Source organism: Pseudomonas sp. 2822-17, from assembly GCF_002742485.1.
Lineage (GTDB): Bacteria > Pseudomonadota > Gammaproteobacteria > Pseudomonadales > Pseudomonadaceae > Aquipseudomonas > Aquipseudomonas cyclaminis.
In genome coordinates, this window is record NZ_LJRZ01000361.1 from 57,672 (window position 1) to 115,342 (window position 57,671).

37 protein-coding genes and 2 pseudogenes (2 of these 39 cut by a window edge) are annotated in these 57,671 nt (G+C 61.3%); 21 read left to right on the forward strand and 18 right to left on the reverse strand.

The features are described 5' to 3' along the window. On the forward strand, positions 1-226 hold the 3' end of the coding sequence (gene cysC, locus AOA60_RS09510; RefSeq protein ID WP_099584204.1) for an adenylyl-sulfate kinase. The gene continues 395 nt to the left of window position 1, outside the view; 226 of the gene's 621 nt are visible here — the last part of the coding sequence; the start codon falls outside the window, past its left edge; it ends in the stop codon at positions 224-226. A 1-nt stretch (position 227) separates the two neighbouring features. Here cysC and AOA60_RS09515 read toward each other — a convergent pair. After that, positions 228-1,127, reverse strand: a pseudogene (locus AOA60_RS09515) (EamA family transporter). 103 nt (positions 1,128-1,230) lie between these two features. Here AOA60_RS09515 and AOA60_RS09520 point away from each other — a divergent pair. The 3 genes from AOA60_RS09520 (at position 1,231) to AOA60_RS09530 (ending at position 5,021) form a co-directional block, all read left to right on the forward strand. Beyond that, entirely contained in the window at positions 1,231-2,013 is a 783-nt protein-coding gene (locus AOA60_RS09520; RefSeq protein ID WP_099584205.1) for a helix-turn-helix domain-containing protein, read from the forward strand. 94 nt (positions 2,014-2,107) lie between these two features. Then, positions 2,108-3,661, forward strand: coding sequence for a DUF726 domain-containing protein (locus AOA60_RS09525; RefSeq protein WP_099584206.1), 1,554 nt, complete (start codon positions 2,108-2,110; stop codon positions 3,659-3,661). 40 nt (positions 3,662-3,701) lie between these two features. Then, on the forward strand, positions 3,702-5,021 hold the full coding sequence (locus AOA60_RS09530) for an Nramp family divalent metal transporter (RefSeq protein WP_099584207.1): 1,320 nt from the start codon (positions 3,702-3,704) through the stop codon (positions 5,019-5,021). Positions 5,022-5,051: 30 nt separating this feature from the next. Here AOA60_RS09530 and AOA60_RS33845 read toward each other — a convergent pair. Further along, positions 5,052-5,174, reverse strand: a pseudogene (locus AOA60_RS33845) (PIN domain nuclease); the annotation flags it as partial. Positions 5,175-5,229: 55 nt separating this feature from the next. Further along, positions 5,230-6,162, reverse strand: a complete 933-nt coding sequence (locus AOA60_RS09540; RefSeq protein ID WP_099584208.1) for a LysR family transcriptional regulator — start codon at positions 6,160-6,162, stop codon at positions 5,230-5,232. 118 nt (positions 6,163-6,280) lie between these two features. On the opposite strand from AOA60_RS09540, the gene AOA60_RS09545 reads away from it, so the two are divergent. From AOA60_RS09545 to AOA60_RS09555, 3 genes are all read left to right on the forward strand, one after another. After that, entirely contained in the window at positions 6,281-6,769 is a 489-nt protein-coding gene (locus AOA60_RS09545) for a DMT family transporter (RefSeq protein WP_099584209.1), read from the forward strand. Positions 6,770-6,773: 4 nt separating this feature from the next. Next, positions 6,774-7,226: a DMT family transporter gene (locus AOA60_RS09550; protein WP_099584210.1), complete on the forward strand. Its 453-nt coding sequence runs from the start codon at positions 6,774-6,776 to the stop codon at positions 7,224-7,226. Positions 7,227-7,315: 89 nt separating this feature from the next. Then, positions 7,316-7,486, forward strand: coding sequence for a metallothionein (locus AOA60_RS09555; RefSeq protein WP_099584211.1), 171 nt, complete (start codon positions 7,316-7,318; stop codon positions 7,484-7,486). A 51-nt stretch (positions 7,487-7,537) separates the two neighbouring features. Here the strand turns inward: AOA60_RS09555 and AOA60_RS09560 are convergent, their stop codons facing one another. The 5 genes from AOA60_RS09560 to AOA60_RS09580 all read right to left on the reverse strand — a co-directional run bounded on the left by AOA60_RS09560 (position 7,538) and on the right by AOA60_RS09580 (position 11,327). After that, on the reverse strand, positions 7,538-7,810 hold the full coding sequence (locus tag AOA60_RS09560) for a hypothetical protein (RefSeq protein WP_099584212.1): 273 nt from the start codon (positions 7,808-7,810) through the stop codon (positions 7,538-7,540). A gap of 16 nt (positions 7,811-7,826) precedes the next feature. After that, positions 7,827-8,069 (reverse strand): DUF6555 family protein, encoded by a 243-nt coding sequence (locus AOA60_RS09565; protein WP_099584213.1) that lies wholly within the window; start codon positions 8,067-8,069, stop codon positions 7,827-7,829. Between the two features lie 173 nt (positions 8,070-8,242). Then, positions 8,243-9,271 (reverse strand): purine nucleoside permease, encoded by a 1,029-nt coding sequence (locus AOA60_RS09570; RefSeq protein WP_099584214.1) that lies wholly within the window; start codon positions 9,269-9,271, stop codon positions 8,243-8,245. 14 nt (positions 9,272-9,285) lie between these two features. Continuing rightward, positions 9,286-10,233 carry a nucleoside-specific channel-forming protein Tsx gene (locus AOA60_RS09575; protein ID WP_099584215.1) on the reverse strand — a complete coding sequence of 316 codons (948 nt, stop codon included), beginning with the start codon at positions 10,231-10,233 and terminating at the stop codon, positions 9,286-9,288. A gap of 155 nt (positions 10,234-10,388) precedes the next feature. Continuing rightward, on the reverse strand, positions 10,389-11,327 hold the full coding sequence (locus tag AOA60_RS09580) for an AraC family transcriptional regulator (protein ID WP_099584216.1): 939 nt from the start codon (positions 11,325-11,327) through the stop codon (positions 10,389-10,391). 208 nt (positions 11,328-11,535) lie between these two features. On the opposite strand from AOA60_RS09580, the gene AOA60_RS09585 reads away from it, so the two are divergent. Next, positions 11,536-12,846 (forward strand): sugar ABC transporter substrate-binding protein, encoded by a 1,311-nt coding sequence (locus tag AOA60_RS09585; protein WP_099584217.1) that lies wholly within the window; start codon positions 11,536-11,538, stop codon positions 12,844-12,846. A gap of 18 nt (positions 12,847-12,864) precedes the next feature. Further along, on the forward strand, positions 12,865-13,638 hold the full coding sequence (locus AOA60_RS09590; protein WP_099584218.1) for an L-iditol 2-dehydrogenase: 774 nt from the start codon (positions 12,865-12,867) through the stop codon (positions 13,636-13,638). Between the two features lie 71 nt (positions 13,639-13,709). On the opposite strand, the gene AOA60_RS09595 is transcribed toward AOA60_RS09590, so the two are convergent. Then, positions 13,710-14,402, reverse strand: coding sequence for an NUDIX hydrolase (locus AOA60_RS09595; RefSeq protein ID WP_099584219.1), 693 nt, complete (start codon positions 14,400-14,402; stop codon positions 13,710-13,712). A 148-nt stretch (positions 14,403-14,550) separates the two neighbouring features. Between AOA60_RS09595 and AOA60_RS09600 the strand changes: the two genes are divergently transcribed. From AOA60_RS09600 to AOA60_RS09625, 6 genes are all read left to right on the forward strand, one after another. Beyond that, positions 14,551-15,198, forward strand: coding sequence for a nicotinamidase (locus AOA60_RS09600; protein WP_099584220.1), 648 nt, complete (start codon positions 14,551-14,553; stop codon positions 15,196-15,198). An 11-nt stretch (positions 15,199-15,209) separates the two neighbouring features. Continuing rightward, entirely contained in the window at positions 15,210-16,427 is a 1,218-nt protein-coding gene (gene pncB / locus AOA60_RS09605; RefSeq protein ID WP_099584221.1) for a nicotinate phosphoribosyltransferase, read from the forward strand. 1 nt (position 16,428) lies between these two features. Then, positions 16,429-17,238: an ammonia-dependent NAD(+) synthetase gene (nadE, locus tag AOA60_RS09610; RefSeq protein ID WP_099584222.1), complete on the forward strand. Its 810-nt coding sequence runs from the start codon at positions 16,429-16,431 to the stop codon at positions 17,236-17,238. Positions 17,239-17,451: 213 nt separating this feature from the next. Beyond that, positions 17,452-18,636, forward strand: a complete 1,185-nt coding sequence (locus tag AOA60_RS33020; RefSeq protein WP_178075342.1) for a hypothetical protein — start codon at positions 17,452-17,454, stop codon at positions 18,634-18,636. 177 nt (positions 18,637-18,813) lie between these two features. Further along, entirely contained in the window at positions 18,814-20,169 is a 1,356-nt protein-coding gene (locus AOA60_RS09620) for an MATE family efflux transporter (RefSeq protein WP_099584223.1), read from the forward strand. Positions 20,170-20,171: 2 nt separating this feature from the next. After that, complete coding sequence (locus AOA60_RS09625) at positions 20,172-21,344, forward strand: MFS transporter (protein WP_099584224.1); 1,173 nt, start codon at positions 20,172-20,174, stop codon at positions 21,342-21,344. Between the two features lie 3 nt (positions 21,345-21,347). Here AOA60_RS09625 and AOA60_RS09630 read toward each other — a convergent pair whose 3' ends face one another. The 3 genes from AOA60_RS09630 to AOA60_RS09640 all read right to left on the reverse strand — a co-directional run bounded on the left by AOA60_RS09630 (position 21,348) and on the right by AOA60_RS09640 (position 23,106). Next, entirely contained in the window at positions 21,348-22,346 is a 999-nt protein-coding gene (locus AOA60_RS09630) for a family 2 encapsulin nanocompartment cargo protein terpene cyclase (RefSeq protein WP_099584225.1), read from the reverse strand. 146 nt (positions 22,347-22,492) lie between these two features. After that, positions 22,493-22,858: a type II toxin-antitoxin system HicB family antitoxin gene (locus AOA60_RS09635; protein WP_099584226.1), complete on the reverse strand. Its 366-nt coding sequence runs from the start codon at positions 22,856-22,858 to the stop codon at positions 22,493-22,495. Next, the gene (locus AOA60_RS09640; protein ID WP_099584227.1) at positions 22,855-23,106 is read right to left on the reverse strand and encodes a type II toxin-antitoxin system HicA family toxin; all 252 of its coding nucleotides are present in this window, start codon (positions 23,104-23,106) and stop codon (positions 22,855-22,857) included. The genes AOA60_RS09635 and AOA60_RS09640 overlap by 4 nt, the downstream gene beginning before the upstream one ends. A 209-nt stretch (positions 23,107-23,315) precedes the next feature. Between AOA60_RS09640 and AOA60_RS09645 the strand changes: the two genes are divergently transcribed. Both AOA60_RS09645 and AOA60_RS09650 read left to right on the forward strand, forming a co-directional pair. Beyond that, on the forward strand, positions 23,316-33,518 hold the full coding sequence (locus AOA60_RS09645) for a non-ribosomal peptide synthetase (RefSeq protein WP_099584228.1): 10,203 nt from the start codon (positions 23,316-23,318) through the stop codon (positions 33,516-33,518). Beyond that, positions 33,515-36,694 carry a non-ribosomal peptide synthetase gene (locus AOA60_RS09650; RefSeq protein WP_099584229.1) on the forward strand — a complete coding sequence of 1,060 codons (3,180 nt, stop codon included), beginning with the start codon at positions 33,515-33,517 and terminating at the stop codon, positions 36,692-36,694. The genes AOA60_RS09645 and AOA60_RS09650 overlap by 4 nt, the downstream gene beginning before the upstream one ends. Before the next feature lie 62 nt (positions 36,695-36,756). Here AOA60_RS09650 and AOA60_RS09655 read toward each other — a convergent pair whose 3' ends face one another. The 3 genes from AOA60_RS09655 to AOA60_RS09665 all read right to left on the reverse strand — a co-directional run bounded on the left by AOA60_RS09655 (position 36,757) and on the right by AOA60_RS09665 (position 48,094). Further along, positions 36,757-37,710: an alpha/beta hydrolase gene (locus AOA60_RS09655; RefSeq protein ID WP_099584230.1), complete on the reverse strand. Its 954-nt coding sequence runs from the start codon at positions 37,708-37,710 to the stop codon at positions 36,757-36,759. A gap of 61 nt (positions 37,711-37,771) precedes the next feature. Next, entirely contained in the window at positions 37,772-46,312 is an 8,541-nt protein-coding gene (locus AOA60_RS09660) for a non-ribosomal peptide synthetase (RefSeq protein WP_099584231.1), read from the reverse strand. 132 nt (positions 46,313-46,444) lie between these two features. Continuing rightward, the gene (locus AOA60_RS09665) at positions 46,445-48,094 is read right to left on the reverse strand and encodes a cyclic peptide export ABC transporter (RefSeq protein WP_099584232.1); all 1,650 of its coding nucleotides are present in this window, start codon (positions 48,092-48,094) and stop codon (positions 46,445-46,447) included. A gap of 430 nt (positions 48,095-48,524) precedes the next feature. Between AOA60_RS09665 and AOA60_RS09670 the strand changes: the two genes are divergently transcribed. Then, positions 48,525-51,017: a TonB-dependent siderophore receptor gene (locus tag AOA60_RS09670; RefSeq protein WP_099584233.1), complete on the forward strand. Its 2,493-nt coding sequence runs from the start codon at positions 48,525-48,527 to the stop codon at positions 51,015-51,017. A 108-nt stretch (positions 51,018-51,125) separates the two neighbouring features. Here the strand turns inward: AOA60_RS09670 and AOA60_RS09675 are convergent, their stop codons facing one another. The 3 genes from AOA60_RS09675 to pvdM are packed head-to-tail and all read right to left on the reverse strand — an operon-like array spanning position 51,126 to position 54,661. Then, entirely contained in the window at positions 51,126-51,998 is an 873-nt protein-coding gene (locus AOA60_RS09675) for a formylglycine-generating enzyme family protein (protein WP_099584234.1), read from the reverse strand. 32 nt (positions 51,999-52,030) lie between these two features. Beyond that, positions 52,031-53,299: an aminotransferase class V-fold PLP-dependent enzyme gene (locus AOA60_RS09680; RefSeq protein WP_099584235.1), complete on the reverse strand. Its 1,269-nt coding sequence runs from the start codon at positions 53,297-53,299 to the stop codon at positions 52,031-52,033. Positions 53,300-53,317: 18 nt separating this feature from the next. Next, complete coding sequence (pvdM, locus tag AOA60_RS09685) at positions 53,318-54,661, reverse strand: pyoverdine-tailoring dipeptidase-like protein PvdM (protein WP_099584236.1); 1,344 nt, start codon at positions 54,659-54,661, stop codon at positions 53,318-53,320. 143 nt (positions 54,662-54,804) lie between these two features. On the opposite strand from pvdM, the gene AOA60_RS09690 reads away from it, so the two are divergent. The 3 genes from AOA60_RS09690 to tssC form a co-directional block, all read left to right on the forward strand. Beyond that, a complete protein-coding gene (locus tag AOA60_RS09690) occupies positions 54,805-56,433 on the forward strand; it encodes a PvdJ/PvdD/PvdP-like protein (protein WP_099584237.1) in 1,629 nt (542 codons plus the stop codon). A 544-nt stretch (positions 56,434-56,977) separates the two neighbouring features. After that, a complete protein-coding gene (gene tssB, locus AOA60_RS09695) occupies positions 56,978-57,481 on the forward strand; it encodes a type VI secretion system contractile sheath small subunit (RefSeq protein WP_099584246.1) in 504 nt (167 codons plus the stop codon). A 33-nt stretch (positions 57,482-57,514) separates the two neighbouring features. Beyond that, positions 57,515-57,671: the 5' portion of a type VI secretion system contractile sheath large subunit gene (tssC, locus tag AOA60_RS09700; protein ID WP_099584238.1), read on the forward strand. The gene runs 1,382 nt beyond the window's last position; 157 of the gene's 1,539 nt are visible here — the first part of the coding sequence; it begins with the start codon at positions 57,515-57,517; its stop codon lies off the right edge, out of view.

The window sequence follows — 57,671 nt, forward strand, 5'->3', positions numbered from 1 at the left end:
TTATATTGCGGCGGACCTTGCAACGTGTGAGATACGTGACCCCAAGGGCTTGTATCGCAAGGCCCGGGCCCGAGAAATTCTCGACTTCACGGGTATAGATTCACCGTACCAGCACCCCTTGAACCCCGATTTGGTCATCGATACGGCTAACCAGACGTTCGAGCAAAGCCTGAGCCAACTGGTTGATTACGTCGCTGAGCATATTCCTGCGAAAACTGATCGGTGACCTACGATATTCTGGCCGAAGATTTATTTTGAGTTTTTACTCGCCGTCCATAGCAGGGAACTAAACCCACCGCCAGTCCAACGATAACGATCGCGATCGAGATCAGGTTCGGCGTGGAAATACGCTCACCGAGGATCAGCATTGAACTGCTGATCCCGAACATCGGAATCAGCAACGACAGCGGCGCCACTGTGGACACTGGGTACCGTTTGAGCAGCGAGTTCCAGCCCCAGTATGCAAAGTGCGTGGCCAGGTACACCTGGAACAGGATAGACAGCATCGCCGTCAGGTCGAGGCTGCTTTGTAAGTCTTCGAAGGGCGCACTGCGGTGCATCAGCCAGGCCGTGAGAAACAACGGGATCGGCGGAAACAGGCTGGCCCACACCATGAACGCGAAGATCTCCTTGACCCCGGACTTCTTGATGATGACGTTGCCCATGCTCCAGGCCAGCGCGCTCAGTACGATCAACATCACACCCAGGACGGCGTGATGGCCTTCCTGGGTGCAAATGATGCCCGCCAGGCCGCTGAGTGCCAGCAAGGCGCCGACGATCTGTGCCTTGCGGACTCTCTCCCTGGACAGCACAAGGCCCCAGCCCATGGTGAAGAACACGCTGAGTTGAATGATCAATGAAGCGATACCAGGGCTTACACCGATCTGAATTCCGTAATTGATTACGCCCCACATGCCCAGCCCGAAGATAAAGCCCTAGGCGGCCACGTAGCCGAAGTTGACGGCAGGGCGCTTGATGAAAAACACCAGTGGCAGGGCGGCCAAAGTAAAGCGGATGCAGGTCAGCACAAAAGGGTCGACCGAGCGCAGGCCCAGTTGGGTGACGGGGAAGTTGACCCCCCACATCAGAGTGACGAGCACGGCCAGTGCCAGGTGTTTTTTCTGCATGGAATGTTCCCCGGGTCATTACCCTTCTTTGAGGCCGTTTATGTTAGGGCGGTCGCGGTTGGCCCGCTTGCTATGTCAGGTCATCTTTTGACAGAATCGGGCCATGATTCCAGACTTTGATTCAACCAGTCCTGATGCCGTGGTAACGCTGCGCGAATACCCCAATGGCACCGTCTTTGAGCGGCACACCCATTCACGCGGGCAGTTCGCCTATGCCTCTGCGGGTGCGCTGAAAATGTTCACCGACCTCGGCAATTGGGTAGTGCCGCCCCAGCGGGCGATTTGGGTGCCCGGTGGTGTGCCCCATGAAATGCAGATGCGCGGGGAGGTGGTGATGCTCAACACCTACTTGAACGCCAATGCCGTCAGGCGCGCACGGTTGCAGGCGCGCTGCCAGGTGTTTGAAGTGTCGCCTTTGCTCAGGCATTTGCTGGAGGCCGCGCTGGCTATTGAGCCCTCGGCGCCGCTCAGTGAGAGGCATCGCTGCGTGCTGACGCTGTTGATTGATGAAATCGGCGCCATGCCGCAATTGCCCCTCAGCGCGCCATTGCCTGGCGAGCCACGGCTGGCGCGGGCCTGTCAGCGTTTTCTGGGTGCGCCCACGCAAAAAATCACCCTCGACGAGATGGCGCTGTGGTCGAATATGAGCCGACGCACCTTCACCCGCCATTTCCAGGAAAGCACGGGAATGACGTTTGTGTCCTGGCGTCAGCAGGTTTGCCTGCTGGAGGCCACTGCGCGGTTGAGCCATGGCGCTTCCATCACCGAGGTGGCGCTCGGGTTGGGTTTCAGCAGTTCCAGTGCGTTCACGTCGGTGTTCCGGCGCAACCTGGGGGACTCTCCGGCGCTCTACCTGGCTAAATCAAGGGCCGGGGCGCAGTTCTGAGGCCTTTGCTGTTGCCACGTCGGTCAGGATTCACCTCCCTGCGGTCCTCGCTTTGTTACTATCGCCCACCCTTGTCACCAGGAGTCACCGCCCCATGCAACACCAGTGGGATGAAATGCACCGCACCCGCAAGCCCACGTTCGTAATGTGCGGCGAGCCTCAGGGGGATGTGCTCAATCTCTATGTTCACGGGTATTCGGCGTTCTTCAATCGGCAACAACTGGGCAATTTCAAGGCGCAGCTGGCGGGTATCGAAGGCTCTACCAACCTGATGCTGTTCTGGCCGGCGGGGCACTTCCTGGAAAACCTGTTCGCGCCCGTCAAGGACGTGATCGGCGCGGTGCTCGGCGGCGGCAGCGTCGGTGCGGCGACTGTTGGCGTCGGCAAGGCGATTGCCTATTTCCTCGATCACTACAAAAGTGTCGAGGCGCGGGTAGACGAAGTGGCCAAGAGTTTGCTGCCGGAGCTGGCGGCCTACCTGCACGCTGAGTCGCTGGACGTGCGGCGTATCAACCTGATCGGCCATTCCCTGGGCGCGCGGATTCTGGTCAAGAGCCTGCTGGCCAGCCCTGAAACCGCGCGGGAACTGCCGTTGGACAATCTGCTGTTGATGGGCGGCGCGATCTGCACGTCGAGCCCGTGGGGTGAGGTGTCGGCGCCGCTCAAGGGACGCCTGATCAACTGCCACTCCAGCAAGGACTGGGCGCTGGCCATGAAGCCGGATACGGAGCGCTGCATTGGTCGTTACGCGATTGCGGTCACGCCGGCGCTCAAGGCCAAGGTCACCAATGTGCACCTCGCAACATTCGACCACGCCGCTTATTGGCCGCAGTTGCAGACGGTGGTGCAGTACACCGATCTGTTGCACGAACGGCGCGGCATGATCCGCTCCGACCAGCGCAGCAGCGAGGCGCGCTTTGCCGAGGAAGATGCGGAGCTGTTCCCGGTGCTGCTGCAGGCGCGACCGGAGGAGTTGAAGTTCCTCGCCGAATTGATGGCGCAAAAGCGCAGTGCATCGATTGATGCTTCGGTGCGCGAGCCGCTCAAGCTGGCTATCGAGTTGCAGTGCATGGGCGGCGATAGCTTTATGAACCTGGCCCGTGGGCATGGCGTGAGTTATCGCCAGATCGCCGAAGATGTGGCGCAACGCCTCGGGATCAAGTTTGACGAGCCGCTCGAATCCGTGGTGCTGGCAGACATCGAAACCCAGGTCGCGCAAAAGTTGATCGAGCAGTACAAGGACAAGCTCAGTAACGCCGACCGGCAGGTGTTCGACGCCGAGCTCAAGGCAGCCGCGCAGAAAGAACAGGGGCTGTTCAAGCGTTTCGATGTGGGGCGCTCGGCCACCACGGCCTTGAGCGGTACAGCGCTGGCGGGCCTGACCGGGTTTATCTTGCGTCGTGGTGCGGCCACGGCGATTCCGGTAGTGGGGCAGGCACTGGCGGCAGCGATGCTGCTGGTGAGTGGGGTGCGGGCGTTTTCCGGGCCAGCGTATTCGATCACCACCCTGGCGGTGCTGGTGATCGGTGTGATTCGCCAGCGCATGGAACGAGAGGCGCTGAACCAGGAGATGGACCTGGTGGTGCAGGTGGTGGAGGCGTTTGACCTGCCGCGGGACACGGTGATGCGCACGGTCGCGTCCGACTGATAAGCTGCGCGCTGTCGAGTGTATTTGCCTGGGATACCGCGTGAAATTCAGCCTGCCGAAAATTGCTACCGCCCCGTTCTGCCCGCCAGAAGTGGCTGGCTCCGTCGCCGTTGACCCCAAGGCTTCGTTTTTCAAACGCGCCCTCATGTTTGCCGGCCCCGGCCTGCTGATCTCCATCGGCTACATGGATCCCGGCAACTGGGCAACGGCCATCGAGGCCGGTTCGCGCTATGGCTACAGCCTGTTGTTTGTGGTGTTGTTGGCCAGCCTGGCGGGAATGGCGGTGCAGTGCCTGTGCTCGCGACTGGGCATCGCCACTGGCAAGGACCTGGCGCAACTGTGCCGTGAGCGCTACAGCAAACGTTCCGCCCGCACCCAATGGGCGCTGGCGGAAATCTCCATCATCGCCACCGACCTGGCCGAAGTGCTCGGCTGTGCCCTGGCGTTCCACCTGTTGCTGGGCGTTTCCCTGACCACCGGCATTGTGATCACGGCCTTTGATACGCTCCTGATCCTGGCCCTGCAAAACCGGGGCTTCCGCCGTCTCGAAGCGATCATGCTGGCGCTGGTGGCGACCATCGGCGTGTGTTTCTTTATCGAACTGGTACTGATCAAACCGTATTGGCCGGACGTATTCAGCGGCTTCACACCGTCGTTGTCGGCCATCAGCGATGCCGCGCCGCTGTACCTGGCCATCGGCATCCTGGGCGCCACGGTGATGCCCCATAACCTCTACCTGCACAGCTCAATCGTGCAGACCCGGTTGATCGGCAAAGACCTGGCCAGCAAACAGGACGCGGTCAAGCTGGCGCGCATCGACACCATCGGCTCCCTGGCCCTGGCCTTGCTGGTCAATGCTGCGATCCTGGTACTCGCCGCCGCCGCGTTCCACAAGACCGGCCATACCGATGTGGTGGAAATCCAGGATGCCTACCACCTGCTGGACCCGCTGGTAGGTGGCGCGTTCGCCAGTATCCTGTTCGGGGTTGCCTTGCTCGCGTCCGGGCAAAGCTCGACCTTTACCGGCACCATCGCCGGGCAAGTGATCATGGAAGGCTACCTGAACCTGCGCATTCCCTGCTGGCAGCGGCGGCTGATTACCCGTGGGCTGGCGCTGATCCCGGCGTTCCTCGGGGTCTGGCTGATGGGCGACGATGCCATCGGCAAATTGCTGATCCTGAGCCAGGTGGTGCTGAGCCTGCAATTGCCGTTTGCGCTGTATCCGCTGATTCGCATGACCGGCGACAAGCAACTGATGGGGCCGTTTGTGAACAGCCTGCCGACACGGGTGCTGGTGTGGTTTCTGTTTGCGGTGATCAGTGGTGCGAACGCATGGTTGATTGGGCAGTGGGTGTTTTGAATTGACCGTACGAGCGGCTTTGGTGGCTTACACCTGAATCGCCAGGGGCGTGTACTGGGCGAGGGCGCTGACGTAAATCTCTGCTGCATTCTCAATCAGTTTCCGGGCTTTGCTGGATAGCCTGGGGTCATCCGCCAGTGCCCACAGCAGAATAAAATAATGGCCCGTAAAATCAGAAACACCCCACCTCGTTAAATAGGAAAAATCCTCAACGATCCCAATAAGGCACGGCGCCGAAGCACTCCACAAAGTAATCAATCACCGTCCTCACCTTCAGCGACAGGCGCCGACTCCCCGGCCACAACGCCGCAATCTGCTGCGGCTCCAGCGTGGTCGCTACCTCGTATTCCGTCAGCACTGCCTGCAAGGTGCCAGCGCGCAGGCTTTCGCCGATCAGCCAGGACGGAAACACCACCAGCCCCAAGCCTTGCTCGGCAGCGTGGGTGAGGGTATCGGCGTGGTTGCCGGTGATCGGGCCTTTGACGCTGTAGGGCGTCCAGTCGCCCTGGTCACGACGGAAGAACCAGCGTTGTTGGCCGGTGACGCCCTTGTAGGCCAGGCATTGGTGGTTGATCAGTTCGTCGGGGTGCACGGGCGTGCCGTGCTTTGCCAGGTAAGCCGGGCTGGCCGCGATGCGAAAGCGCTGGGGCGCGAAGATGCGGGCCTGCATGCCGGAGTCGTTGAGCACGCCGATGCGAAACAGCAGGTCGGTGCCATCTTGCAGCGGGTCGACGTAGGTGTCGGTTTGCTGGATGTCCAGTTGCAGCTTGGGGTAGCGGCGGCACAACTCACCCAGCCAGGGGGAGAGGTGACGCTGGCCGAACACCATCGGTGCATTGATCCGCACCAGGCCGCTGGGCTCACTTTCCTGTTCCTGCAGGGCCTGGCCGGCGGACTCCAGCTGTTCGAGCATCAGGCGCGCGTGCCGCCCGAGCAGACGCCCAGCCTCGGTGGGGCTGACAGCACGGGTGTGCCGATACAGCAACTGTTGCCCCAGGGCCTGTTCCATCAGCTGGATCTGGCGGGAGATCGAGGAGGGCGCCAGGCCTTCGCGGCGCGCCACTTCAGAGAAGCTGCCGTGGTCCAGCACCGCGACGAACAGGCGGAGCGCCTTGAAACTCAATTCATTCAAACCCTGCATCTTGGCTCCAGGCTGTGCGTTTTACGCAAAGGTGTTGTTGGCATGCTCCCATTTATCGCACAGGGCGGCCACTGGATAATGCGCGCCATTAATCCATTTGTTGATGCGCAGGTGATGTATGCAGGCCAGTTCTATCGAGGGTGCGGCGAACGCCACGCCGAAAAAAAACCTTCTGCGGTTGCTGCTGTTGCCGCTGGTGATCCTTGCCGGTATGGGCTTGTCGGTGGAGGCCGGTTTGCTCGGCCCGTTGGGTGTGCAGGTGGGGCATCTGTGGGCGACCTTGAGCATCTTTGGCGTGGGTTCGGCGATTCTGTTCCTGCTGCTGCTGTTCAGCGGCCCGCAAAAAGGCCCTGCGCTCACTGACTTGCCGCGCTGGCAGTTGATCGGTGGCTTCCTGGGACCGATGTACGTGGTGGTGCTGACCCTGGCCACGCCGCACATCGGCATTGCGATGACCATGATCGCGATACTGTCCGGTCAGGTGGGCAAAAGCGTGTTGATCGACCACTTCGGCTGGTTTGGCACAGCGCGCAAGCGGGTCAATGGTGAGCGCTGGATCGCATTGGCGCTGATTGTGGTGGCACTTGTTCTGATTGCACGAGGTTAAGACGATGAATCTGATTCTGTTGTTGGTAGTGGTCATCGCGGCCGGTGCGGTATTGAGTGTGCAGGCGGCGATCAATGGCCGTCTGGGCCAGACAGTCGGTGTATTGCGCAGCAGTTTGCTGACCTTCGCGGTAGGCGCGCTCACTACCGCACTGTTGATTTTCTTCTTTGAACCGGCACAGGCCGTGAGCCTGCTGGATGTGCCTAAATGGCAACTGACCGGCGCGTTGTTCGGTGTGGTGTACATGATGGTGATGGTCGGTGCGGTGCCGGTGGTCGGCACGGCGGTGGCGACCGTGGCGGTGATCACGGGGCAGTTGGGCATGGGCATGCTGATCGACAACTTTGGCTGGCTGGGCAACCCGGCCATCGAATTGTCGGGCGGTCGCCTGCTGGCGATGGTGTGTCTCGCGCTGGCGCTGGTATTCATGTATCGCAGTAATACGCGCACTGACTGATGGTTTGAACGATCTGCGTGAGCCGGCAGTCATTGCTAAAGGTGCCGGCGCTCGCCGTACCGAGACGACCATGAAGAAGGAGTCTGACCATGCCAGATCAAACCTGTGCCTGCCCACACTGCAAGTGTGTACTGGGTGTCGATGCTGTGATGAAAGACGGTAAAGGCTATTGCTGCCAGGGCTGCGCGGAGCATCATGCCCATGGTGAGCCGTGTGCTGCTGCGACTGGTTGCGAGTGCGCCAAGTCGGCCCACGGCTGAACGCGCTGGGAGCGGTTAAACCGCTCCCGCATTTGATCTGTCTGGAAGCGGCTATTGGGTCTCCAGTTCCAGCCTGAGGCTATGGTCCGACAGGCGCTGCCGACCTCTGACTACCCCGCTGGTTCGCCGCCCCTCCAACGCAAACACCACCGTTTTCGCAGCATGCAGATCATCCGGAAGCGGCTGGAAAACCTTCAGCACCAGCCTGTCCGGTTTGTGCTGCACGCTCACCTGGCATTCAGCATGCCTGGCCAGTGGCCCAAACAGGGTGTCCTGGGTGTAATCAATTCGAGCCTTGCCATTGACTTGAGGGCGTGAATCCATGGGTATTTCTCCTTGTTCAAGCCTGGGCGCGCGCGTCCGAGCGGCGCCATTGCACATGGGTAATGCCAAATTTCTCGGCCTGGGCCTGGCTGGTTTTCTTGACCTGTTCGCGGGCGAAACGGCCAATACGACCCACGCCGGCATCACAGCTGGCCCAATGCCAGGCTTCGGCGGCATCGAGTTTTTCCAGGCGGATAATGAATGACTTGGCTTCGCCATGGAGGGTGTAGTCGATCACAAACAGTTTCGCGTTATTCATTGGTCCATCAACCCTGGAGGTGTAAGCAAGTGATCGCCCCCAGCGCTAAAAATTCACTCGGATTGCCGAGCGGTGGTCATTACCATTGCGGGTCGTCCTGGATTGACGTGAACCCCCAAGGCGTGAATCAAGGCAGCCCGGACAAGATCATCCTGCTGCCTTGATTGCACTGATCATACGTCGGGAACAGCTTTTTCCCAGGCCGACCAGTTGTTGAGGATTGCCTGTACCAACGGATTGCCCGTGCGGTACAGGTTTTCCAACGCCGGCGCGAACCCGCCCTGGTCGGCATACTTGAGCAGGTTATCCACCTCGCTGTAGCCAGGGTAAGGCCGGTCGAAATCGGAACCTGCCCGCACCACGGCCAAGCGCTGAATATCCACCAACCCTTCACGACTGGCCCGCAGCAGGGCCTCGTAGGTGGAGTTGTCTTCCTGCTGGGTGGTGCAGTATTCGCCTTTGTTGTCGGTGAGCAGTTTGGTCCAGACCTCGGCACGTTCGCTCAGGCGCGTGCCGGAGAACCAGGTGTTGCCCGCCAGCGTGTCGCAGCGGGTGACTTGCGGCGGCTGGTTGGCCGGGGCGGCAGGATAATGCTTGCGCCAGGCGGCCGATTCTTTGCTTTCCGTCAGCTCGACTTTTTGCGACAAGGCAAACGCCTTGGCCTGCAGCTTGGGGTTGAGCTCAAACACTTCGGTCTTGTAGTCCAGCGGCGGTTTTTCGTTGGGGCCTTTGGTGTTGATGCCCAGATAGCCGGTTGGCCAATCCTTGGGCGCATCTCGCGAGTCCAGCTCCCACTGCGTTCCAAACTCCACCAGGTAATGCGCCCAGGCGGCAGTGCCGATGGTGCCGTGCTTGGGGCTGATGCCGGCGATCCCGGCGATCAGGAAGTAACTCTGGCGCAGGTCGAACTTGGGCGACAGCGCCAGGGCAAGGGTGGAGGCGGCAGCGTTGGTCTGGCCCATGCCGGTGACCAGCAGGCACACGTCCTGGGTGTTGCAGCGGATCACCGGGTATTCAGCGGACAGGCCCGGCACGCGCACTTCCTGCTTGAGTTGCAGGCGGTCGATCCAGGTTTGCGCCTCGGGGGCGAACATGGTGATCAGCATCACTTTGGGTTTGATCGGTGCCGGGGTATCTGCCAGCACCAGGTGCGGCATCAGGGCCAGGCCGACGGCCATCGATAGACGTGTAAACGTGTTCATCTCATGCTCCTTGATCAGAATTGGTAACCGACACCGGCGTAGTAGCCCCAGCCGTCAGAGCGGGCGCGGAAGTTGCCTTCGCCGAAATTCAATTCGCTGCCATCCTCCCAGTTGCCGCCGTTATGGAAGTAGCGGCCCACCAGGGTGAAGCGCAGGTGGGTGAACGAGTACAACAGCACGTTGGTTGCCACGAGGGAATTGGCGGTGCGTGCCGGGTTGTCCTTGTGCAGGTCGGAGCCGAAATCGTAGTTGGTGAAGCCGATGTAAGTCAGCGAAGCGCCGTTGTCGAACTTGCCGATGGGCACGATGTACTTCATCTGGGCGCGGTAGCCGTCCCATGAGTATTCATTGCTCGCACCGTAGTTTTCCCACTGGTAGCGCCCATAGAAGTTGGCCGACAGGTTGACCCGCGAATGGGTGTCGATGTCGGTGCCCAGGCCGCTGTACAGGGTGTTGGCGCGGTTTTCCTTGTTGCTGCCGTGGTCGTAGATCCAGTCAAACGCCACGTACCATTCCTTGAACGGGCCGATGGCCAGGCTGCGACCGGCCAGGTAGTCGATGGAAATACGCGGTTCATGCTCCATGAACACTGGCGAGCCGTGGTCCCAGACGCCTTTGTCATTGCTGTTACCGATGCCGAGGATCTTTGGCACGTCGATGTAGCCATACAGCTCGAAAGGGCCCTTGCGACCGAAGTACTCGTATTCAAGGTAAATGTCATCGGACGGCTTGGGGCCGAAGCTGATGTCTTTGCTGCCGATCAGCGTCAGGTCCTGGTTGAACCAGTCCGATAGGTACGGGCCTTTGTTCGATTGGGTGGCTTCAGGGCTGAGGGTTTCGCCCTGTGCTGAGTCATCGGCGGGTGTTTCCTGCGCCAAAATGGGTGCGCTGAGTACTCCCGTAACGGCGGCCAGTAGCAAGGAAACACCAAAGCAGGCACGCGGCCTTGAGGTTAGGTGCATTGAAAATCCCTATTCGTACGCGGTTGGAACCCGATTCCTCAGGTCATGGTGAACTTGGCGGACAAGTTCGTACCGCAAACGTTTGCACAGGCTGTACCAACTTTGCTCAATGGCTTGAATGCCCTAGGAAAAAGACAAAATAGTCGACCTTTTGATCAGAAATGACTGGGTGTCATTTTTGCGATGGGATTGAACAGGTGCAGCGCGGTTTCGCGGCGATATTCGCTCGGCGTCTGGTTCATCTCGATCCGAAAGTGTCGGTTGAAATTGGACAGGTTGGCGTAGCCCACTTCAAAGCAGATATCTGCCACCGACCGCTCGGTGTGCAGCAACAGTCGGCAAGCGCGCTGTACGCGAAATTTGCGCATCAGGTCGATAAACCCGTGGCCGGTGTTGCGTTTGAAAAACCGCGAGAATCCCGGTTCGCTCATCTCCAGTTGCTGGGCAATGACCGACAGGCGCACGTCGCCGGTGAGTTCGCGCATCAGGTAATCGAATGCCTTGTTGATGCGTTCAGCACTGCGGGCGTCCAGGGTGGGCGCATAGCAGGGGCTGGCCAGCGACTTGACCTGGGCGGGCAGCGCGTTTTTCAGGGTGTCTAGCAGTTGCAGGAACAGGATCAGCCGTTGCAGGCCATGGGCGCTGCCGATGGCCTCCATCAGCTGCGCCGCCTGTACGGCGCAGTCGCCGCTGAACTCCAGGCCGCGCCGGGCCTGTTCGAACAGCGGTTGCAAGTCACCGAGTTCCGGCAGGGTGCTGCGCAGGGCGAGCAGGGCGGCACCGTCGAATTGCAGCACCACGTCGCGCCCGCTCAGGTGTTCGCCGGGGGCCAGCTCGCCGATCCAGTCATGGGGCAGGTCAGGGCCGATCAACGCGACATGGCCGGCGTTGAAGGCACCGATATAGTCGCCCGCCACCAGCTTGCCGCTGCCTTGGCGGATCAGGTGGATTTCAAATTCAGGGTGGTGGTTCCAGCGCGCCAGGTCAAAGGGATAGTCGTGTTCGAACCAGCGGAAGCAGTGGTCCGGCTCGGGCAGGATCACTTCCAGTTCGGCGGGGCGGTGCTCGAACAGTGTGGCGCGGCTGACGGGCATGGTGCTGCCTCTTGTGCATTAGGTCACGCCAAAATACGCGGGTTTGCAGGGGGCGTGCTACCCCCGCCTTTGCCCGACACTGATACTTTTTTGATCCTGGAGTTGCGGTTAAAAAAGTATCAGTCAGGCATTCGTCAAGCGTTTGTGGGGGCTTGGCCGAGCTGCTGTAATCGGTGCTCAACTACAAAAACAACAGGTGGAAACCGCCATGTCAACGCTTCCCAAAGCACTGTTCCTGCTGTCCGGCCTGGCTTTGGCTCTGCCTGGCCACGCCGCTGATACCGTGACGATTGCCACGGTCAACAATAGCGACATGATCCGCATGCAGCGCCTGTCCAAGGTGTTTGAACAGCAGCACCCGGACATCAAACTCAATTGGGTGGTGCTCGAAGAAAACGTTCTGCGCCAACGCCTCACCACCGACATCGCCACCCAGGGCGGGCAGTTCGATGTGCTGACCATCGGCACCTACGAAACCCCGTTGTGGGGCGCCAAACGCTGGCTGGAACCGCTGAGCGAACTGCCGGCCGATTACGACGTCGACGATATTTTCCCCTCTGTACGCCAGGGCCTGTCGGTGAATAACACCCTCTACGCCTTGCCGTTCTATGGCGAAAGCACCGTCACCTACTACCGCACCGACCTGTTCAAGCGTGCCGGACTGAGCATGCCTGCGCACCCCACCTGGAGCCAACTCGGCGAGTTCGCCGCCAAGCTCACCGCCAAGGACCAAGGTCAGTACGGCATGTGCCTGCGGGGCAAGGCTGGCTGGGGGGAGAACATCGCGTTGCTGAGTACCATGGCCAACGCCTTTGGCGCACGCTGGTTCGACGAACAATGGAGGCCCGAGCTGACCAGCCCCGAATGGAAGGCCGCCGCCAACTTCTACGTCAACACCCTCAAGCAATACGGCCCGCCCGGTGTGTCCAGCAACGGCTTCAACGAAACTCTGGCGCTGTTCAACAGCGGCAAGTGCGCGATCTGGGTCGACGCCAGCGTCGCCGGCTCCTTCACCACTGATAGCAGCCAGAGCAAGGTCGCCGACAGTGTCGGTTTCGCCGCAGCGCCTACCGAAGTGACCGACAAAGGGTCGTCCTGGCTCTACGCCTGGTCCCTGGCGATCCCGGCCACCTCCAAGCACAAGGACGCCGCCAAGGCCTTTATCACCTGGGCCACCTCCAAGGACTACATCCAACTGGTCGCCGACAAAGAGGGCATCACCAACGTACCGCCGGGCACGCGCCAGTCCACCTACAACGAGGCATATCTCAAGGCCGCGCCGTTTGCCCAGATGACCCTGGAGATGATGAAACACGCCGATCCCGCCCATCCTTCAGCCAAACCGGTGCCGTACGTGGGCATTCAGTACGTGACCATCCCCGAGTTCCAGGCCATCGGCACCTCGGTCGGCAAGCTGTTTTCAGCAGCGCTCACCGGCGGCATGACGGTTGACCAGGCCTTGGTGCAGGCGCAGTCCACCACCGAGCGCGAAATGAAACGCGCCGGCTATCCCAAGTAACCTTGACGGACACCACCCATGAAACGACTGGAAGGTAAAAGCGCGCTGATCACTGGATCGGCGCGGGGGATTGGCCGCGCGTTTGCCCAGGCCTATATCAATGAAGGCGCGACGGTTGCCATCGCCGACATCAACCTGCAACGCGCCGAGCAAACCGCCGCCGAACTGGGCCCGCAGGCCTATGCGGTGGCGATGGATGTCACCGACCAGGCCTCCATCGATGGCGCAATTGCCGCCGTGGTGGCCCATGCAGGCAAGCTGGATATTCTGGTCAACAACGCGGCGCTGTTCGACCTGGCACCCATCGTCGACATCACCCGCGACAGCTTCGAGCGGCTGTTCGCGATCAACGTCGCCGGCACGCTGTTCACCCTGCAGGCCGCCGCCCGGCAGATGATCAGCCAGGGCCATGGCGGCAAAATCATCAACATGGCCAGCCAGGCCGGGCGGCGGGGTGAGCCGTTAGTCGCGGTGTACTGCGCGACCAAGGCGGCGGTGATCAGCCTTACGCAGTCGGCGGGGTTGAACCTGATCAAGCAGGGCATCAACGTCAACGCCATCGCACCGGGTGTGGTGGACGGTGAGCATTGGGATGGGGTGGATGCGCTGTTTGCCAGGCATGAAGGCCTGGCGCCCGGCGAGAAGAAGAAGCGGGTAGGGGACGAGGTGCCGTTCGGGCGGATGGGCACCGCAGAGGACCTGACCGGAATGGCGATCTTCCTGGCGTCCAAGGATGCCGACTACGTGGTGGCCCAGACCTACAACGTCGATGGCGGCAACTGGATGAATTAAAACCGCGGATCTGGAATGTGATCATTGTGGCGAGCCTGCTCGCCACAAGTGTTCGCCTGTTTATAGCGGGTTCACTCGGCAAAACTGCGATCAAAAAAATACACCGCTCCAGGCTTGAGGTTCTCTAGCGTCGCCTGGGGCCTGCCCCCTTCACCCTGCTTCTTGCGCCCCGTCTCCCGCAGATACCCCGCCTCGGTCAGCTTCAATAACCGCTGGCGGATACTGGTCTTCAGCACCGGGCGTTCCAGCACCAGGGAAAAGATCGTCGTCGCTTGCGGCGCGCTGAATTCATCGCCCAGGAACATCAGTGGCAAACTGCTGTACAGCGATTTGGATACCAGCCGCTCCTGCACCGCTGCCACGATCAGGTTGTGATCGAACGGCAGCTTGATGCTCCCGTCAGCTACTGCGCTCAACGAAAACCACGCCTGATGGTCAGCCAAGACCACCTCATCCGCCAGGATCGCCAGGTAGTACGTGGACGACGACCAGCAGCGCGGGTCGCGAAACGCATCGCCCACCGTGCCCACTTGCTCGCTCCAGGCCAGTTTTAGTCCGACCTTGTCACTGGCGCGCAACCGCTCCACGGCATCCTTGAGGCTCAGGTCCTGCACACCGCCATTCACCACCACACCCGGCAGCGCCCAATGCCCGGCGAAGGGCTCGGCGTCGCGCTTGTTCAGCAGCAGTTTCAGTTCACCGGCCGCGCGGCAATAAAACAGCACGCAGAGGTCGACGGTATGGAGGTAGGCGCTAAGGGGCATGTGAACATCCTTCTGAACGGCGAAGAGGGCTCAGTCTAACGGATCGAAAAGATATGTCATGTTCTCGATAGAGAATAGATAAGTAAATGTTTCTTGCAATGAAAGTACATGACATGTACTTTTGTTTCCAGGCCGCAGGAGAACCGCCATGACACTCTCGAAAACTGCTATTGCATCCTTTGATGTCGACGCCCAGAAGAGCTTCACGCCGCTGTGCCCCAACGAGTTGCCTGTGGCCGGTGGTGACCTGATCGGCGCCGAACTCAATTACATGGCCAGCCTCGCCGGCCATCGCGTCGGCAGCAAGGATGCCCATACCCCGCAAGCACCCTGGGTGGTCGCGCAGCCCAGCGAGATGCTGCAACCCACCGGCCTGGTCCACGCCGACCTTACGTGGGTCAGTCACTGCGTACCGGGCACCGAAGGCTTCACCTTGCTGGACGAGTTGCCCACGCCTTATGACTACGACTACTTCATCTGGAAAGGCGTCGAGCCCGACCTGCATCCCTACGGTGCCTGCTACCACGACCTGCACGACAAGCTGTCCACCGGAGTGATCGAGTACCTCAAGGCCCAAGGCGTCACTCGCGTAATCGTCGGCGGCCTGGCCCTGGACTTCTGCGTCAAGACCACCGCCCTGCAATTGCTCAAGGCCGGCCTCGAAGTCGTGCTGCACCTGCCGGCGTGCCGAGGGATCAGCGAGGAGGGCGGCGTGCAGGCCGTCAATGAGTTGCTCAAGGCCGGTGCCAGCATCAGCCGCACCCGCGAAGAACTGGCCGCGATGGCCGCGCGTTAAGGAGACTGACCATGGAAAGTGCCTACGACTACGAAGCCCCGGTCATCCAGGGCCTGCTCGACACCGACTACTACACCTTCACCATGATGCAGGCGGTGTTGCACCAGTACCCCAACGTCGATGTGGAATACAACTTCATCGTCCGCTCCAAGGAAAGACTCGGCCACTTGATCCCGCAGTTGCGCGCCGAGTTGGACAAACTTGCCAGTTTGCAGATGCGTGAAGGCGAGCTGCGTTTTCTGTTCAACCCACGCTTTCGCGAGTACCTCACCCCGGACTACGAGCGTTTCCTCGGCCTGTTTCGCTTCAACCTGCGCTATATCCACGTCAGCGAAGTTGACGGCCAACTGAACATCCGCGTGGTCGGCCCGATGCTGCACTGCATCATGTTCGAGCAGCCGGTGCTCGCGTTGGTCAGCGAACTGCGCAACCGCGACAAATACCCGCAGGTGACCCTGGAAGACGTCACTCGCAAGCTCTACCAGAAGTTTGACTGGCTGGAGAAAAACCTCAGCCGCGATGAACTGGCCGACCTGCGCGTCTCCGACTTCTCGACCCGTCGGCGGCTGTCCTTCAAGGCCCAGCGCGAAGTGGTGGATATCATGCGTCGCGACTTCCCCGGCCAGTTCGTCGGCACCAGTAATGCGCACCTGGCCTACGAGTTCGATTTGCCGCTGATCGGCACCATGGCCCACCAATGGCTGATGGTGCACCAGCAATTGGGTCGTCTGCGCGAAAGCCAGAACGCCGCCCTGGAGAACTGGGTGCATGAATACCGTGGCCGTCTCGGTATCGCCCTGACCGACTGCATCAGCACCGACTTCTTCCTCAAGGACTTCGACCTGTACTTCGCCAAGCTCTACGACGGGCTGCGCCAGGACTCCGGTGATCCCATCGCCTGGGCCGACAAAGTGCTGGCCCGCTACAAACAGCTGGGCATCGATCCGATGACCAAGGACCTGATGTTCTCCGATGGCCTGAACTTCGAAAAATGCCTGCCGATCCTGCGCCACGTGCGTGGCAAGGCCAAGTTCGGTTTCGGCATGGGCACCAGCCTGGCCTGCGATGTGGAGGGCGTGGAGCCGCTGAGTATCGTGATGAAACTGGTGCGGGTGCACGGCGAACCGGTGGTGAAGTTTTCCGATGACCCGATCAAGAACGTCTGTGAAGACGCCTCGTTTTTGCAGTATGCAGCCCAGGTATTCAACGTCGGCACTGTGGAGGTGTGACATGCAAGACCATATCGCGCAGGAACTGAATATCGACCGGCAGTTGGTGCAGGGCGGTGAGGCCAACGAAATCCAGCGACGCATCGACTTCATCAAGACCACGTTGCGTCACTCGGGCTGCAAGGCCCTGGTGCTGGGTATCAGCGGTGGCGTGGATTCCCTCACTGCCGGCCGTCTGTGCCAATTGGCGGTGGAGCAACTGCGTAGCGAACACTACGCCGCACGCTTTATCGCCATGCGCCTGCCTTACAACATCCAGGCGGATGAAAGCGATGCCCAGGCCTCCCTGGACTTCATCGCCCCGGACCACATCGACACCCTCAATATCGCCGCCAGCGTCGACGGCCTGATGGCCAGCCTGACCGCCAATGAGGCCAGCGCCAGCCATGTTGACTTCATCAAAGGCAACGTCAAGGCCCGCACTCGGATGATCGCGCAGTACGCCGTGGCCAACCTGCACAATGGCCTGGTGGTCGGCACCGACCATGGCGCCGAAGCGCTGATGGGGTTCTTTACCAAGTTTGGCGACGGCGCCTGCGACCTGGCGCCACTGTCCGGCCTGACCAAAACCCAGGTCCGCCTGCTCGCCAGCGCCCTCGGCGCCCCGGCAGAGCTGGTGCACAAACACCCCACCGCAGACCTTGAAGAGCTGGCGCCGGGCAAGCTGGATGAGCAGGCCTATGGTTGCTCATACGAAGAGATTGATGCGTACCTGATGGGCGAACCGGTGAGTGAGCGGGTGACGGCGATTGTCGAGGGGGCCTACAGCAAGACCGCACATAAGCGTGCGCTGCCGATTGTTCCGGTTTGATTTAGGAACGGTCCTGCTTTCGAACTGATTTTTTCATCTCGTTGTGTGTACGAATACTGCGCTCTCGGGAAGTTACTCCTGCGCGTGCCTGTCTATTTTACTGATATGACATGGAACTACCCTGTTTTTACCGGCCACAGATCAAGGGTTGACCCGGAGCTCTTTTTACTTGGGTTGACCATTATAAAATCCCTGACCTGAGGTATTCCTGTTATGGACCTTTGTTTTCGTCAACAACCCCATTTTCAACCCGCGGCCAGCACGGGGCTTTGTTTAGTCAATGACAGCCGACTCAATCAAATGGGTAATACCGGATACAGCAATGGCGGCAATATGCCTGCATCCGCAGTCGCACGAGACTTTTCAGCCAACTTTGATTACTTCCGAACCCCAGGAACGCCATTTGTGTCACGCGAGACACTTGGTTGCATGGCTGACCGGCCATTGATCGGCGACAGATATCACGACCCGATGACATTGATAGCCAGGGCGATTCGCAATAATCCCGACATGGAACACCAACTCGATGCGATCAATCATTGTGGTGATAACGACGGGCTTATCAGCCAAGGTGATGTATCGGCCGTTATTCAACATTTTGACGCTCAAGAGGCCGCCCTCAGTAACCCGCCGCGAGGAGGTGGCGCATCTTGGCGCTCTCAGGGGGCTATGCAGCAGCAACGCGTGAATCAGCTGTTTTTCCTTGCGGATTCGGCCCAGTCGCCCAAGTATGACGATCAGGACTACGTGCAGCCGCAGCTATGTTTTGCGGGCGTGTACAGCAGCCAGGACGGGGGCCCAGGCAGCAATCCCTATGCCGGTGAGGGTAAGGAAGACTTCAGCAACAAAATTCTTTCCCATTTCAGCCCCCTGGAAGATCCAAATCAGCCTGGAGCGATCACCGACAGGTCTCTTAACGCCGTCGCCGCGGGCCGTCGACTAGACGGTCAACCCGCTACTCAGGACGAGATGGATATCGCCAAGGAACTGTTGTCGCGTGGTGGTTTGTTCAAGGAACTCGATCAAGGAAAAACCGGGAAACTGGATGGTAGTTTCACCAGGGACCACTTGGGCTATGTTTCGGAGAACGCTGTTGAAATGAGCCAGTTGGAAATTCTCCAGAACGTTAAAAAACACTTCTCCGCCTACGGTGATGGTGATGACTATGTGAATCTGAATGAGATGAAAGAAGCGGCAGGCTTAGTGCCATCGGAGAAAACCTTCACCCCGGAACAGCGCATAACAGCGACCAAATTCCTTCAGGACAAAGAACTTCGAGACGAGACGGACGTTGGCGTTGATGCCAAAGGAGGGCCTGGGTACAAAGACGGCCGGTTTGATATGGACAACGTGAACCATATGATCAAGAAAAAAAGCAAAGCGGGCGCCGAAACATGATTGAGTGAACCAACGGGGCTGCCGCTGACGTCGACAGCCCTGAAGCCCTTTGGGTTTACATGGATATAATGTCCTGTGGTCAGGGTTTGCAGTATTCGATACGTCAAAGCGCAGGAACATTGGATCCACTTGCGGTATAACCCTCGGACGCTTTAGTTCTCCGAGGCCCCGTTTTTCATGCAAAGCCCTTTGCAACGTCCGCTGTGGCAGGTCTACCTGATCTTTCTGGCACCAATGGTGCTGTCGAACTTCCTGCAAAGTTTTTCTGGCACGCTCAACGGCATCTATGTCGGGCAAATGCTCGGCACCCAGGCGTTGGCAGCGGTGTCGGGGATGTTTCCCATCGTGTTTTTCTTTATCGCACTGGTGATCGGCCTGGGGGCGGGCGCGTCGGTGTTGATCGGCCAGGCCTGGGGTGCCCAGGAAACCGCGATGGTCAAGTCGATTACCGGTGCGACGCTGACCCTCGGCGCGCTGGTGGGCTTGATCGCTGCGGTGCTGGGCAGTCTGTTCGCACGCCCGGCATTGCAGGCATTGGGCACGCCGGTGGATGTGCTCGACGACGCGGTCGGCTATGCCCAGGCAATGATGCTGATCATGCCGTTGTTGCTGGTGTTCATCCTCTATACCCAACTGCTGCGGGGCGTCAGCGACACGATTTCGCCGCTGCTTGCGCTGGTGGTCTCGACCCTGGTCGGCCTGCTGCTGACTCCGGCGCTGATTCGTGGCTGGGTCGGCCTGCCGCCCTTGGGCATCCAGAGCGCGGTGTACGCCGGCCTGGTGGGTAACGCCATGGCGATGCTGTTTTTGATTTTGCGCCTGCGCCATAAACACCACGTGATGGCGCCGGATCGCGAACTGCTCGCGGCCTTGCGCCTGGACCGCGTGATCCTTGGCAAAGTCCTGCGCATCGGCCTGCCCACCGGCTTGCAGATGGTGGTGTTGTCGCTGTCGGAACTGGTCATCCTGGCGCTGGTCAACGGCCACGGTTCCCAGGCCACGGCGGCCTATGGGGCGGTGACGCAGATCGTCAACTACGTGCAATTTCCGGCGCTGTCGATTGCCATCACTGCCTCGATCCTGGGGGCCCAGGCCATTGGCGCCGGGCGCCTGGAACGCATCGGGCCGATCCTGCGTACCGGATTGCTGATCAACACCTGCCTCACCGGTGGCCTGATTGTGCTGGGCTACGTGCTGTCCCACTGGCTGCTGGGGCTGTTCATCACCGACGACGCTGCGCGGGTCAAGGCAGAACACCTGCTGCACATCATGCTCTGGAGCATCCTGGTGTTTGGCTTCCAGGCGGTGATCGGCGGGATCATGCGCGCCAGCGGCGTGGTGCTGATGCCGGTGGCCATCTCGATCTTCTGCGTGCTGTGCGTGGAGTTGCCGATAGCGTACCTGCTCAATGCGCACTTCGGCCTGGAAGGCGTATGGATGGCATTTCCGGTGACCTACCTGGCGATGCTGGGGTTGCAGACCGCTTACTACCGGTTGGTGTGGCGGCATAAACAGATCAAACGGTTGGTATGAACATGGCAAACCCCTACGCCGAGTTATTCCAAATCCCTGGCGCCCGGGCTTTTGTATTGGCAGGCATGCTGGCGCGCATGCCGGTGTCGATGACCGGCATCGGCATTATCACCATGCTCTCCCAGGTACATGGCGGCTACGGCCTGGCAGGTTCGGTGGCGGCGATATTCGCCTTGGCTACCGCGATCTGCGCACCCCAGGTATCACGGCTGGTGGACCGCTACAGCCAGGGCCGGGTGCTGCCGATTGCCGCGTTGATCGGTGGTGGGGCGTTGTTGATGCTGTTGCTGTGCACGCGGTTGCAGGCACCGACCTGGACGCTGTTCCTGTGCGCCGCCCTGGCCGGTTGTATACCGAACATGTCCGCAATGGTGCGGGCGCGCTGGACCGAGTTGTACCGGGGCCAGCCCAAGCTGCAAACCGCGTTTGCCCTGGAGTCGGTGCTCGATGAAGTGTGTTTTATTGTCGGCCCGCCGCTTTCGGTCGGCCTGAGCGTGGTGCTGTTTCCCGAAGCCGGGCCACTGGTGGCCGCGCTGTTGCTGGCGGTGGGCGTGACCACGTTCGTGCTGCAACGGGCGACTGAGCCACCGGTGCACGAGCATCACGATCAGCATGGCGGTTGGCTGATTGCGTCACCTTCGGTACTGATCCTGATGATCCTGCTGCTGGCCATGGGCGTGATTGTCGGTGTGGTGGACGTGGTCAGTGTCGCCTTTGCCCAGCAGCAGGGCCAGCCGGCGGCGGCGAGTATCGTGCTGTCGGTGTACGCCATCGGTTCGTGCCTGGCGGGGCTGGCTTTTGGCACGCTCAAGCTCAAGGCGCCGCTGCCCCGGCAGTTCCTGTTCTGTGGCGTAGCCACGGCCTTGACCACGTTGCCGTTGCTGCTGGTCACGAACATCCCTGGCCTGGCGGTGGCGATCTTTATCTCCGGGCTGTTCTTTGCCCCGACCCTGATCGTGTCGATGGCGCTGGTGGAGCGGATTGTCCCCGCTAGCCGCCTGACCGAAGGCATGACCTGGCTGATCACCGGCCTCAGCATCGGTGTGGCCATCGGCGCCGCCAGCTCCGGTTGGATGATTGACCACATGGGGGCTGCCAGTGGGTTCTGGGTGGCGTTGGCGGCAGGGGCAGTGGTGCTGGGCTCGGCGGTGCTGGGGTATCGGCGGTTGGGCTGAGGTTCACACTTGGTATCGTCCACTGTGTCGGTGCCACTCGTTATTGCCTGCGAGCCAGGCTTTCACGCCTCCCAAAAAACGCTTGAGTGACGGTTGCGCCTGTTTGAGCAAGCGGCGTTCCTTGGCTTCATAGCGATGCACGATATCGTCGTGCATTTGGGCGGTCAGCCACACGCCTTGCTGCAACGAGCAGTGGTGTTCACGGGCCATTAATATAGGCAGGTTGAAGTCGCCTATTTCAGGCACGCTCTCTTTGTGGGCGGAGTACACATCATTGGCAATGATGGTCGCGCTGGCGGCGAGGGTAACGACTTCTCGTACCTGGGCCGCGAAATACGTCTCGGCGTCGAGTTCATAGCCGTCGACCACATCAATCAAGGCCATGCAGGGTAGAAAACTGTTGACCTGTCGGTGTGCCAGGTACTCCCAGATACACGGCAGGCTGTGTTCGATGCGCCATGTGGCTTCGGCATTCATGGTCACGAACATGGCAACGGTCTCCAGCCGCACGCGAGCCATCTGGGACGCTGTGCCGAAGCGAGACAGATGGTTCATATACCCCTTTAGTCCCCGCAACACCGGATCACGTTTCAGCGCCTGCTCGAGTGCCAGGTCATGCGGCGGGTTCAGGTGCGCTCTGTCCAGCGCGGCGAGTGCCAACGACAGGCGTGGGCCCAGTAACCTGGGGTTGGCGCCACTTCTCTCATCATCACAATAGTGATCGTCCACTGCGAACAGCGCAGCGATGCATTTAGCCGAGAGCAACAGGCGGTCCGGGTTGTCGGTGCCGGGGTGGCACAGCATGGCAAATCGGCCGAAATTCGAGGCCCTCACCTGGTCCCATTGACCCTCGAAAATGCCCACTCGCCTGACCCAGGACAGCAACAAGTCGTTGACGTGATTGCCCAGCGCTTCATCCATCCGCACCGGTACGGGGTATTCCAGCTCCGGTATTTGCAGGCGGGCAGGGGCGTCGGGCGATGGGCAGTGGATGTCGTTCATAGCAAGACTCCGAAGTGTCGGTGCCATTGGACGTTACTGCGGACCAAGAAGCAGAAAAGATAAGAGATGACTGATCTGTAAATCTAGAAGGTCTGGCGCCAAACACAACTCGTCCGTTCGGCGCTATCTGGAATCAACCCGCTCATTCAGCCAATCGCGGGGAATGTTTCTGCGCAATGATGTTGCAGAAATTCATTCAGCGCCTGGCGCGTCAAATCATTGAGCGTCACTTTTTTGCGCATCGCTGCCAGGGCGGCCGCCAGGTGCAGGTCATGGCCGACCCGTACATTGAACGAGCCCTTGCACGGTTTTTCGGGTGTTTGCCCGAGGGACTGGCATGTAGCCAGGTAGTCGTCCACTGCCTCATGAAATGCCGCATCCAATTCTGCGACGGTTTTACCTTCATAGCTGACCAGCGCCTTGATGAACAGGATCTTGCCGAACAGGCAGTTGTCTTCGAGGCTGGCTTCGATGGAGCCGATGTAGCCTTTGTAATTGAGTTGGTTGTTCACGGAATCAGTTCTCCTGATCGCAATTGTTCGATGATCTGGCGCCGGATGTAGTGTTTCAGTTCGTTGCCGGGGTGGGGCCTGTGCAAGGTGATCATTGCACTGGGATCGCCGATGTCGAATTTGACGCGGCTTCCGGCTCCTTCAATCTGTGTGTAGCCCAGCCGGTGTAACAGTGTGACGAGTTCGGGCCAGGTGAATATCGTTTGCTCGTTGAGCAATTTGGCGAGCAGCTTTTCATTTTTTGACACGGCGATCCCTGCGTGTAACTAAATGTAGTTGCAAAAATTGGTGTATGTCAATGCTAGCTCGCCTTTGCACGGCTTTCCCGGGATTGATGTAACCCTTGATGACACCGCGCTCCAGCCCCTCCACCCGCAGCTAATTTTTCCCTCCGCGGTTCGTTTTATAGGGACGACGTGCCTTTGTGCTTCCTGCCTATTGCTCCGGACTCCAACAAATGAATGCTGAAGACTCCTTGAAACTTGCTCGCCGGTTTATCGGGTTGCCCCTGGAAAAACGCCAGCTGTTCCTGCAGGCACTGCAGAAAGAAGGGGTGGATTTCTCCCGGTTTCCGATACCGGCAGGAGTGGATGCCGAGGATCGCCAGGCGTTGTCCTATGCGCAGCAGCGCATGTGGTTTCTCTGGCAGTTGGACCCTGCCAGCGGTGCCTACAACCTGCCCGGTGCGGTGCGCCTCAAGGGCGCACTGAACCTGAAAGCGCTGGAGCAGGCGTTCGCCAGCCTGGTGGCGCGGCATGAAACCCTGCGTACAGTGTTCCAGCGCCAAGCGGATGAGCGTCTGTTGCAAGTGGCAGCGGAGCCGATGCTGGCGGTTGACGTCGTGGATTTCAGTGATTTGGCACCGCACGCACGTGAGCAGGCAGTCAATGACGCAGCGACCCGTCAATCGGTGCTGCCTTTCGATCTGGAGCATGGCCCGCTGCTGCGTGTGCAATTGCTCAAGTTGGACGCGCAGGAGCACGTGCTGCTGCTGACCCTGCACCACATCGTCTCCGACGGTTGGTCGATGAACGTGCTGATCGAAGAGTTCATCCGCTGCTACGACGCCCATGAGCGCAACGAAACTCCACAATTGCCGGCACTGCCGATTCAATACAGCGATTACGCCCTGTGGCAACGCCGCTGGCTGGAAGCGGGGGAGCAGGCCCGTCAATTGGCGTACTGGCAGGCGCGCCTGGGCGATGAGCACCCGGTGCTGGAACTGCCGACGGACCACCCGCGCCCGGCCATGCCCAGTTACCAGGGCACCCGCCATAACTTCGCGATTGAGCCGGCACTGGCCGCCCAATTGCGTGCCTGCGCGCAAAAGCACAACGTCACGCTGTTCATGCTGTTGCTCGGTGCCTTCAATGTGCTGCTGCATCGTTACACCGGCCAGGGCGATATTCGCATCGGCGTGCCGATTGCCAACCGTAACCGTGGTGAAGTCGAAGGGCTGATCGGTTTTTTCGTCAATACCCAGGTCCTGCGTACCGAGCTGACCGGGCAAACCCGCGTTGCCGAGTTGCTGCAAGGCATCAAGGAGCACGCCCTCGGCGCCCAGGCCCATCAGGAGCTGCCATTCGAGCGCCTGGTGGAAGCCCTCAAAGTCGAGCGCAGCCTCAGCCATACCCCGCTGTTCCAAGTGATGTACAACCACCAGCCGGTGGTGGCCGACATCGCCTCCGTCAGTACCGCCTCCGGCCTGGAACTCGCGTTGGTGGAGTGGCAAGGTCGCACCACCCAGTTCGACCTGACTCTCGATACTTATGAGAAATCCGGCACGCTGCACGCCGCATTGACCTACGCCAACGACCTGTTCGACGCGCCGTCCATCGCGCGTATGTCCCGGCACTGGATCAGCCTGTTGCAGGCCATGGTTGCCGATGGCGAGCAGCGCATCGGCGAGTTGCCGATGCTGGCTGCCGAAGAGCAGCAGGTCATGGTGCAGGCCTGGAACCAGACCGCGCAGGCGTACCCGACCGAGCGCGGTATTCATCAACTGATCGAAGATCAGGTCCAGGCCACGCCCGATGCTCCGGCGCTGGCCTTCGGCGCTGTCTCCTTGACCTACGGCGAGCTTGACGCCCGCGCCAACCAATTGGCCCATGCCTTGCGCGAACAGGGGGTTGGCCCCGATGTGTTGGTGGGAATCTGCGTCGAGCGTTCCGTGGAAATGGTCATTGGTCTGCTGGCCATTCTCAAGGCCGGCGGCGCCTATGTGCCGCTTGACCCCGAATACCCCCAGGAACGCCTGGCCTACATGATCGAAGACAGCGGCATCCAACTGCTGCTCAGCCAGCACAGCCTGTTGCCGTCGCTGCCCACTGACGGCATTCAGGTGATCGCCCTGGATCATGCACCCGGCTGGCTTGACGGCTACAGCAGCGCCTCGCCCGCAGTCGCCATCCACGGGCTGAACCTGGCCTATGTGATCTACACCTCCGGTTCCACCGGCAAGCCCAAGGGCGCCGGTAACAGCCACCGTGCGCTGGTCAACCGTCTGTGCTGGATGCAGCAAGCCTATGGCCTCGACGCCAGCGATGCGGTACTGCAGAAAACCCCGTTCAGCTTTGACGTCTCGGTCTGGGAGTTCTTCTGGCCGCTGATGACCGGTGCACGCCTGGTGGTCGCGGCCCCTGGCGAACATCGCGAGCCGGCGCGTCTGATCGAGACCATCGGCCAGCACGGCATCACCACCTTGCACTTCGTCCCCTCCATGCTCCAGGCGTTTATCCATGAGCCGGGCGTACAGGGCTGCAACAGCCTCAAGCGCATCGTGTGCAGCGGCGAAGCCTTGCCACTGGATGCGCAACTGCAAGTCTTCGCCAAACTGCCCCTGGCAGGGTTGTTCAACCTCTATGGCCCGACCGAAGCGGCCATTGACGTGACCCACTGGACCTGCGTCGACGAAGGCCGTGACGCCGTACCTATTGGCCGCCCAATCGCCAACCTCGGCACCTATGTGCTCGATGCGCAGCTCAACCCGGTGCCCGCCGGCGTGTCCGGCGAGCTGTACCTGGGCGGCACCGGCCTGGCCCGCAGTTACCACTGCCGTCCGGCGCTGACCGCCGAGCGTTTTGTGCCCAGCCCTTTCGGTGATGGTGCGCGTCTGTACCGTACCGGCGACCGCGTGCGCCAGCGTGACGATGGTGTGATTGACTACCTCGGTCGCCTCGACCATCAGGTCAAGCTGCGCGGCCTGCGCATCGAGTTGGGAGAAATCGAGACGCGCCTGATGCAACACCCAGGCGTGCGTGAGGCAGTAGTGCTGGTGCAGGGCGGCAAGCAGTTGGTGGCCTACCTGGTGCTGGAAGGCGAAGCGCCGACCGACCTCAAGGCCTGGCTGCTCAGCAGCCTGCCGGAATACATGGTGCCTACCCACATGATGCACCTGGCCAAGCTGCCGGTGACCGCCAACGGCAAGCTCGACCGTAAAGCGCTGCCGCTGCCGGACGTTGCGCCGCAGCAGGCGTACAGCGCCCCGGAAAACGCCCTGCAAAAAGCCCTGTCAGCAATCTGGGTCGATGTGCTTGGCGCGGAGCAGGTCGGTCTGGACGACAACTTTTTCGAGCTGGGCGGCGATTCGATCATCTCTATCCAGGTGGTCAGCCGTGCGCGCCAGGCGGGGATTCGTCTCAGCCCGCGCGACCTGTTCCAGTACCAGAGCGTGCGCAGCCTGGCGCTGGTCGCCACCTTTGAGCAGGCCAGCGTTATCGACCAAGGGCCGGTCAGCGGCGAGGTTATCCTGACGCCGGTACAGCACGACTTTTTCGCCGAGGCGATCCCGGCGCGCCACCATTGGAACCAATCCTTGTTGCTGACCCCACGCGAGGCCCTGGACTCGGTGCGCCTTGAAGCGGCGCTGACGCAGCTGATTAACCACCATGACGCCCTGCGCCTGCGCTTTGTGCAACGTCCCGATGGCTGGCAGCAAACCCACGCTGCGCCCGTCTCCGAGCCTGCGCTGTGGCACTCTCATGCCGCCGACGATACGCAACTGGCAGCGCTATGCGACGAAGCCCAGCGCAGCCTCGACCTGACGCAAGGCCCGCTGCTGCGCGCCGCCCTCGTCACCATGGCCGATGGCACCCAGCGCTTGCTGCTGGTGGTGCATCACCTGGTGGTGGATGGGGTTTCATGGCGCATCCTGCTGGAAGACCTGCAACAGGCTTACCGCCAGGCAACGTTGCCGGCCAAGACCAGCGCCTATCAAACCTGGGCGCACCAACTGCACGACCACGCGCAAACCCTCGGCGAACAACTGCCTTACTGGCAGGCGCAGTCCATCGACGCCGAGTTGCCGTGCGACAACCCCCGTGGCGGGCTGCAAAACCGCTTGGGCTGCAAGATTGAAACCCGCCTCAGCGCCGAGCAAACCCGTCATTTGCTGCAAGATGCGCCGGCGGCTTATCGCACTCAGGTCAACGACCTGTTGCTGACGGCGTTGGCGCGGGTAGTCAGCCGTTGGAGCGGGCAGGCTGGGGCGCTGATCCAGCTGGAAGGCCATGGGCGTGAAGACCTGTTCGACGCCGTCGACCTGACCCGCACGGTGGGTTGGTTTACCAGCCTGTTCCCTGTACGTCTGCAGGCGGACGGCGAGCTGTCGAGCGCGATCAAGTCGGTCAAGGAGCAACTGCGTGCCGTGCCCGACAAGGGGCTGGGCTACGGCCTGCTGCGCTATCTGGCTGCGCCTCACGTGCGTGAAGCCCTTTCGGGCCTGGCCGCGCCGCGTATCACGTTCAACTACCTCGGTCAGTTCGATCGCCAGTTCAATGAGTCCGCGTTGTTCGTGCCCGCCACTCAGGGCAGCGGCCAGGCCCAGGACCCCGAAGCGCCGTTGGCCAACTGGTTGACGGTGGAAGGGCAGGTCTATGGCGGCGAACTGGCGCTGCAATGGGGGTTCAGCCGCGAGATGTTCCAGGCGTCGAGCATCCAGCGCCTGGCGGATGATTACGCCGCCGAACTCACCGCCTTGATCCAGCACTGCTGCGAAACGCCCGCCGGGCAGGTGACGCCGTCGGACTTTGCGCTGGCAACCCTGACCCAGCAGCAATTGGATGATTTGCCCGTGGCCGGCCCGGCCATCGCCGATATCTACCCGCTGTCGCCCATGCAGCAAGGCATGCTGTTCCACACCCTGTACGAGCCTGAGGTCCAGGCCTATATCAACCAGTTGCGCCTGGATATTGAAGGCCTTGATCTGCTGAGCTTCGGTCGTGCCTGGCAGGCAGCGTTGGACCGGCATGACATTTTGCGCAGCAGCTTTCACTGGCTCGGCTTGGACAGCGCCCATCAAGTGATCCAGCGCCAGGTCGATTTGCAGTTGCAAGTGATCGAAGCCGCGCATCCTGACCTCGACGCCTTGGCCGATGCCGAGCGTCAGCGCGGTTTTGAGTTGAACACGGCGCCCCTGTTTCGCCTGATGTTGGTGCGCGGTGCCGGTACGGGCTGGCACATGATTTTCACCAGCCATCACATCCTGATGGATGGCTGGAGCAATGCCCAGTTGCTTGGCGAAGTCATTGCCGACTATGCAGGCCACGTTTTGCCCGTGCCGTTGGGACAGTTCCGCGATTACCTGGGTTGGCTGCAGCAGCAAGCCTCGGGTGAAGTGTTCTGGAGGGAAGCCCTGGCACCGTTGCAAGCCCCAACCCTGCTGGCTGAAGCACTGCGCGTGCCGGTCGAAGGGGCGGGCATGGCTGACCATCACACCACCCTGGATAGCCAGTTCACCCGTGCACTCGGCGATTGCGCACGCCAGCACAAAGTCACCCTCAACACCCTCCTGCAAGGCGCCTGGAGCCTCTTGCTGCAACGCTACACCGGTCAGGATTGCGTGGCCTTCGGTGCCACTGTTGCCGGACGTTCGGCGCCGTTGCCGGGTATCGAGCAGCAACTGGGCCTGTTTATCAACACACTGCCGATCATCAGCGCGGCCTCGCCGGCCCAGTCCGCCGCCACTTGGCTCGCTGAGCTGCAAGCGCTGAATCTCAGCCTGCGCGACCATGAACACGTACCGCTTTACGACATCCAGGGCTGGGCCGGTCAACCCGGTGGCGCACTGTTCGACACCTTGCTGGTGTTTGAAAACTTCCCGGTGGCGCAAGCGCTCAAGCAAGGCGCGCCGGCAGGCCTGACCTTCGGCAAGATGCATAACCATGAGCGCACCCACTACCCGTTGACCCTGGGCATCGAGCTGGGGACCGGCTTGCGCCTGGAGTTCAGCTACGACCGGGCGCGGTTCACCGAGCAACAGGTCGCGCAATTGAGCGCCAATCTGCAGCACCTGCTGGTGCAACTGGTGGCGGATACCGAGGTGCCACTGGGCAACCTGCAATTGCTGGACAGCAGCACGCAGGCTTCGCTGCTCGCCATCAGCCAATCCCCTGGCACGCCCCGGCGCCAGGTGCGCGTGCATGAACGCATCGCCGCCCAGGCCCAGGCCACCCCGGATGCGCTGGCGGTGCAGGCAGGCAGTGAACGCTTGAGCTATGCCCAGCTCAATCAGCGGGCCAACCGCCTGGCTCACCGCCTGCTGGAGCAGGGCGTGGGCCCGGGCCAGCGCGTAGGCCTGGTTTCCCGCCGTGGCCCGCAGTTGATCGTCAGCCTGCTGGCGGTGCTAAAAAGCGGCGCGGCCTACGTGCCGCTGGACCCCAATTACCCCGCCGAGCGCCTCAGCTACATGCTGGCAGACAGCCGTCTGAACCTATTGCTCAGCGAGACCGGGTTGCTGGCAGAGCTGCCATTGCCCCATGGGCTCAAACGTGTGGATTTCAGCGCTCAGGGTCAAGAGCTGGCGGGTTACCCGTCGACCAACCCAGCCAACCACGCCACCGCCGCCGACCTCGCCTATGTGATCTACACCTCCGGCTCCACCGGCCAACCCAAGGGTGTGGCCATCGATCATGCTGCACTCGATCAGTTCTGCGACACAGCGGCGGATTACAGTGCGCTGACGCCGGCCGACCGCGTGCTGCAATTTGCGACGTTCAGCTTCGACGGGTTTGTCGAGCAATGCTATCCGCCGCTGTGCGTCGGCGCGGCGCTGATCATGCGCGGCGATGAGCTGTGGGACGCCGGGTTGCTGGCGCGGGAAATCGTCGAGCAGGGCGTGACCCTGGCCGACCTGCCCGCGGCCTATTGGTACTTGCTGGCCAAGGAATGCGCTGTCGATGGCCGCACCCTGGGCAACCTGCGCCAAGTGCATGTCGGCGGCGAATCCATGGCCGTGGAGGGCGTACGTGCCTGGCACGAGGCCGGGTTGGGCAATATTCGTTTGGTGAACACTTATGGCCCGACCGAGGCCACCGTGGTCTCCAGCGTGCATGAATGCCAGCTTGCAGATGCCAATGACGCCTTCGGCATGCCGATCGGGCGGGCTATCGACGGGCGCTCGCTGTACGTGCTGGACAGCGGATTTGAATTGCTGCCCACCTGCGGCGTCGGCGAGCTGTGCATCGGTGCTGCGGCGGGCTTGGCCCAGGGCTACTTCGATCGTCCGGCGCTGACCGCCGAACGCTTCCTGCCGGACCCGTTCTCCGGCGTGCCGGGATCGCGGCTCTACCGCAGCGGCGACCTGGCTCGCTACAACGACAACGCGGCCCTGGAGTACGTGGGCCGCATTGACCATCAAGTGAAGATCCGTGGGTTCCGGATCGAGATGGGGGAAATCGAAGCCTGTCTGCAAGCCATGCCCCAGGTGCGCGAGGCGGCTGTGATTGCGTTGGACGGGCCAACCGGTGCGCAGTTGGTCGCCTATGTCGTGCCCCAGTCGAATGCCCTGGAGGCGCAAGCCTTGACGGCGGCTTTGCGTCAGTCCTTGCCGGACTACATGGTGCCGAGTTTCCTGATGCTGATCGACCTGTTGCCTCTGAGCCCCAACGGCAAGCTCGACCGAAAAGCCTTGCCAAAACCGGATGTCAGCCAACGGCAAAAACACTATGTGGCACCCCGAACGGCCCTGGAAACCCAGGTCGCGCAGGTTTGGCAAAACGTGCTGGGGCTGGAGCAGGTTGGGCTGGACGACCACTTCTTTGAGTTGGGTGGGCATTCGCTGCTGGCCACCCAAGTGGTTGCACGCCTGAAGACGCTGCTGGCCTGCGACCTGACCCTGCGCGACCTGTTTGGTGCGCCGCGATTGGCAGACTTTATCGCGGCAGTGGCCACGCGCACCGGGCAGGACGCGGCACCGGCGCGCAGCCCGTTAGTGGCCCATGGCGAAAAAACCAGCGCGATGCTTTCTCTGGTGCAGCGCCGGCTATGGGTAGTGGAACAGCTGTCGCAGGCCAGTGGCGCCTATGGCATGCCGCTGGCCGTGCGCTTGCGCGGCGAGTTGTCGGTGCCGCTGCTGATCAGCAGCCTGGCACAGGTGATTGCCCGCCACGAAACCCTGCGCACGGCCTACATCACCGACGAGGAGGGTGATCCGCTGGCGGTCATCGCCGCGCACGTGGAGGTCGACTTGCCGGTATTGGACTTGTCGTCTCTGGATCCGGCCGAGCAGCAGCGCCGGGTCGCCACCGCCGTTGAAGCCAATACCCGCCAATCCATCAGCCTGTTGCAGGCGCCCTTGTTGCGTGGACAGGTGCTCAAGCTGGGCCCCACCGAACATGTGCTGCTGTATTCGATGCACCACATCATCTCCGATGGCTGGTCGATGGCGGTGCTGGTCAATGAACTGGTGAGCTTCTACGGCCGGGCGAAGGCGGGGGTGGTTGAGCCGCTGCCTACGCTGCCGATCCAGTACTCCGATTACGCCCTCTGGCAACACCAACTGCAACATACCGGCGTGCTGGCCGCGCAGGCGCGTTACTGGGAGCAGGCACTGGCCGGGCACAGCGGCGTATTGCAATTGCCCACCGACCAGCCGCGCCCCCAGGCGCCGACCCATGAAGGTCGCGACCTAGGCTTCACGCTGCCCGTGGCTTTGCACGAAGGGCTCAAGGCGCTGTCGGCGCGTGCCGGTGTCACGCTGTACAGCACGATGCTGGCCGCGTTCCAGATCCTGCTGCATCGCCTCAGCGGCAGCGATGACGTGCTGGTCGGCGCCGACGTTGCCGGGCGCCAGCAGCCTGAGCTGGAAGGGCTGATCGGTTTCTTCGTGAACATTCTGCCGCTGCGCTCGACCTTTGCGCCGCTGCAACCGTTCAGCGCTTTCCTGGCTAACACCCAAGGCACCGCGCTGGACGCTTTCGATCACCAGGACCTGCCCTTCGACATGATTGTGGAGGCCTCGCCACGCCCGCGCCAACGGGGGTTCAACCCGCTGGTACAGGTGCTGTTCGTCATGAACAACCTGCCGGTGCAGGGTGGCCGGATGGACGGGATCGAGGTTGAAGTGCTGCCGACTCGTGGCGGTTACTCCAAGTTCGATATGGCCCTGTTCATCGACGAGGACGCAGGCGGCGTGCACGGTACCTGGCAGTACGCCAGCGACCTGTTTGAACAACAACGCATCGAGTCCTTCGTCAACGCCTGGACGGGAATTCTTGAACAGATTGTGTGTGATCCGAACATTCAATTAGGGGATATCACCATGCCTAGCAACACTGTTGAACACGCCACGACGCCCGTACCGCCAGCCATCAAGGCCGACAAGCTGGGCAAGTTCCTGAAAAAATCCCAGAGTCGCACCGACAAGCCTGCCGGCGCGCTGATGCGTGAATCGCTGTTGGTCCCCGGACAGGATTTTCCATTGCTGATGGAGCCCACCGATCCGGGCCTGGACCTGGTGGCCTGGATCAAGGACAACCGCGCCCTGGTGGAAGAAAAACTGGCCCGCCATGCGGGGGTTCTGTTCCGTGGATTTGCCCTGCGCGATATTCATGACTTCGAAGCGTTTGCTGAAGCCGTACAGCCGGGCCTCTATGGCCAATACGGCGACTTGCCGAAAAAAGAGGGCGGTAAGAACACCTACCGGTCCACGCCGTACCCCGAAAAGAAAATGATCCTGTTCCATAACGAAAGCTCCCATCAGGACCGCTGGCCGCGCAAGCAGCTGTTCTTCTGCGAGCAGCCATCGCCAATCGGCGGTGCCACGCCGGTGGTGGACTGCCGGCAGATGTACCTCAAGTTGCCGGCGACGATCCGCGAGCGTTTCGAGGACAAGGGGTTGCTGTACGTGCGCACCTTTGCCGACAAGCTGGACGTCTCCTGGCAGCACTTCTTCAAGACCGACGTGCGTGCCGACGTCGAAGCGCGTTGCCGGGCGGCGGGCATCGCCTGGACCTGGCTGGACAACGATGAACTGCAAATCCGCACCCCGTGCCCGGCGATCATCCGGCATCCGGTGACGGGGGAAAAAACCTTCTTCAACCAGGTTCAGTTGCATCACATCTTCTGCCTGGACCCGGACGTGCGCGAAGACTTGCTGGCGCTGTTCGGCGAGCAGCGTATGCCCCGGCACGTGTACTACGGCGATGGCTCGCCGATTGAAGACGAGGTCATGGCCCTGGTGGGCGAGCTGTACGAAGCCTGCGCAGTGCGGTTCGACTGGCACAAGGGCGATGTCATCCTGCTGGACAACATGCTGGCGGCTCACGCGCGGGATCCTTTCGAAGGCCCGCGCAAGATTGTCGTGGCAATGGGCGAAATGATTGAACGCAGCGCGCTGAACGTGGCGCACAGCGAGACCGAAAAGGAAGAGGCCGGAGCATGAGTACTGCACAACAGGGCACCGTGGACGCGGGACTGGCGTTGCTGGTCGAACAGCAACAGCATCTGGACGCCCGGCAACAGGGGACGAGCTGGGGCGATCTGAGCCACTGCGTGAAACTGGATATTCGCGGCGAACTGGACCCGGTGCGCCTGCAACGCGCGCTCGACAGCCTGGCGGTGCGCCACGAAGCATTGAGTGCGCAATTTGCGCCCGTCAGTGGTTATCACGGATTGCGCCAGCGGGTCGCGCCGGCTGAAGCGGTGAGCTTGACCCAGTGGCTCGACGTGGCGTCGCCCCAACAGGTGGTTGCACGCCAACAGCAGTGGTGGCAGCAGCAACAGCCGCTGATCGGCGCGTTGTTACAGCGCCTGGAAACGGACCACTGGCAACTGCTGATAGGCGTGGCGCGTTATGCCGCGGATGCCGGGACCCTGGCCCTGATCCAGCAGGAGTTGGTGGCCGCTTATGGGCAGCAAGGGTTTGAAGAGGACGAACCGGGGCAGTTTTTCCAGTACCTGGAATGGCGCAGCGAGGTGATCTTCGACGAAGACGCAGACACCGCCAAGGCTTACTGGCAGCAGTACCTGCAAGGGCACGAGAGTCTGGTCAACGGGCCAGACTTGCCCTATCGCCTGACCTGCGCAGAAGTCCTGCCGGCAGAACGCTTGAGCGTGCCACTGGATCAATCGCTGTTGGCCCGCCTGCGCACGGCGGGGCTGCCGCTGGACGTGCTGATACACGCCGCCTGGTGGGTGCTGCTGGCACGCATCAGTGGTCGCGACTCTTTCCTGGCGGGCTGGCGGCATGATGCGCGCCAGGACTATGAGTTTTTCAGCCACAGCCTGGGCCTGTTCGAGAAAACCCTGCCGTTGGCGATTCGTATTGATCCGGCCAGCACTTTCCGTGAGCTGGTGACCACCCTTGCCGCACAGTTGGATCAGCACCGCACCTGGCAGGAATACTGGGCACCGTTGTCATTCCCCCAACAGGCCGCGCCTGCGGTCGGTTTTGGCAATCGGTTGGTGTCGGCACCGCTTGAAGTCGCCGGGACGGTCTGGGCGGGCAGCGACCTGCCGGCCCGTTTGCCTGAGTTCGAGTTGGCACTGCAGCTGGAAATCGCCGTGTCGGGCGAACCTCAAGGTTTATCACTGGACTTCACTCCCGCACGCTATTCGGCGCACGCCGTCGAGACGCTGTTGGGCCAGCTGCGCCAGTTGCTCCACAGCATTGCCGACAAACCGGATGAAACCCTTGCGCGTCTGAACCTGCTGGATAACGAGGAAAAGAGCCGGTTGCTGGCGCTGAACCCGCCGGTTCAGGGGATGCAGGCGCTGCAGCTGTTGCCCCAACGTATTGCCGCTTGGGCTGGCCAGACGCCGGATGCCGTGGCGTTGGTCGCGGCGGGCCAGACCCTCAGCTACGCCGAACTGGACGCCCGCACCGCGCAATTGAGTGCCGAATTACTGCGCCAGGGTGTGAGCGCTGGGTCGATTGTGGGCCTGGCGCTGCCGCGCTCGGTAGAACTGTTCGTCGCTATTCTCGCCACCTGGCGTGCGGGCGCAGCCTATCTGCCGCTGGACCCGCAATGGCCAGTGGCGCGCCAGGCTGAAATCGCACGGCACGCCGCCGCGAGCCTGATTCTGGTGGCACACGCGCCGAACCAGGACGATCCGCTGACCTCGTTCAAGCTGCTCAACCTGGGTGCCGCGACCCTGGATGTGCCGGTGGCCCCGGCGGTATCCGTGCAGGCCCATGATGTCGCGTATGTGCTCTTCACCTCTGGCTCCACCGGCCAGCCCAAAGGCGTGGTGATCGAGCATGGCGCGTTGCTCAGCTATGTCGCGAGCAGCAGTCAGCAATTGGGCCTGTCCGCCTGCCGCGATTTTGCCTTCAGTTCCACGGTAGCGGCGGACCTCGGCAACACCACCTTGTTCGGCGCGCTGTACAACGGCGCTACCCTGCACGTCGCGGATGACCTCACCCTGCAAGATCCCCAGGGCTTCGCCGGGTTCCTGCGGGAAAACCGCATCGATTGCCTGAAAATCGTGCCCTCACACCTGGCCGCCTTGCTTGAGGCTGATGCCGCCGTATTACCTGGCACGCTGGTACTGGGCGGTGAAGCCATCGGCGCAAGCCTGGTGCAGCGCATTCGCCAGCTGCGGCCCGACTGCCATGTATTCAACCATTACGGCCCCACCGAAGCGACGGTGGGGGTGATGGTGCATCCGTTACTCCCCGCTGAGGACGTGACCCATGGCGTGCCGCTGACACAGGTGCTCGCCGGCAACCAGGTGTTCGTACTCGGTGCGGACGCACAACTGCTGGCGACGGGGGAACTCGGTGAGTTGTTCATCGGTGGCCGACAGCTGTGCCGAGGCTACTTGCAGGGCGAGGCTGACGCAGACGCGTTTATCCATAGCCCACTGGTGGGCGGCGAGCGCCTTTACCGCACGGGAGACCTGGCCCGTTACCGCGTGGAGGGTGGCGTGCAGTTGTATGGCCGCCGTGATCATCAGGTCAAGGTGCGGGGTTTCCGCATTGAGCTGGCGGAGATAGAGGCGCAGTTGCTGCGGTTGCCCGAGGTCAGTGAGGCCGTGGTGGTGCTGGTGCAGGAGGAGCCGCAAGCGTTCGTGGTCATGCGTGCGGCGACGGCAGAGGACGCAGGGCCTCAATTGAAAAACCAACTGGCTCAGCACCTCCCGGCGGCCATGGTGCCACGCCAGATTGTGAGCCTTGAACGCATGCCGCGCCTGCCAAACGGCAAGGTTGACCGCAAGGCGCTGCAGCACACTCAACCCGTGGTTTCCCAGACGCTGTACGTCGCGCCACGGGATGCGCTCGAAACGCTGTTGTCCACGCGCATGGCCCAATTGGTCGGTTTGGAACGGCTGAGCATCGAGGAGGACTTTTTCGCCGCAGGCGGGCATTCCTTGTTGGTGATCAAGCTCGTGGCAGGTATCCGCAAACTGCTGCAATGCGAGATTCATCCGGGTGTGGTGTTTGATCACCCCAGCGTGGCGGCACTGGCGCGGGTGCTGCGCGAGCGTGAGAGTGTCGCGGGGCAGTTGGAGAAAATCGCCCAGGCGCGTTTGCGCCTGGATGCAATGACCCCTGAAGAGAAAGCGGCGCTTGTGGAGAAGGCCAAGCAGTTGCAAGCGAGCAAGGAGCAGGGATAGGCATGTAAAACGGGGCTGGCAATCAGCCCCGTTGGTTAATGGCGGGAATGCTCAAGTGGCGCTTAGCGCTGTTCCCCCAACCAGCTCAACACCCCTTCATAGATACCCGCAACCGCACCGGTAATACCGTTCATGCGCAGAAAGTCATGGGTCAACCCCGACTCTACGTGCAGGCTCACCGCTGTGCCGCTCGCCGCCAGCATCTGGGCGTAAGCCTGTCCTTCGTCATACAGCGGATCGTATTGGGCCAGGCTGATATAGGCCGGGGCCAATGCTGTCAGCCCCTGCGCCAGCAGTGGCGAGACCCGCCAGTCGAGGCGCTGTTGGGCATCCGGGCAATAGTGGTGGTAGAACCATTGCAGCGTGGCCGTTTCCAGCAGGTAATCCTCGGCATACTGGCGATGGGAATCACGCTGCCGCGAGGTATCGGTGACGGGGTAAAACAGCAACTGGGCCCAGGGTTTGAACGCCAGTTGCAGCGGCGCTTTCACTGCGGTGATCGCCAGGACGGTCGCCAGCGTTGCCCCCACACTGTCACCTGCCAGGGTAATCCGGTTGTTGTCCAGTTGCAGGTTGCCAGCCTGTTCGGCCAGCCAATTGGCGGCGTCAAGGCTGTCGTTGACAGCGGTCGGGAAGCTCGCCTGTGGCGCCAGACGGTAGGCGGGCGCGAACACCGCGTAGTCGCCGCTGGCCGCGAGCCTGCGGCAGATGGAGTCGTGGGAGTCCAGGCTGCCCACCACATAACCGCCGCCGTGGAAATACGCAATCACCGGCAATTGCGCGGTGCCCGGCGCCCGGTATAGGCGGGCGGGCAAGGCATGGCCATCGCGGGCGGTGAACGTCAGTTGGCTGACCACCACCGACCCTGGCGGGCTGGGGTCGAGAATGGCCGAAGTCTGTTCGAACTCCCGCCGTGCCTGTTCAACACTCAGTGCGTGCATGGGTTGGCTTTTACCGGTCAGGCGACCCATCTGTGCCAATTCCAGAAAACCTTCGAGATCAGGGTCCAGGGGCATTGCATGTTCCTTGTGAAATAGGCTGAAGCGCCGCCCCTGACCATCATGGGCGGCGACGGTTTCAACTGGCTACTGGTTGCAGCGCCAGGTGCTGCAACAGACCCTGAAGCAGGGTCGGGTGGTTGAGAATGTCGTAGTGGCCGGCGGCGATCTGTTCGTTGCTCCGGGCGCTGGCCATGTTCGATGCAGGCTGGCCGGCAATCGCCTTGGCCCACCAGCAATGGGCTTGCGCCCGGGTGGGCGGCAAGCCGTCCAGGCGCGTGGACAACGCCTTGAGTTTCATCGCTACCTGGAAGGTGTGAGCCAGCTCCTCGGTGCTGATTGCGGCGTACGCCGAACGGGCGGCAGCACCTGCCTGGACCTGCGCGATCAGCTGCTCCAGCGCCGCGCTGTCCGTCGTCGCCCCGACCTCAAAGGTTGGCAACTCCTCGGCCGAGAGGCCGAACAGTACCGCGAGGAACCCGCGCAGGTCCTCGCTCCAGTCGTCACTCAAGACGTCCTCGCCAGTGGGTACAAAACTGTCCACCAGGCCGAGAAACTCCACGCGTTGGCCCTGGCTTTCCAGCTCCTGGGCCACCAGCACCGCAAGGGTGCCACCCAGCGACCAGCCCATCAGGTGGTAAGGGCCGCTGGCTTGCTGCTGGCGGATGTACTGGCTGTAATCGATGGCCATGGACGCCAGCGAATCATCGTTCCACTGACGGTCCAGCAGCATGCGACATTGCAGGCCGTAGACGCTGCGCTGTCCATCCAGGCGACGGGCCAGGGGCTCGTAGTCGAACACAGTGCCAAACCCGGCATGCAGGCAGAACAGCGGCGCGCTGAGCGTTGTTTCACTGTTGAGCAGCAGCAGCGGATTGAGGCTCGCATCGTCTTCGGCAAACCCGGACAACTCAGCGATGGTGGGCTTGCCGATCATGTCCCGCAGTTTCAGCTCGATGCCGATATCCGGTTGGCTGCGCACCTTCGACAGCACCTTGAGAATGCGCAGCGAGTCGCCGCCCAATTCGAAGAAGTTGTCGGTGACGCCCACGCTCTCCAGTTCCAGCACCTCCTGCCAGATCGCCGCCAGTTGTGCCTCCAACGAATTGCGCGGTGCAACGAAGGCGCGGCCCTTGAAATCCGGGTCGGGCAGGGCCAGGCGGTCCAGCTTGCCGTTGGGGTTGAGTGGGAAAGCTGGGAGCGCGAGGATTTGCGCCGGCACCATGTAGTCGGGCAATTCCACCTGCAAAGCCGCTCGCAGGCGTTCGCCCAGCCCGGCCGAAGCGTCGGCGACCACGTAACCGATCAGTTGCTTGCCGCCGGCGGTATCACGGGCGACTACCACGGCGTCTTGCACATCCGGGATCTCGCGCAGGCGTGACTCAATTTCTCCCAGCTCGATCCGGAAACCACGGATTTTCACCTGGTTGTCCAGGCGGCCAAGGTAGTCGATCACGCCGTCGGGGCGCTGGCGCACCAGATCCCCGGTGCGATACAGGCGTGTGCCGTCGGCAGCGAACGGGTCAACCACAAACCGTTCGGCGCTCAGGCCGGGCCGCTGGTGATACCCACGGGCAACGCCTTCGCCGCCGATGTACAACTCGCCCGCCACACCATCGGGCAGGGGGTTGAGGTGTTCGTCCAGCACATACAGGGTACGTTCACCGATGCGGGTGCCGATCGGCGCGTACACCGCGTCGCAGCGTTCATCGACACTCACTTTCCACAGCAGCGGGGTCACCACGGTTTCGGTGGGGCCGTACCCGTTGGTCAGGTACTGCGGCTTGAGCACGCGCTTGACCAACTCGAAGTTGGCCTCTGCCACCGCGTCGCCGCCGAAGCAGTAAATGCGCACGGGCGGTGGTGCATCGGTTTGGCTGTCGCCGTACTCGGCCAGCTGTTGCAGATACGCCGGAGGGAAGCACGCGATGCTGATGCTGTGCGCGTGCAGCGCCTGCCAGGTTTCTTCCGGTGTCCACAGCTGGTTACCCCTGACGACCAGGCATCCGCCGCTTTGCAGCGTCGATAGCCAACGCTCTTGGGCACCGTCGAAGGCGAATGACATGAACAGCAATTCACGGGTGCTGCTGTCCATCTCGTAACGCTCGGCGATGGCCTGGCAATGCATGCGGATTTGCCCGTGGGCCACGGCCACCCCCTTGGGCTTGCCGGTGGAGCCCGAGGTGTAAATCAGATAGGCCAGGTTATGGTCGTGCACCTGGGTTGCCGGGCACGTCGCCGGCCAGTCCGACAGCGGCAGGCGATCCAGCTCGATAAGGGTCGCCTCGCCCAGGCCGTCGAAGCGCGACCGCAGCGAGTGCTGGCTGATCAGTACGCTCATGGCAGAGTCTTCGACGATCCACTGCACGCGGTCCTGTGGGTAGTCGATGTCCAGCGGCACGTAGGCGGCGCCGGTTTTCATGACGCCATAGAACGCGACAATGACGTCCACCGAACGCTCCAGAGCGACGCCGACGAACATCTCCGGGCCGATGCCCTGGGCCATGAGGCAGTGGGCCAGGCGGTTGGCCCGCGCATCCAGTTCGCCGTAGCTCAACGCGATACCGTCGCACACGACCGCCACTGCGTCTGGCCGTTCCAGTGCGTGTTGCCGGATCACCTGTGCCAGGTGCGCGCGTGGCGCCTTGGCTGGGTTCAGGTGGTTGCGTTGCAGCAACAATTGCTGTTCGGGGCCTGCCAGCATGTTGAGGCTGCCGACGTTGGCCTGGACGTTGTTCAGCAGTTCCAGCAGCAGGGTTTCAAAGCTGCGCAGGATTTGTGCGGTGGCGGCCTCGGTAAAGCGGTTGCGCAGGTACAGGAACTCGATCTTCAGGGTGTCGCCGAGGTTGATCGCCAGGTCCATGGCAAAGTTGGTCACATCGCGGCTGCTGACGTCGCCGAAGCTCAGGTGTTCCTGCCCGGCTTCCTGCAGACGCTCGTCCACCGGATAGTTTTCAAACACCAGAATGCTGTCAAACAGCGGCTGGCCACCTTGGCCCGACCAGCGTTGTACATCTGCCAGGGACGCATGCTCGTGGTCGCGCACTTCCAGGTTATAGGCCTGCAACGCTTGCAGCCATTGGGCGACGGGCATATGCGGTTGCGGGGTCTGGATAATGGGCAACGTGTTGATAAACAGCCCGAGCATGTCCTCTGAGCCTGGCAGGCTGGCCGGACGACCCGCGACCGTCGCGCCGAAGCACACGGTGTCCTGGCCGGTATAGCGCTGCAACAGCAGTAACCAAGTGGCCTGGATCAGCGTGTTCGGCGTGATGCGCAGGCGTTGGGCCTGCTCACGCAAGTGTGCGGTTTGCCGCGTATCCCAATTCAGATACAGCGCCGCGTGGCCTTCCAACTCCATGGCCGGCTTGGGCGACAGGCTGTTGGCGAGGGACGAGGTGCCGTTCAAGTCCTGGAGCTTGGTTTTCCAGAACTGCTCCAGTACCGCTTGGGATTGATCTTGCAGCCAGCGGATGTAATCGCGGTAATGCCCGCGTTTGGGCGGTGCGGCCTGGCCGTTGTAGATCGCGAAGACTTCACCCAACAGCCGCGAGTTGGACCAGCCGTCCATGAGGATGTGGTGGCTGGTCCAGATCAGGTAGTGCGTCTGCGCGTCGAGCTGTACCAGGGTCAGGCGTGTGAGCGGTGCATGCAGAAGTTCGAAGCCACGGGCGCAATCCTGGCTCGCGAGTACTTCCAGGTCCTGGGCGCTGACGTCCCGTTGCTGCCAGTCGAGGACGTCGACTGGCATCTTCGCCGCGCGGTAGACCACTTGCAGCGGTTCGGTCAGTTGGTTGTCGGCCCAGAACCCGGTACGCAGGATTTCATGGCGCTCAATCACGGCGTTCCAGGCGGCGGTGAACCGCGCAACGTCCAGCCCGGTGACCGAGACGGCCATCTGGTTCACGTACAGTGCGCTTTCCGGTGCTTCCAGGGTGTGGAACAGCATGCCCTGTTGCATCGCCGACAACGGGTAGAGGTCTTCGAGCTGTGGCAACGGCACCGGCAGGCGGTCCAGTTGCGCCTGGCTGATACGCGCCAGCGCAAAGTCGGACGGCGTGACCCCCATGTTGGCGGTGTCGCAGCAGTGCTCGATCAGGGCCAGCAACTCGCGCTTGAGGTCATCGGCCAGGTGCGCAATGGTCGCCTCGTCGAACATCTCACGGCTGAATTGCCAGCCCAGGGTCAGTTCATCGCCGTATACCTGGCCATTGAGGCTCAGCCAGTTGCCCAGTGGCGCATCCGGCGCCTGCTCACGGCCGCTGCCTTCGGCGGCGGGGGCCAGCAACGAGCCCTGTTTGGCATCGAAGCTGCCATCGAACTGGCCCAGGTAGTTGAAGGTGATGCGTGGCGCCGGCAAGGCGCCGAGGCTGGCCCGTGCCTGCGGCGTGCCGAGGTAGCGCAGGGCGCCATAGCCCAAGCCCTTGTCGGGGATTGCCCGCAACTGTTCCTTGATCTGCTTGATGGAGTCGCCAAGGGTGCCGGCCGGTACCAGCTTGACCGGGAACAGGCTGGTGAACCAACCCACCGTGCGAGTCAGGTCGATGTCATCGAACAGGTCTTCGCGGCCATGGCCTTCCAGCTCCACCAGGCAATGCGCGGCGCCGGTCCAGCGGCTGATGACACGCGCCAGGGCCGTCAGCAGCAGGTCGTTGATCTGCGTGCGATAGGCCTTGGGTGCCTGTTGCAGCAACTGTCTGGTCTGCCGGGCGTCGAGGTGGGTATGCAGGGTGTGGCTGTAGCGATTGTCCAGGCTGCCATGGGGGCGTTCGCAGGGCAGATCGGGCGTGTCGGTATCGAGTTGCGCCAGCCAGTAGTGCAATTCGTTCTGGGCGGTCGGGTGTTGCGCACGGTGTTGCAGGCGCTCGGCCCAGGCCTTGACCGAACTGGTGCGGGCCGGCAATTGCACCGATTGTTGGTTGCTGACCTGTTGATAGGCGTTTTGCAGGTCTTCAAAGAGAATCCGCCAGGACACGCCATCCACTGCCAGGTGGTGAATCACCAACAGCAGGCGCTGGCTGCCGTCGGCCACGTGGATCAATACGGCGCGGATCAGCGGGCCGTGTTGCAGGTCGAGGCTGGCCTGGGCTTGATCGCACAGGTCCGGCAGTTGCTCGACGCTGGCGTCTACCTGTTGCAACTGCCAGTCGGCCATTGGCCGGTACTGGGCGCTCCAGTCGCCAGCGTGTTGCTCAAAGCTCAAACGCAGGGCGTCGTGGTGCTCAATCACTGCGAGCAACGCCTGTTGCAGTGCCTCGGCCACCAGCGGCTGGGCAGGTTGGAGCAGTACCGACTGGTTCCAGTGATGGCGCTCTGGGATCGCCGTTTCAAAAAATGCCTGGTGAATCGGCAGCAACGTGAGCGGGCCCGTGGCTGGGCCCTGGTCGATCACGTGGGCACTTGCGCCCATACGGGCCACGCTGGCCAGGCCTTGCACGGTCTGGTGCTGGAATAGTTCCTTGGGTGTAAAGCCGATGCCCTGCTGGCGGGCGCGGCTGACCACCTGGATGGAAATGATGGAATCACCGCCCAGTTCGAAGAAATTGTCGTTCAGGCCAACGCGTTCCAGTTTCAGCACGTCTTGCCAGATCGCGGCGATCTGCTGTTCCAGCGGGCTGTGTGGCGCCACGTAGGTTTTTTGCAGCAGGTTCGCATCGGGTTTCGGCAGGGCCTTGCGGTCCAGTTTGCCGTTGGGGCTCAGGGGCAGTTGATCGAGGAAGATCAACTGGGCAGGCACCATGTAGTCGGGCAGGTGTTCGCCCAGGCGTTGCTTGATGTGGCTGCGCAGTTCATCTGCGTCACTGGCTTCGGTGGGCACGGCGTAGGCGACTAACTGGCCGTCGGCCGCAATCACCACGGCTTCGCGTACGCAGTCCAGTTCCATCAGGCGGGTTTCGATTTCCCCCAGCTCAATGCGCAGGCCACGGATTTTTACCTGGTGGTCGATACGGCCCCGGTATTCAATCACGCCGTCTGGACGGTAGCTGGCCAGGTCGCCGGTGCGATACAAGCGTTGGCCGTCACCGAACGGGCTGGTCATGAAGCGCTCGGCGGTAAGGGCAGGGCGGCGGTGGTAACCCCGGGCCAGGCCTTCGCCGCCCAGGTACAGCTCGCCGATGACACCGGCCGGCACCGGTTGCAGCTCGGCATCAAGGATGTAGGTGGTGAGGTTGGCGATCGGCTGGCCAATCGGCACGCTGGCCTTGCCTTCTTCGCGGCAGGTCCAGTGGGTCACGTCGATGGCGGCTTCGGTAGGGCCGTAGAGGTTGAACAGCCCGGCGTTCGGCAACTTGGCGAACACCTGTTGCTGGGCATCCACGGGCAAGGCTTCGCCGCTGCACACGATGCGTGTCAGGTGGGTGCACTGGGCCACGTTCTCGTCCAGCAGGAACACCTGCAGCATCGACGGCACGAAGTGCAGGGTCGTGACCTGGTAACGCTGAATCAGGCTGACCAGGATCGCCGGATCGCGATGGTCGCCAGGCCCGGCAACGGCCAAACGGGCGCCGGTCATCAGCGGCCAGAAGAACTCCCACACCGACACGTCGAAGCTGAACGGGGTCTTTTGCAGCACAGTGTCGTCGGCGGTCAAGGCATAGGCCTGCTGCATCCAGCACAGCCGGTTGGTCAGGGCCGCATGCCGGTTGCCGGCGCCTTTGGGCTTGCCGGTGGAACCTGAGGTGTAGATGACGTAGGCGAGGTTTTCGCCGTCAACGGCGACTTGCGGGTTGGTGTCGGCATAGCCGCTGACGTCCAGTTGATCGAGGGCCAGCACCGGCAGTGCGGCCGGGATCGGCAACTGCGTGAGCAGGTGTTGCTGGGTCAGCAGCAGGCCAATACCGCTGTCTTCGATCATGTAGCTCAGGCGGTCTTGCGGGTATTCCGGGTCCAGCGGCACATAGGCGCCGCCGGCCTTGAGCACGGCGAGCAGGCCGATGACCATCTCCAGGCTGCGCTCGGTGGCAATGCCCACCAGTGCATCCGGGCCGACGCCCAGGGCCATCAGCTTGTGCGCGAGTTGGTTGGCGCGCTGGTTGAGCTGGCGATAGCTCAGTTGATGGTCGCCGAACACCAATGCCGGGGCATCGGGCGTGGCGGCCACTTGGGCTTCGATCAATTGCTGGACGCTTTGGTCGAGCGGGTAGTGGGTGGTGGTGGCGTTCCACGCGCTGACGATCTGCTGTTGCTCGGCGTGGTCCAGCATCGCCAGGTCGGCCAGCCGCTGTTGCGGGCCGGCAATGAGGCTTTGCAGCAAGTGCAGCCAGTGCCGTCCCAGGCGTTCAATCGTCGCCGCGCCAAACAATGCGGTGCTGTACTCGATGCTCGCGGTGATGTGCTGTGGCGCGTAGTCCACGTCCATCGACAGGTCGAACTTGGCCTCATGTTGCGCCACCGGCAGGAACGCCAGGCTCAACTCACCCAGCGTCAGCGCGCCGGTTTGTTCCTGGCTCACACGCCAGTTGAACAGGGTCTGGAACAGCGGATTGGCCTGTGTGCTGCGTTGCAGTTGCAGGTGCTCAATGATCAGTTCAATCGGGTAGTCGGCATGTTCCATGGCCGCCCGCGATTGCTGGCGCAACGCTTGGAGAAACGCGCCTGTGGTCAGGTCGTCGGTGAGTTGCGTGCGGTAGATCTGGCTGCTGACGAAGAACCCCACCAGGTCCTGGGTCTCGCTCTGATTGCGGCCTGCATTTGGCACGCCGACAGTGAAGTCCTGCTGGCCGCTGTAGCGGCTGAGCAGCAGTTGCCAAGTGCCCAGCAGCACGATAAACGGCGTCACCTCCTGTTGCTGGCAGAAGCCTTGCAACTGTTGGCTCAGGGCTGAGGGCACTGACAGCTGGAGATTGCCGGCGCGGTGCTGTTGTCCCGCATTGCGGGGGAACTCGGTAGGCAGGTCCAGCGTGGGAATCTCGCGTCCCAGGTAATCCGTCCAATACTCGGCGGCGCGCTGTTGTTCAGGCGTGTTCGGGTACTCCTCGCGCTGCCAGCGGGCGTAGTCGGCGTACTGGATGGCAGGTCGCGCCAACGGCGTCGTGTCGCCCTGGCAGGCGCGTTGGTAAGCCTGGATCAGGTCGTGCATCAGGATCGGGTTGGACCAGGCGTCCGAGGCGATGTGGTGCATGTTCAACAGCAGGATGTGGTCATCGCGCTCAAGTTTGATCAGGGTGGCGCGAATCAGCGGCGCACGCGCCAGGTCAAACGGCGCACCGGCCTCGGCGGCCAGGCGCTCAGTGACGGCGGCGGTACGGGCGTGTGGTGCCAGGCCGGACAGGTCCTCTTCGCGCAAGTGGATGCGGGCTTGCGGGTCGAGCACTTGCCGGGGTTCATCATCAACGGTGTGGAATGCGGTTTTCAGCACGTCGTGCCGGTCGATGACCTGTTGCAAGGCTGCGCCGAGCGCCGGTGTATCCAACGGGCCGCGCAGGTGCAGTGCGTTGGGCAGGTTGTAGGCGCTGCTGTCGGGCGAGAGCTGTTGCAGGAACCACAGGCGTTGTTGGGCGAAGGACAGGGGAGTGGGGCCGCGATGGGGGGAAGCCTTGATGGAATTCTCTGAACCGACGTCGTCGGCCATCAACAAAGCCAGCAAGTCGTCGTCGGGGAGTTGATTCAGTGGGTTCATGTTTGGTCTCGTCGCCATCGGCTGCGTAAATATGCGTTGTCAGAAAGACGAAGCGTGGCCGACGAGATTTAGGTGTGACGTGGGACTTGGCGGGCAAGCGGCGAGCGGCAGGGCGCTCGCCGGAGGGTGAGGTCAGGCGAAAGCTTTTTCGGTGATGACGCGCCCGGCTTCCATGCGCACCAATTGGTCGGCGATATCGAAATAACGATCATCGTGGGAGATCACGATGATGGTCTTGCCCAGGCGCTTGAGGTCCGGCAGCAGCTCTGTGTAGAACACGCGGCGGAAGGTCGGGTCCTGGTCGGCGGCCCATTCGTCGAAGACCAGCACTGGACGCTCGTCGAGCCAGGCGTTGATCAGCGCCAGGCGCTTGCGCTGCCCGGTGGAGAGGTCGGTGGTGGTGAACGCCCCATCGCGAATGCTGACCTTGTGCGCGATTTCCATGCGCTCCAGGTACTGGTTTGCGTCGTCCGGCAGGGCCTTGTCGCTTTGCACCAGTTCGTCGAACAGGTAGTAGTCGGCAAAAATGGTGGTGAACATCTGCCGGTAATCGTCCAGGCCGTGGGCATCCACCGTTGTGCCGTTGAGGCGGATCTCACCTTGCTGCGGGGTATACAGGCCCAGCAGCAACTTGATCAGGGTGGTCTTGCCGCAGCCGTTTTCACCGACGATAAACAGGATTTCCCCAGGCTCGATGGTCAGGTTCACCGGGCCCAGCTTGAAAGGCGCGCTGCCTTCCACGGGCGGGAACGCGTACTGCACGTCGCGCAACTCCAGATGCTTCATGGGTGGCATGCGGCTCTCATCGGCGTCGAGCAGCAAGTGCGGTTCCGGCGACGAGAAGCGTTCGGACAGGTCGGCAATGCGGCGGAAGGCGATCTGTGCGCGGCTGATAATCGGCAGGTTGGCGATCAGGTTCTCCAGCGGGCCTTTCATGTAGAGCAGTACCAGGACAAAGCCGCTCATCATCGCCGGGTTGTTGCTGGGCCAGAACGATTGCAGGGTCAGCGCCAGGCCGATGACCACGAAGAACAGCATCGAACCCAGGCTTTTGGCGATCACGAAAATATTGATCGAGCGCACGTGGGTGTCGCAGATGTGGTCGGCGGTGGCCTGGATGTTGCGGGTCAGCATGGCGTGGCGGCGCTTGCGGTGGATCCGCAGTTCCTTGGCGCCCTCGGCGATGGCTGAGTAGTGTTTTTGCAGGTTGTCTTCCGCTTCCCGCGCCGCGTAGAAGCCTTTGATGCCTTTGCTTTGCGCGATGAACTGGATGGCTGAGCCGATGCCGATGGCCAGCAGGGTCATGATGAAGATCGGCAGCGAGAGGCTCGCCAGGTAGCCCAGGCAGCCGAGGATAACGGTGATGGAAATGGCCAGCGGGGCAAAGGCGAAGGCGAAGTCGCTGATGGTGTCGACGTCGTGGGTCAGTACCGGAATAAGGCGATGGCTGCGGTAGCGTTCGATCTGTTCGATCGGTGCTGACAGTACCTTGGCGCCGAGGTCCTTGCGCAGCCTGGCAATGACTTTTTGCCCGACGAAGTTGCTGCCGATGTCGGCGGCAATGCTGCTGAGCAGGGCGAGCAGGCACAGGCCGGCGAAGGCCAGGACCACGGCGGTGGTGAGGCCGGACTCGCTGTGCAGGCCCTGGTTGACCGTGGCAAGCAGGGCCGTGACGCTCACGCCTCCGAGGATGCCGAACAGAATCGACAGGATGACGGTGTAGCGATACGGCTTGAGCAGGCTCAAGAGTTCACTGAGGGCGCTACGCGGTTTTGCAGTCATGAAACTACCTCGGTCGCGACGTGGCTACGTGCTAAGGGCGAGTGGAGGCCCGGCGATCCATTTGATCGCTCGCGGGCTTTTGTAGGAGACGTTTCGACTGCGGCGCGATTTAGCCTTATTGCGTTGGGCGCGGGGCCTAAATTTGTCCTGCCGTCCCACGTTATAGCTTGATGCGGCCGCGTTCTTCGGTCGGCACCCGTAGGCCGGTACGCCGTTCCTCTCCCGTGGACGCTTTCATTTCGATGAGCTGACGCGCCCGAGCATTAATAGTCCTCGCGGTTGTTGGTCGAGTGCGTTTGGAGGCGCGGTGAAAAATAAGCAGGTAAATGAGTCTGGTTTTCATTACCTGAACCGTCTTATTAACCAGAGGCGCTCAAAGACGCCACTATTTCTGCCAATCACACGCCTCACTGTTCAAGGATTGCTGTCGATGCCTTATTTCCTTTGGTTGTCTACGCCCAAGCATTACGCGCTGAAGAAATTGCCGCAGACCGTGCGTCTGATGATGCTGGGTGCCGCGCTGGCTGTGCCAGCTGCTGCCACATTGATGCCGAGCGCTGCATTTGCCCAGAGTGAAGCGGGCAAGGTTGCCTTCGCGATCCCGGCCGGTAAATTGTCGGATGCGCTGATGGCATTCGGCTCGGCTGCCGGCGTATCGATTTCCTATGATCCGGCGCTCGCCAGCCAACGCTCCACCCCAGGGCTGAGAGGGCAGTTCGGCGTGGATGAAGGCCTGTCTCGACTGTTGTCGGGCAGTGGCTTGCAGGCCAGTCGCGAAGCGAACGGCAACTACATCGTGATGACGCCCACCAGCGGTTCTGCGCTGAACCTTGGGGCAACCACCATCAGTGCCGAGGGGCTTGGGGCGACGACCGAAAATACCGGTTCGTACACTACAGGGGCCACCAGCACGGCAACCAAGCTCCCTTTGTCGTTGCGTGAAACGCCTCAGTCGGTCAGCGTGATTACCCGCCAGTTGATGGATGATCAGCATCTTTCGACGCTCAACGAAGTCCTGGCCTTCACGCCGGGCATCAGCATCAACCATCGCGACAGCGAGCGTTATTCTTTCTATTCCCGTGGCTTCTCAATCCAGAACTTCCAGTACGACGGCATTCCGTCGCAAGTGGCCAACGAGTCCCAGCAGTACACCGGCCCACTGTCTGACATGGCGATTTATGACCGCGTTGAAGTGGTGCGCGGCGCGACCGGCCTGATGAGCGGTGCAGGCACTCCGTCTGCCACCATCAACCTGGTGCGCAAGCGTCCGACCAAAGACTTCCAAGGCTACGTTTCCGGTGAAGCGGGTGCGTGGGACCGTTACCGCTCCGAGGTGGACGTGTCCGGCCCGTTGACGGAAACCGGCAACGTACGCGGGCGGTTTGTCGCGGCCTATCAGAAGCAGAACTCGTTCATTGATTGGTACAAGCAAGAAAAACGCGTGATGTACGGGGCGTTGGACATCGACTTGAGCGACGACACCACGTTACGCACCAGCCTCGATTACCAGAACAACAACGCTGATGGCACGACATACGGGCATATCCCGTTGTTCTACAACACGGGTAAGCAGACTAACTTCTCTCGTTCGTTCAACCCTGCCAGCCGTTGGGCATTCCAGGACAACACCAGTTACAACTTCAGCACCATGCTGGATCACAAGCTGGGTAATGACTGGAGTTGGAAAACCGCCTACAGCCACCAATACAGTTATCGCAAAGGGGAAGGTGCTTCTGCCAGTAATGGCGCGCCCGACCCAGTGACAGGCGTCGGCGCGAATGCCTACATCAGCCGCCTGGATAGCTATCAGACGCAAGATACCCTGGATACCTTTGCCACCGGCCCGTTCACTTTGGGCGGGCGTGAGCATGAGTTGGTGGTCGGTGCCAGCACCTCGCGCACGCACCTGAACTTCCCTGACTACGTCAGCACCGGAGCCGATGGGGACTTCGCAGCGGTGGATAATATTTTCGCCTGGGATGGTCGCCAATTCGCCAGGCCGAAGTTCGCAGAAAATGGTGGAACGGTTACGACCCTGCAGCAATCCGGGATTTACAGTGCGGTACGTCTAAAGCCATTCGATCCATTGACCGTGATTCTTGGCACCCGTGTTAGCTGGTGGGATCAGGAAGATCGCGTAACGAGCATTTCGAATCAGACCAAAGCCACTGACAAAACTCGAAAAACCGGAGTTGTCACTCCCTATGCAGGGATTGTCTACGAGCTGAATGACACGTACTCGGCATATGCCAGCTATACCAACATCTTCTTGCCGCAGACGTTCTATAAGACGGTTGATAACAAGTCTCTTGAGCCGTTGCAGGGCGATAACTATGAGATTGGTCTCAAGGGTGAGTTCTTCAACGGTGCGTTGAACGCCAGCATTGCGGTGTTTGACGTAGAACAGAAGAACAGCCCTGAGGAAGTCGCCAATCCGAACTCCAACAAGGCGGCCTATAAAGCGATCAGCGGTACCAGTACGCGCGGTGTTGAGACCGAGATCTCGGGCGAGTTGACCACTGGTTGGAACGTATTTGGTGGCTACACCTATCGTGAGTCGCACGACAAGAACGGTGAGCGTGTCCAGACCAACCAGCCTTCCAATCTCCTCAAACTCGGCACTACCTACCGCTTGCAGGGTGACCTGGAGCGTTTGACCATCGGCGGCAATGTGACCTGGCAGAGCAAGATGTACGCCGAGGGGCAAATTCCACAATATACCGGCCCTACCTACAAGGCGACGCAGGATCCGTTTGCAGTGGTGGGCCTGTTGGCGAACTACAAAGTGGATGAGCACTTGACCGTTGGTCTGAATGTAAACAACCTGTTCGATAAGAAATATTACGACGGTATTGGCACATTCGCGTCGGGCTCTTACGGCGAACCGCGCAACGCAATGATCAACGCCAAGTACGCCTTCTGATTCACTGACCCACCGGAAGCGGGCGCTCGCGCCAGCTTCCTCCAGACATAAAAAAACCGCCTGGCACATGCCAGGCGGTTTTTTTTATGCCGGTTTCAGCGTGCGTTATCAGAGATCACGCACCACCCTGAAACCGATCCAGTCCCCCCGCGTCTGCGGGTAGATGGTGTTGCGGTTGCCCGAGCGCGAAAACACGGGTGCTTCGCCCCAGTCATTGCCGCGAATCTGATAGGACTCGCAGTTCGGCTCCACCCAGGCGCTACCGTCAGTCGGGGCACCGATGTAGTTGGTGTGTTCGCAGTCCGCGACGCGCTCGTAGACGTTGCCGTGCATGTCGTACATGCCGAACGCGTTCGGCGGGTAGCTGCCCACGGGCGAGGAGTAACTGTAGCCGTCTGCCGGTCCATAGGTGTTGGCGTGCTGGGCGATGCTGTAGCCCTTGCCTTCATCGAAGGGGAACGGGAACGGCCCGGTGGAGCCGGCGCGGGCAGCGTATTCACGTTGGGCTTCGCTGACCATGTGGTACTTCTGGCCGGTCTTTTTCGACAGCCAGGCGACGTAGGCTTTGATGTCGTCCATGTCCATGCACACTGCCGGCTGGCGCGGGCCTTGCAGGTAACGCGGCTTGCTGGCGATGCATTCGCGGCCGGGGCGCTCGTCGCCGTTGGCGATCTTCACACCGCTCTGGCGCACATAGCTGTCCCATTCACCGGCGGTGACATGGAAGCGGCTCATGGCGAACGGTTTGGCGAAGGTCACGTCATGCATCGGGCCTTCATCCGGCTCGCGGCCGACTTCATCTTCAGGCGTTCCCATGGTGAAGGTGCCGGCGGGCAGTACGACCATTTCCGGGCAGTCCTTGCAGTCCTTGAACACCTTGCCCGGTTGTGGCGCGGCGGCCTGGGCCAGGCCCGGCAGCATTGCGCTGCACAGGGCCATCAGCGCCAGGGCGCTCAAGGGTTGGGGTCGGAATGGAATCATGTGGGCATCTCGTTCAAAGGGAAAAGTAAGCGTCACACCCGCTGGCGCAGCAGGGTCATGAACCGCTGGATTTCGTCAGCGTTGTTAAGCAGGCCGGGCGAGGTGCGGATCACGGGGCCGACATCACGCTCCACTGCATCGATCACCACGCGGTGTTTCATCATATGGGCCACCACCGCGTCGCTGTCCTGGCCCTTGACCCGGAAGAAGGTGAAGCCAGCGGACAGCTCGGTGCTGCGCGGGGTGACCAGTTCGACTTGGGGTTGTGCCAGCAACTGGTCTTTCAATTCGGTATTCAGCGCATGGATGCGCGCCTGCACGTGCGCCTTGCCCAACTGCAAGTGCAGCTTGAAGGCCTCGTCCGCCGCCCAGCGATGCTCGAAGGCGTGGTAACCGCCCGGCGTCATGCTGGTGGCGAAATCCTTGTCCTCGGAGAAGGTCGGCACCATGGGTGTCACGTATTTGTTCTCGGGGTCGCGGGCGCACACCAGGCCTGTCCCGCGTGGGCCGAACATCCATTTATGGGTGCCGGCGATGAAGAAGTCGCAGTGCATGTCGGGAAAATCGAGGTTTTCCACGCCGAAGCCGTGCACGCCATCCACCACATAGAGGAGGCGGTCCTGCTCGTCGCGGTCGCGGTTGTGCTCCTCCACCCACTTGCCGATTTCGCCGATGGGCAGCTTCACGCCGCTGCCGGACTGCACCCAGGTCATCCCCAGCACGCGGGTGTTGGGGCGGATGGCGCGCTGGATATTGCCCAGCACTTCGTCGGCGGACACTTGGTTGGCATTGTCGAACAGCGTGATCCGACGGACCTGGGTGCCTTGCTTGAGGACGCGATAATCCAGCACGTTCTGGGTAGCGTAATGCTCGTGAACGGTGGTCAGGATTTCCTGGTCGGGCCGCACCTTGATCCCGCCATAAATCATCGCCAGCCCTTCGGAGGTGCTGCCAGTCAGAGCGATCTGCGGGGGTGTGGCCTTCAGGTAGTGACCGGCCCATTCGCGCACCTGGCCTTCGCGCTTCCAGGTTTCCTGCAGGTCCCAGTCCATGGCCAGCCCTGGGTTGCGGTCGATCTGCGCACGGTAGCGCTCGATGGCCTCGCGTACCGGCTTGGGGTGCGAGGCCACCAGGAAATTGGAGAAATGCAGGTAATCCGGGTCCTGGTTGAACAGTTGCTTGAATCCCGTCCATGGGTCTTGCGTGGGGGCTGCCTGTGCGTGAGGCAGGATGGCAGCGCCAAGCGGCAGGCTGGCGGCAAATACCCCGGCCTGCTTGAGAAACGTACGGCGGTCGGTCATGGACTGGCTTCCAGGTGGTTAGCGGTTGGCCAATGGCTTGGCGGATTTTTGTACCTGGTCCCACACCCGCAGGAAGTTGCCTCCCCACAGCTTGGCGATATCGGCTTCGGAGTAGCCGCGCTGGATCAGCTCGGCGGTGACGTTGCGGATTTCGCCCACGTTGTTCCAGCCGTCGATGCCGCCGCCGTCGTTGAAGTCCGAAGACAGGCCGACATGGTCGATACCGATCTTGCGCACGGTGTAGTCGATCGCGTTGCCGAGGTCCTTGAGGGTGGCCTTGGGTTCTTCTTCGAGGATGCCGTACAGCGCGCTGGCGTACTCGCCGAACCGCTGCTCGGGCCAAGCCGCGATGATGGGGTCGCCGGGCATCAGTGCCATGGCCAGGTTGGGCAGGGGCGGCAGGTCGAAGCGGGCGCGCAGGGCGTTGAGCTTGTCCTGGGTCGGCTGGCTCAGCGGGCGCAGGTAGGCGGAGAAGGCCACGATCTGCACCACGCCGCCGCTGTGCTTGATCAGCTGCAACTCCTTGTCGCTGAGGTTGCGCGGAATATCCACCGATGCTCGCGGTGCCGAGTGAGAAGCCACCATCGGCGTACGGCTCAGCTGTGCCACCTGCTCCAGGGCCTTGGTGGACATCTGCGACACATCAATGATCACACCCAGGTCGTTAAGGCGATGCACGGCTTGCTTGCCAATGTCCGACAGGCCGTCCAGGGCATCCGGGCTGTCATTGAAAAACGGCAGCGGGCGCGAGGAGTCCGACCAGGCGTTATTGCCCACATAACTGAAGCCGAACATGCGCATGCCGCGCGCGGCCCACAGGTCCAGTTGGTTCAGCTCGTTGCCCAGAGGGTAGGCGTTGAGCATGCTCATAAAGATCGCAAACTTGCCCTCGCCATGCAGGCGCCGGAAGTCATCCGGGGTGTAGGCAATGGCAACCTGGTTGGGGAAGTCGCGCACCATGGCGCTGATGATCTTGTAGCGCACTTCCTGTTCATGGCGTGCCGCTTCTACGAACCCTTCGGTGGGCTTGTGTGGTGCGTTGGGGCCGTTCCAGATCTCTGGCCAGCCGAAGATGGTCAACGCGGCGCCGGACAAGCGGCCACGACTGGCCTTGACCAGGTCGAATTGATCACTGCCGTCCTTGTCCGCTTCCTTGCCGGCGGTGCCGAAATCCACCGGCACGGTGATATGGCTGTCGAATGACAGCAGGCGGTCCTGCATTTCATTGGCCTGCTTGATCACCTCCAGCGGGTAGCCGGCATTGCCCCTGAACCAGTGATCCCAGGCCAGCAAGCCAGCGCCGACCGCCAGGGCCAGGGGCAGGCCGATGTACAGCGCCTTTTTCGAACGTGATTTTGTCATTGCCATCTCAGTCAGTTGAGGCCTTCGCTATCAGGGAGGAACGAGCAATGCGCGGGGAAATTTAGGCGGGCGAGGCGGCAGCGGTAAATTTCCCCTGTCAGCAAACGTTCTAGCTCTGATCAAGCCGTTTCCTAAGGTAAACAATGACCATCTCTCGACGTGGGTTCATCGCAGGCCTCGCGCTCACCGGCGCCGCTGTGCCGGCCGCCTTCTATGCCCATCGCGAGTGGACGCGTGAAGAATTCCCCATCACCCCCGGCGAAGCCACGGTGGATCTGGCTGACACTGCCGGCCAACACTTGGCCAATACCTTGCGCGGTGTCTGGAGCCTGCGCCTGGAAGGCCGCGACGCGGGCCTCAAGGGCCTGCCGCTGCAAGGTCTGGAGCTGCTGCTCGACATCGCACCCCGTGGCCGAGGCCTGCGCGGCTACCTGGACACTGCTGCGAACCTGCGTGCCGAAGGCGAACCACGTTATCGCGTATTGGGCGATTTGCTGACGGGCGAGGGCGCCTTGCTCTACTGGCGCCTGATCGACCGCGACGCGGCCGATGGCCGGCCCGCCTATGAATTCAAGATGACCCTCGATGAAGTCTGGGCCGACTTCGGCAACGCCGGCAGCGGCACCCTCAGCGGGCAGATCCTCGACCTTGATCGCCCCTTGGCGCTGACTGAGCGCGACAACCGTTTTATCGCCCACAAACAACTGTTTCCCGAAGCCCGCCAGCGCATTGGCCATAACCCGACGCTGCTCGCGTGGCTGATTGCCCCCGAACACCGCCTGTTCCACCAGTTGTGGCACGCTACGCGCGACCAATGGCACAAACTCTCCGAAGAAAAGCGCGACGCCCTGCGCGGCATCGGCTGGCAACCGGGGCCCCGTGGCCAGGAGCGCGATGCCCGTGGCAAACGCAAAGACCGCAACGGCTCGGGTATCGACTTCTTCTTCATGCACCGGCACATGCTCGGCACCGCCCGTGCCATGCAGGACTTGCCCTCGTGGCCCGCCTTCCCCGAGCCGCAACCGGCGCTGGAACGTGATCGCCTGGGCTTTGTGCGCTACTTCGACAACCACGATGGCTTCGCGCTGCCGCCCACCTGGTCAGCCCCGGACGACAGCGAATACACCCAGTGGGTCAGCGACATCAAGTCCGAAGAGACCTACCACAGCAACTTCCAGGTCTGGGAGTCCCAATACCGCGACCCACGTTACCTGGCCAAATTCACGCTTGGGCAGTTGGGCTCGCAAATGGAACTGGGCCTGCACGACTGGCTGCACATGCGCTGGGCCTCGGTGCCCCGCGACCCCTCCAACGGCGCGCCAGTACCCTTTGCCCGTGACCCAGCAGACTTTGCCGCACGCTGGTATGCCGCTGAAAACGACTTCCTTGGCGACCCTTTTTCCTCCCACGTAAACCCGGTGTTCTGGCACTTCCACGGCTGGATCGACGACCGCATCGAAGACTGGTTCCGCGCCCACGAGCGCTTCAATCCAGGCGAAGTCAGCCGGCTGGAGGTCAACGGCGTGGCTTGGTTCGCACCCGGCCGCTGGGTCGAAGTCGGCGATCCGTGGCTCGGCCCGGACACCCATGGCTGCAGCACCACACCGGGCTTGCAGATGGGCAAGTCGATGGAAATGGACCCGGAGACCATGAAGCTCGCGTTGAGGATTACATTTGGCGCTGATGACGATGCGCTCAAAGGCTTGTTCAAGCGGGTGCCGAAGCGGCCTTGGTATGCGCGGCATTTGAAGGTGAAGGCGCGGGAGGTGTGACTGCGCACGCGTAAATTTCAATTTTTACGATATTGACCAGCGGTGGCGGGCAGTACTCTGCACCTGCCGCCGCTTCCGCCTCGGTGTCTGCTTGACGGTACGGAAGTGTTTCCTCCTGATCGGGCGGTTTAGCTGTTCCTCCTTGATTGCCTCTTACGTTATAAACACAGCGCCTATAACGGTAAGAGAGTGTCCGCTTTTTGTTATTTTAATAAAACTTCCTACAGTGATTGCCTACAAATAGTTTGAAGCTCTGACGGATCTTTCTTGTGTTCGTAGTTAAATATTAAACGTTGATTGCGAGAGGGCCGATCTGGGCAATTTGTGGGAAGTTTCCGCAAAGCGCCTCGGAAAGCTCTTGCCCGTGATTTGGGGGTGGTAAATATAAAAGGCAATACTTCATTCTAAGTAGAAGGAGTTTGCCAGCGGCCGGGTAGTGCGTTGGCTTTTCCAGTAAGGAATCCATTTTCTCTCTATGGATTTCGGTCTTTATTTTTTTCAATGGCTAACTGCGCTGTTGAAAAGGCGACTTACGGATGGAGTTATGACTTTAAGCAGCTTTCAAAATGAAGTACCCAAAGCCAGGATCAATATCAAGCTTGACCTGCATACCGGTGGTGCGCAGAAGAAGATTGAACTGCCACTTAAACTGATGCTGATGGGTGACTACAGCAACGGCCAGGAGCAACGTCCGCTGTCAGAGCGAGGCAAGGTCAACATCAATAAAAACAACCTCGACAGCGTCTTGGCGGACTTCTCGCCCAGCCTGAAGCTCGCCGTTCCCGATACGTTGAGCGACGAGGCATCTGATACGTCTGTCGAACTGAACTTTCACTGTATGAAGGACTTTGAGCCCGAGCAAGTAGCGAGGCAGATTCCGCAACTACGGGCCTTGTTGGCTATGCGCAACCTGTTGCGCGATCTCAAATCGAATTTGCTGGATAACGTGACTTTTCGCCACGAGTTAGAGCGTATTCTCAAAGATGATGCGCTCAGTGATGAACTAAGGACGGAGCTGGCTGCCTTGGCGCCTGTGGAAGATCGTTGATTTAATTCATGCTTTTTAAAGGGAAGTGCCGTTATGACTGTAGAAGGTTCCAGCGAACAATCGCGCAGCGCTACTGTGTTAACTGAAGCGTGCGGTGGTATTTACGGTGCGCTGTTTAGCAAGATCAATCTAAACCCGATAGTAACGATGGGTGGTATAGAAGCGTTTCAAAACGCCGACGCGCTGTCTG

Excerpts from the sequence above, each read along its gene's own strand:
- AOA60_RS09600 (WP_099584220.1), top strand. The coding sequence starts at position 14,551 with ATGACACTCTCGAAAACTGCTATTGCATCCTTTGATGTCGACGCCCAG.
- AOA60_RS09555 (WP_099584211.1), top strand. The coding sequence starts at position 7,316 with ATGCCAGATCAAACCTGTGCCTGCCCACACTGCAAGTGTGTACTGGGT.
- AOA60_RS09560 (WP_099584212.1), bottom strand. The coding sequence starts at position 7,810 with ATGGATTCACGCCCTCAAGTCAATGGCAAGGCTCGAATTGATTACACC.
- AOA60_RS09590 (WP_099584218.1), top strand. The coding sequence starts at position 12,865 with ATGAAACGACTGGAAGGTAAAAGCGCGCTGATCACTGGATCGGCGCGG.
- AOA60_RS09645 (WP_099584228.1), top strand. The coding sequence starts at position 23,316 with ATGAATGCTGAAGACTCCTTGAAACTTGCTCGCCGGTTTATCGGGTTG.
- pvdM (WP_099584236.1), bottom strand. The coding sequence starts at position 54,661 with ATGACAAAATCACGTTCGAAAAAGGCGCTGTACATCGGCCTGCCCCTG.
- AOA60_RS09550 (WP_099584210.1), top strand. The coding sequence starts at position 6,774 with ATGAATCTGATTCTGTTGTTGGTAGTGGTCATCGCGGCCGGTGCGGTA.
- tssB (WP_099584246.1), top strand. The coding sequence starts at position 56,978 with ATGACTTTAAGCAGCTTTCAAAATGAAGTACCCAAAGCCAGGATCAAT.
- AOA60_RS09675 (WP_099584234.1), bottom strand. The coding sequence starts at position 51,998 with ATGATTCCATTCCGACCCCAACCCTTGAGCGCCCTGGCGCTGATGGCC.
- AOA60_RS09630 (WP_099584225.1), bottom strand. The coding sequence starts at position 22,346 with ATGAACGACATCCACTGCCCATCGCCCGACGCCCCTGCCCGCCTGCAA.
- AOA60_RS09595 (WP_099584219.1), bottom strand. The coding sequence starts at position 14,402 with ATGCCCCTTAGCGCCTACCTCCATACCGTCGACCTCTGCGTGCTGTTT.
- AOA60_RS09655 (WP_099584230.1), bottom strand. The coding sequence starts at position 37,710 with ATGCCCCTGGACCCTGATCTCGAAGGTTTTCTGGAATTGGCACAGATG.
- AOA60_RS33020 (WP_178075342.1), top strand. The coding sequence starts at position 17,452 with ATGGACCTTTGTTTTCGTCAACAACCCCATTTTCAACCCGCGGCCAGC.
- AOA60_RS09585 (WP_099584217.1), top strand. The coding sequence starts at position 11,536 with ATGTCAACGCTTCCCAAAGCACTGTTCCTGCTGTCCGGCCTGGCTTTG.
- AOA60_RS09565 (WP_099584213.1), bottom strand. The coding sequence starts at position 8,069 with ATGAATAACGCGAAACTGTTTGTGATCGACTACACCCTCCATGGCGAA.
- AOA60_RS09520 (WP_099584205.1), top strand. The coding sequence starts at position 1,231 with ATGATTCCAGACTTTGATTCAACCAGTCCTGATGCCGTGGTAACGCTG.
- pncB (WP_099584221.1), top strand. The coding sequence starts at position 15,210 with ATGGAAAGTGCCTACGACTACGAAGCCCCGGTCATCCAGGGCCTGCTC.
- AOA60_RS09660 (WP_099584231.1), bottom strand. The coding sequence starts at position 46,312 with ATGAACCCACTGAATCAACTCCCCGACGACGACTTGCTGGCTTTGTTG.
- AOA60_RS09545 (WP_099584209.1), top strand. The coding sequence starts at position 6,281 with ATGCAGGCCAGTTCTATCGAGGGTGCGGCGAACGCCACGCCGAAAAAA.
- AOA60_RS09625 (WP_099584224.1), top strand. The coding sequence starts at position 20,172 with ATGGCAAACCCCTACGCCGAGTTATTCCAAATCCCTGGCGCCCGGGCT.
- AOA60_RS09580 (WP_099584216.1), bottom strand. The coding sequence starts at position 11,327 with ATGCCCGTCAGCCGCGCCACACTGTTCGAGCACCGCCCCGCCGAACTG.
- AOA60_RS09540 (WP_099584208.1), bottom strand. The coding sequence starts at position 6,162 with ATGCAGGGTTTGAATGAATTGAGTTTCAAGGCGCTCCGCCTGTTCGTC.
- AOA60_RS09570 (WP_099584214.1), bottom strand. The coding sequence starts at position 9,271 with ATGAACACGTTTACACGTCTATCGATGGCCGTCGGCCTGGCCCTGATG.
- AOA60_RS09680 (WP_099584235.1), bottom strand. The coding sequence starts at position 53,299 with ATGACCGACCGCCGTACGTTTCTCAAGCAGGCCGGGGTATTTGCCGCC.
- AOA60_RS09665 (WP_099584232.1), bottom strand. The coding sequence starts at position 48,094 with ATGACTGCAAAACCGCGTAGCGCCCTCAGTGAACTCTTGAGCCTGCTC.
- AOA60_RS09670 (WP_099584233.1), top strand. The coding sequence starts at position 48,525 with ATGCCTTATTTCCTTTGGTTGTCTACGCCCAAGCATTACGCGCTGAAG.
- AOA60_RS09620 (WP_099584223.1), top strand. The coding sequence starts at position 18,814 with ATGCAAAGCCCTTTGCAACGTCCGCTGTGGCAGGTCTACCTGATCTTT.
- nadE (WP_099584222.1), top strand. The coding sequence starts at position 16,429 with ATGCAAGACCATATCGCGCAGGAACTGAATATCGACCGGCAGTTGGTG.
- AOA60_RS09690 (WP_099584237.1), top strand. The coding sequence starts at position 54,805 with ATGACCATCTCTCGACGTGGGTTCATCGCAGGCCTCGCGCTCACCGGC.
- AOA60_RS09525 (WP_099584206.1), top strand. The coding sequence starts at position 2,108 with ATGCAACACCAGTGGGATGAAATGCACCGCACCCGCAAGCCCACGTTC.
- AOA60_RS09650 (WP_099584229.1), top strand. The coding sequence starts at position 33,515 with ATGAGTACTGCACAACAGGGCACCGTGGACGCGGGACTGGCGTTGCTG.
- AOA60_RS09575 (WP_099584215.1), bottom strand. The coding sequence starts at position 10,233 with ATGCACCTAACCTCAAGGCCGCGTGCCTGCTTTGGTGTTTCCTTGCTA.